Source organism: Acetobacterium sp., from assembly GCF_039830195.1.
In the GTDB taxonomy this organism is placed as follows: Bacteria; Bacillota; Clostridia; order Eubacteriales; family Eubacteriaceae; genus Acetobacterium.
Genome location: NZ_JBDODG010000046.1, coordinates 230685 through 288355, shown reverse-complemented (window position 1 = coordinate 288355; position 57671 = coordinate 230685). Strand labels below are relative to the sequence as shown.

Sequence of the window (57671 nt, the reverse complement as noted above, 5' to 3'; positions counted from 1 at the left end):
GGGCGGCCAGATGATCAAGCAGAGCCGTCCGGAAGGCAAAGCGGAGGAAGTTGAAATTGAAATGACTGACTTTGCGCCAGGGAGTCCTGTTGCCGGCAGCCCCTTCTGAAACAAGGACATGGATGTGAGGATTCCACTTGAGATCACGGCCAAAGGTGTGAAGGACAGCGATGAAACCGGGGGTGAAGTTTTCAGAGCGGTTCATTTTTGAAAAAAGGCGCAGAATGACATCCCTGACGGAATGGAAAAGATCAGAGAGCAGCGAGCGATCCTTCAAAAAGAAAATGCGTAATTGTTCAGGAATCGTAAAAACACAGTGGCGATGACGGCAGTTGAGCAGTTTAAAGGACATGGCGGTGGAGCGTTTCCGGGAATAGAGATTGCCGCAGGTGGGGCAGAAACGGCTTTTGCAGCGGAACGGTACAAATTTTAACTTGCCGCAATGACTGCAGCCGTATAAAGCAAAGCCGCGGGAAAAATCTCCGCAATGAACCATTTTATCAATATTTTCAACAACAACAAGTCGCAGTGTTAAGGTACGAATCAGGTCATAATAATCAGAAAAAATATGCTGTAAAATACTCATGTTTGAATTTTACACCAAATGAAAGATAAAGAAAACCCCAAAAACCCTCAAGATTGAGGGGCAGGGGTGTTGACGTGCCGTAGGCACTTTTTTATTGCCGGGAATATAGGAATAATCCTATATTCCCCTGAAACAATGTCGGGATTTTACTATTTGACAAAATGGCGGGATGATGTCCCGGAAAATAAGCGGGAATTTTCATAAAATGATGTGATTTCGTCCATATCTTCATCGTTTTCATTCGGATATAATGCAGATATTACAAAACGCTTGAAAAAGAGTGATCGTAAGATAAATAGATAGGAGAACAAAACATGATCATCATCGGAGAAAAAATCAACGGCGCCATTCCCGCCACGGCGAAAGCCATTGCGGCCCGGAATGCCGAGTATATCAGGCATTTGGCCCGGATTCAGACGGCGGCCGGGGTGGATTATATCGATGTCTGCGCCTCAGTGGAGAATAACGTCGAGTTGGAGACCATGAAGTGGCTGATTGACATCGTCCAGGAAGTCACCGAGACGCCGATTGCGGTGGATAGCCCCAACGAACAGACCTGCATTGCGGCCATGAAGTACTGCAACAAACCGGGGCTCTTTAACTCGGTTTCGATGGAAGGCAATAAGGTCGATGTCGGCTTTGCGGCCATTGCGGAGACCGGCTGGGAATGTGTGGCACTGCTTAACAGCGACAAGGGCATCCCCAAAACTGCCACCGACCGGTTGGAGGTCTTTGCCGATATTATGGCCAAAGCCAAAGCATACGGGATTGCGCCATCGCGACTACATATCGACCCACTGGTGGAAATGCTCTGTACCTCGGAAGAGGGAATCGCGGTGGTGACGGATGTGATCCGGGAAATCAAGAATCAATACCCGACCATCCACGTTACCGGGGCAATCAGCAACATTTCGTTTAATTTGCCGGCCCGCAAAACGGTTAATATGGGCTTTACTGTCATGGCGATGATGGCCGGGCTGGACAGTGCTATCCTTGATCCCACTGACCGGGATTTAATGGGGATCATCTTTGCCACCGAGGCCTTGATGGGTGACGACGAATATTGCGTCGAATATATCCGGGCTTACCGCCAGGGAATTCACGGTGCGGTAAAAAAATAACAGTTTAGGGTTAACGTGTTAATCACACATTTATATAAAATCGACTATAATAGGAGGAAGAAAACATGTCAAAAATTACAGAAGTCAAAGAATTGGTGGAAGCAGGGAAGTCCAAGAAGATCGGGGCAGCGGTCCAGGAAGCGTTGGATGCTGGTGGCCAGCCGGCGGAAATTCTCCAGGCCATGGTGGATTCAATGAGCGTGGTGGGGGATAAGTTCTCGGCCGGCGAAATTTTCGTTCCGGAAATGCTGATCGCGGCCAAAGCGATGTCCAAAGGGGTGGATGTGTTACGGCCCTTGATGGCCGGTGATAACGCCGCTTCATTGGGAACCTGCGTGATCGGAACGGTCGCTGGGGATCTTCATGATATCGGCAAAAATCTGGTTTCGATGATGATTGAAAGCGCCGGCTTTACGATGGTGGATCTGGGGGTGGATGTACCGGCTGAAAAATTTGTGGCAGCGGCCAGAGAAAATGACAATGTGACCTTAATCGCCTGCTCGGGACTTTTGACCACCACCATGCCCGCTTTAAAAGAAGCGGTTGCCACCATTAAAGCCAGTGGCCTGAGCGGCTGCAAGGTGATTGTCGGCGGCGCCCCGGTAACGCCGGAGTTTGCGGCGGAAATTGGGGCTGATGGCTATGCGGGTGATGCCGGATCGGCGGCGGTTAAGGCTAAAGAACTGGTTAAGTAAGAGCTAATTGCTAAGAACAAAAATATAGAACAAGAATAAGGGGAGGATACAAGATGAATCAGAGAGAGAATTTTTTTGCGATGATCGAGGGGAAGAAACCGGAGTTTATTCCAAATATCATGGAATTATATAAAATCTGTGTTGGCGGAGCTGATTGTGCTGATCAGCCAACAATGGGAGGCATAGACGTTTTTGGTGTCAATTGGATTTTGACAAAAGAAGGCGAAATGCCTGAGCCAAATAAATTTTTATTTGATGATATCGCCGACTGGAAAGAATATGTCAGTTTTCCAGATGTGAATACTTTGGGCATTGAACAAGCAGCCAAAATGGAACTGGAGGGTGTGAACCGGGACGAGGTGATTATCAATGTTTACAGTCCAACCGGATTATTTGAACGGCTGGCCGCTTTTATGGGCTTTGAAAATACGCTTTGTTCACTGGTTGAAGATCCAGATTCTTGTCGGGAATTTTTCGAAGCTTTTGCCGACTATAAAATTGCCTGCATGAATCGTTTTATTGATGCTTATCAGCCGGAGGTCATTACTTATCTAGATGATTTAGCGACTGCCAACGGACTATTTATGTCACCAAAAGTCTATCGTGAAGTCATCAAACCGGCTCATCAACGGATTATTGAGGCAGTGACGTCCAGAGGTGTAATATTTTGCCAGCACACCTGCGGAAAATGCGAAAAGATTATTGAAGATTACGTGGAAATGGGGGCAAAAATCTGGAGTTCGGCCCAGATCAGTAATGATCTGGAAGGAATCCAGGAAAAATACAAAGGTCGCCTGATTATCGAAGGCGGCTGGGATTCATCAGGACCAGCCAGCTATATTGGCGCTTCAACCGAAGCTGTCATTGACGAGGCTATCCGCTGCGCCAAACAGTATGGAAAATACGGCAATTTCATACTCTTTCCAACTTTGCTGAATGAAAATGGAAACTCACTATTTGTTGGTGATTCACGGATAGGCCCGATGCTTGAAGCCTGGCATGGAGTTGAAAAACTTTAAATAAAACAGGCAGCAATTACCGGACTTAAACCTTTAACAACACGGCGCTTCCAACCCGCTGTGTTGTTTTCATTTTTACAAAAAACAACGCTTTTATTTTAATATTGTTTTTAGAAAAATCATGCTATACTGATAAAAAATCACAGATTAAACTAAACAGGTGAAGCAATGAATCAATCCGAACCCCGGAAGCCCAATCAAAAACGCCTCAGCGACCTGGTCGACATCAAAACCCTCCAGGAAATTCTTGACGCCTTTACCACCACTACTGGCCTGATGGCCAATATTGTCGATGGCGAAGGGGTCTCAATCTTTCCGCGCAAGGGGATTAAGAAATGCTGTAAATTCTGTCGCATTATCTATAGTCTGGAAGGCGGCAAGAACCGCTGTCAGGCGGCTTATAAACGGGCCGGCAAGCAGGCGGCGCTGTTTGGCGAGCCCTATATTTTCCGCTGTCCCTCAGGTCTGATTGAGTGGGCGGCGCCGATTGTCTTAAATAGCGAGCATGTCGGCACGATTATCTGCGGCCAGGTGCTGATGTGGGAGCCGGAGGAATTTTTCTGGATTGAACTCAGGAAGATGAACCAGGCGATCACCGATGATTTTGAGGAATTATTTGAAGCGGTGGGGGAGCTGGCCATTGTTACCGGCAATCAGGTCCAGGCCTCAGCCTACCTGTTGTATGTAGTGGCCAACTATATTATGAAAGCCGGCTGGGAAAATTTTGAACAGTCCCGGGAGTTTGCCCGTCAGCGGACCCTCTATCATGCCGAAATTGAAAACCACAAAAGCCGGGAAGAACAAGCGGACAAAAGCGAAAGTCGGTCACTGATTGATGAGGATGAAATCATCATCCAGCTGCAGCAAAACCGCAAAAAAGCGAAAGCCTATCTGGAGGGGCTGATCTCCGGGCTGCGTTATGAAGCCCATCAGAATCTGGCGCCGATGCGAGCCAAAATGACCGAGCTGCTGGTGGTGCTGTCCCGGGCTGTCAATCGGATCGGGCCGGCGATGGCGCCGTTTCTGCAAATCAACGATCATGCCATCGGCCTAATCTATCAGACCACTTCGCAAGAAAACATCTCGGTCATCACGTCCAAAGCCGTGGATGCCTATCTGGAACAGCTTGAGGCGGCGGCAGTCAAACCAGAAAACCCCAATATCGCCCTGATGACTAACTATATCGAAAATCACTACCCGGACAACCTGACGGTGGAGGCCATCGCCGATGCCGCCTGTCTCAGCCCCGGTTATGCCGGCCGGATTTTCAAAGAGCAGCTGGGCATGCCGATCATGGATTATGTGTTAAAGGTTCGGATTGAAAAATCCAAGAAACTGCTGCTTAATCCGCATTATCAGATTCAAGCCATTGCCGAAAAGGTCGGCTATGGGGATGCCGGCTATTTCACCAAGGTGTTCCGTAAATTTGAAGGGATCACCCCGACCCAATTCCGGAAAATTCACAAACGATAAGGTGCCGAATATGGAAAAAGTATTAATCGAATTACAGCAGGCCATCGAAAACGGGGAAACCCAGATCGCCATGAATAAAACCAAGGAAGCCCTGAATTATGGCATCCGCACTGATAAGATTATCCAGACTGCGATCAACCCGGCTTTTAAGGATCTCGGTCAGAAAATGTTTGACGGCGAGATCTATGTCACCGATGTGCTGATGGCCTCCCGGGCCGCCCACGCAGCGATGTATGTGATGGAACCGATGCTGTCCCGTTCAACCGGCACCTCCAAAGGGATAGTGGCGATTGGCACGGTGGCCGGGGATCTCCACGATATCGGCAAAAACCTGGTCATCATGATGCTTCAGGGCAGCGGTTACACGGTCATTGATCTGGGTATTGATGTGCCGACGGAAACCTTTATTGCAGCCGTCCGGATGCATAAACCCGATGTGCTGGCCTTATCCTCGTTGCTGACCACCACCCTGCCGGAGCTGGACAATATGATCGAGGCCCTGGTGGAACAGGGGCTGCGCGCCCAGGTCAAGGTGATCATCGGCGGCGCCCCGGTGACGGCTGAATATGCCGGCCGGATCAAAGCCGATGCCTACGCCAACGACTTGTTTGAAGCGACGGAAGCAGTGGCGGATCTGGTTAAGAATCGGATTGGGAAGTATGCCGTGTAACGGGTTCAGGCAACCAATACCATTGATTAAATAGTCTAATTATGATATAATTTGACTATTATATACGGGAGGTTTAATTATGGGAATTATCAGACCATCAGCCGATTTAAGAAATCATTACAATGAAATTGCTAAGATTTGTCATGAAACGAGACAGCCGGTTTTTATTACGGTCAACGGTCGGGGCGATACAGCCGTACTCGATTTACAGACCTACCATCAGATGGAGTCGGAGCTTGAATTACTGAGAACTCTTGCCGAAGCAGACGAGGATGTTTTGCAGCAGCGGGTTGCCCCGGTTGAAGAGACCTTTGAAGGGATCCGCCAATCGCTGCTCGCCAGGAAAAAGTGATCATGAAGTACGCGATTAGCAGAACGGACAAATTCAACGATCAGCTTTATGAAATCATCAATTACATCGCCGATGATGCCGACGCAATTGATGCGGCGCTTGATTATCTTAAAAAAATTGAAAAAGCAGTGAAGATTCTGGAAGATTTCCCGCTGAGCGGAACCAGTCCCCGCTATCGCATTTTGAAAAAGCAGGGATATCGGGTTTTAATTGTTGAAAAGCACATCCTTTTTTACAAGGTAAATGAAGATAAGCGGCTGGTGATACTTTATGCCGTGGTCGATAGCAGAAGAGCATATTTAAATTTGATCTAGCATAAAAAAGGGTGGTCACTAATCAATTTATGGTTAGTGACCACCCTTTTTTCAGTTTGCAGCCAGCTGGATCAGTTCAAATGAAAGATCCAGGTGCAGCAGATCATTTTTATTTTTTAAGTCAGTTTGACCGATTTCTTTGATCCGTTCCAACCGGTAAACAATGGTGGCCCGGTGAATAAACAAGTCTTTGGCAGTCTGAACCGCATTAAGATTGTTTCCTAGAAAAATCCGCAGGGTTTTAACATAGTCGGTATGGTTTTTTTGATCATAATCCTGAAGCCGCATTAAAATCGGCGAAATCAGCAATTGGCCCGGTAATTCGGTGGTGATCTGATCGAGCATATAGGGGAGTACCGCGTCACAGAATTTATGGATCGCTTTCGTGGGATCGTTGCGGGTGCCGATTTCCAAGGCGATTTCGGCCTCGAGAAAATACTCTTTCAGTTGGCTCAAGCCAACCGCGTAATTGCTGTAGCCCACTCTAAAATTACCTTCTTTGACTAGCCGATTAAATTTCTTGAAATACTCGTCCCGGGACCCGTCAAGGTGATCCAGGTTAATGATGACCAGGATACTCTGGTTGTGTGAAAAGGCAAAGGTCTGCCTAAAATCCTGCATGATCACATTGCAGAAATAGGTTGCAGTGGTGTGATAAATATCCTGACTGCTGGGCTTGATATGGACGACGCAATAACGATTGGTTTGCGACCAACCCATTTGTTTCAATTCCTTTTCAAAAGCCGTCTGGTTATAAGCATTTCCAATCATAATATTTTGAAGCAGGGTCGCCAATTGACTATTCTTAGTGCGATGAAAGGTGACAAGATAGTCAGGATCCTGAACCAACTGACGCGATAAATAATCTAAAATTTGGGAATCGCTGTCGTTGAAGGGTTTGACGGTTTCGGGCACAATGATCCGAAAAAGAAAGGTATCATTGAGAAAAATGTTTTTACAAAGGGTCCGAAAAGGCAATACCTCGGAAGGATAGATAAAAACATTTTTTTCGTTCTTTATTTTTTTGTAGACCGCATCGTTTTTAAATAAATTGACCTGCTCGATGGGGATCCGTCCTGATGCGTCAAGATGTAAATTCGGAGAGTCATAGAGTGCATGCATCGCTGAATGGGCAATCATATAAAAGTCGCCATTCATGATAAACATGCCGTTTCCAAAAATTGGTTCGGATATATCCGCCAGATACTGTAGGGAGTTTTTCTCGCGAATACAGCGCTGCAGCTTTAAATCCCAGGTAACATAAATATCGTAAATTTCATGAATGGCATTGCTTAGTTCAAAGATGTCGGTAGCATCGGTAATTACCAGCAGATCCAGCGCATCATTATAATAGCTGGGAGGGGGATCACCAATGGAGATTAAGGCCGAACCCGGCATAAAGGTCAGGTCAGACGGCAGTTTTTCGGCCATGGTTATATATAATATGTGGGAAGCTAAACAGGCTCCACCGGCATAAAAAACCGGATGGGGTAAATGCAATAAAGATCCACTTACACCAATGTTGTCATCTTTTACAAGAGCAGCCAGTTTTTCTTTCAATAGCGTTAAAGACAGATTCATCGCTGTTCACCTCATTATACACAGTGTATAGGTTATAACAAGAAAAGTCAATCAGCTTGTATAATTTACAGTTTCGTAAATTTATCGTAAGATTTAAATATCAATATTAGCAAAAATTTTAGGAGGACTATTGATATGGCACTTACACCGAAAGAAAACTATTTAAATGCAATCAATCACCAAGAAACTGAATGGACCCCGGTACACCTTGCCGACTGTGGCGTGCTGGGATTTGGCGCCCTGCCAGGACCCTGGATTGAAAAAGGACCGCTGGGCGGTGGCTATGATGGCTTTGGTATTCGTTGGATTACCCCAGCTTCTGGCGGTGGCGCCCCGATCCCAGCCCCCAACGAACATATTATGGATGCCGATACCATCATCGACTGGAAAAACATCGTCAAATTTCCTGATCTGGAAGCCGTCGACTGGCAGGATATGGTGGATGCGGAACTAAGCATGATGCCCGTTGACCGAAATGTGCAAGCCATTGAATTTGGTTGTGGCAATGGTGTGTTTGAGCGACTAGCGGCCTTGATGGGTTTTGAGGAAGCCCTGATGGCACTGGCCGAAGAACCAGAAGCCTGTAATGAATTAATGACCGCCATTACCGATTACAAGATTGAGTTTGCCAAAAAAGTAAAACAATATTACAATCCGGATCTATTTACCAATTACGATGACATTGCCACTGAACGCGGTCTGTTTATGTCACCAAGTAGCTATCGTGAACTGATTAAACCCCATCACAAACGGCTTAACGACGCCGTCAGAGAATTGGGGATGATCCCGGTACAGCACACCTGCGGTTACTGCGAACCCCTGATTGAAGATATCATCGAAACCGGAGCTGCTGTCTGGACTTCCGTTCAGCCGACCAATGATATTGTCGGGATGCAGAAAAAATATGGCGATAAAATTGTCTTGATGGGTGGCTTTGACACCAACGGTGCCCCCGGCGCTGCCGATGCGACCCTGGAAACCCGAATCGCCGAAGTGCACCGCTGCTTTGATGAATATGGCCAACAACCAGGCTTTATCTTTTTCGGACATGTGTTGGTTAATAGTTTAGATCCCGCCGAAATGGGTGCGCAAATGATGCCTATTATTCAGGAAGCGGTTCGTTATAGTCATCAACTGGCAACAAAATAGCAGTACCAGAAAAGGAAACCATTGTGAAGATATTAATTCTCGGGGGCTTTTTAGGCTCCGGTAAAACCAGCGTCTTGCTGCAACTGGCAGAATATCTCGTCAGTCTTGAAAAAGAGTATCATTCTGAAGTAAAAGTTGCGATTGTGGAAAATGAAATTGGTGCCATCGGAATTGATGATAAAGTTCTAAAGAAGGCCGGATTTATTGTTAACAATCTCTTTAGTGGATGTGCCTGCTGCTCTCTCACCGGAGAACTGGTTGCCAGTATTAAAAAAATCCAGACCGAACTTGATCCCCAATGGCTGATCATTGAAGCCACTGGGGTTGCTTATCCAGGCAGTATCAGAAAAGTAATTTTAGATGAGGTGGGTATTGACGCCACAATCCTGATCATCGCTGATGCCAAACGCTGGCAACGATTGGTTAACGCCATGGAATTGTTGGTAACCGGACAGCTGGAGGACACTTCGATCGTATTACTGAATAAAGTGGATCTGATCAGCAGTGCCGAACTTAAACAAGTTGAGCACAGCATATTAAACTATAATCAAACCGCGGAAGTCATTCCAATATCCGCAAAAGCGGTAATTCAAGAAGACATATTGAAAAAAATAGTCAATCAAGCGGAGGATTTATATGATAACAAAGCATGACCACGCTGAATCCTGTAACCATCACCATCACGCTGGTCACCATCATCATGGGATTGAATCTCACATGCATGATGATGCATTGGTATGCTCCGGGAAGCGGGATATTATTGGAGATTTGGAAACCATAAAACAAAATTTGGCAGATGAAATTGAAATCCTGGCCAGGTGGATACAGGAAATGAGCGGGATTATCGGTCATGTCAAGGCTTTGGTTGAATGCGATTCCCCGGCAACCATGATCTCAACCACTGGGGTCGATATAACAGTCAAAGAAATGGTAGGATCAACCGTTCAGATAAGTATTGTTGCAATTGTATTCAATACGAATGCACAAAGCCTGGAATGCCGTATCTTATCATTATTTGACGCTTTACAGAAATAAACAGATTTGTAAGAGGAGAAAGAAAATGATTATTATTGGCGAAAAGATTAATGGTGCCATTCCCTCAACCGGGAAGGCCATTGCGGCAAAGGATGCCGAATTTATCCGGAACCTGGCCATTAAGCAGGCCGAAGCCGGGGCGAATTTCATTGACGTCTGTGCCTCAGTGGATGATGACATCGAACTGGAAACGATGAAATGGTTGATCGACATTGTTCAGGATGCCACCGACGTACCGATTGCGGTGGACAGCCCCAATGTTTATACCTGTATTGAATCGATGAAATACTGCCACAAACCGGGACTGTTTAACTCGGTATCACTGGAAGGCGGTAAGGTTGATGTGGCTTTCAAAGTACTGGCCGAGACCAAATGGGAATGCGTGGCCTTATTAAATAGTGACAAGGGCATCCCGAAAACCGCCAAAGATCGTCTGGACGTTTTCACCGATCTGATGGCAAAATGCAAAGAATACAAGATCGACCCCTCCCGCATGCATATTGATCCCTTGATTGAAATGCTTTGTACCTCTGAAGATGGCATCGCCATGGTGACCGAAGTGATCCGGGAAATTAAAAAACAATATCCAACCATTCATGTGACCGGTGCCGTCAGCAATATTTCCTTCAACCTGCCAGCTCGACGGATTGCAAATCAGGCCTTTGCCGTACTAGCCATGAGTGCCGGGATGGACAGCTTTATCCTCGATCCGCTGAACAAGGATATGATGGGGATGCTGTTTGCTACCGAAGCGATGAGGGGTGAAGACGAATATTGTATGGAATACATCAGCGCCTTCCGGGAAGGTATTTTTATAAAATAGTAACATTTTAGCTTGGACCATGCACATGTTCCGGGCAGATTAATAAAAACAAGAGTTTAAATTTAAATCAAAGGAGAAAAATATGTCAAAAATAGCAGAAGTAAAAGTTTTGGTCGAAACGGGTAAATCAAAGAAGGTGGCCGCTGCGGTTCAGGAAGCCCTGGATGCCGGCGAAAAAGCCCAGGATATTCTGGATGCGATGATCGCTTCCATGGGTGTGGTTGGCGATAAATTCTCTTCCGGCGAAATCTTTGTCCCCGAAATGCTGATTGCTGCCAAAGCGATGTCCAAAGGCGTGGAAGTGTTAAAACCAGTGATGTCTGGTGATGTATCCAACTCTTTAGGAACCTGTATCATCGGAACGGTTGCTGGGGATCTCCACGATATCGGTAAAAATCTGGTCACAATGATGATCGAAAGTGCTGGATTCGACATGGTGGATCTGGGTGTCGATGTCCCAGCCGTCCGATTTGTGGAAGCAGTAAAAGAAAATGATAACGTCGTCCTGGTTGCCTGTTCAGGTCTGTTGACCACTACCATGCCAGCCTTAAAAGAAGCGGTTCAAACCGTTAAAGCAGCTTTACCGGATATGAAAGTCCTTGTCGGCGGTGCCCCGGTTACTCAGGCTTATGCCGACGAAATTGGCGCCGATGGTTATGCCTCGGATGCTGGCAGTGCCGCTGTTAAAGCAAAAGAACTGGTTGCCTAAAAAAATGGAAATAAGCTTAAAAAAAGCGACAAAGAAATGATGAAAGGTGGTAATTTAGGATGAGGGATGCTGTAATAACCGGTATTACCGGAGGACTGATGGGTTGTCTGATCAGTTTTTTGATCAATTATTTCCTGATGCCAATCCCGGAAACGGTTCTGGCTAATGCGATTGGAAACGGAATAAGTGGACTGTTCAGCGGATTTTTGGCTGGCTATATTGGACTTTATATGTATATGAAAAAAAATAAAGAGAAAGCGTAGTATCATCAGAAAACTGGATTCAAATCGCGGCCGATATTGTACCAAAGAAATCGGCTGTGATAAAGACGTTGAGGCGAAGAATTATTTTAAAAATTTTGAAAAAATGAGAAAACTAAAACAACGATTGGCGTATGTTATAAACAATTCGGAAAAAAGGCATGGGTTTTAGCTCAATTGACTAAAGATAACAAGATCTGGTTTTTCAACCAGGTCTTTTCTTGGTTACTATTATTCTTGAAAAGGTTTGTTTTTAAAAATTGATGTTTAAAACTCTATAAAAGCTGGCAGCGAACCATTAGAGATAGGATGAATGTCGTAATATTGGGGGAAGGAATTTAGACCTGGTAAAATGAGGCAGACTGGTCTGTTCAACAGATCAAGTTGATGAAAGGAAATGAAAATGGATGATGTAAGGTCAAAATACGGTAGTAATCACCAAAAAAACTATAAAACTGGTATGGCTGGAAAAATAGCACTGCTGGTGATTGTCTTCGTGGTTATTGGTATTGTGATTACTGGGATGGCCGCTTATCTAGGGGTTAGCAAGGTGTTAACGACGGCACTCGCAGAAGAAAAATTGGCACAAGCGTTGCATTCCCTGGGACTGACAGTCGGGTTGGTTGCGTTGGCAACCGTTGTAATAAGTGTTCCGGTGGCAATTATTTGGGGTAGAATATTGATGAAACCCGTCATCCGGTTAAACGAGGCATTCGCTCATATGGCTGATGGAGAAATTGAATTTGATGACCAGTTATTCAGTGATTTAAAAATGAGACCAAAAGATGAAATCGGTCAGATGATGACATCTTTCACGACGATGAAGGAAAGTCGACGACAGTTAGTTGAAGCGGCTGAAGCCTTGGCCAAAGGAGATCTGACTGTTGAAATCAAACCGAGTTCTCAACAGGATCGGATGGCCGATGCACTTATTGATATGGTAGATCAACTTAATCTACTTTACAAGGAAATAGAAAAGGCTGGATATGAAGTCGCTTATTTTGGGCATTTTGATTACAAGGGTGATCCGGAGGTTTTAGCTGGTTCCTACCAGGATTTTGTTTCAGGGATCAATCAGGTTATGGAAGGTCTTATTCAACCGCTTCGAAATGCCAGTCGATGCATCAATCAGATTGGTGCCGGCGTAATTCCTGAAAAAATCACTGAAAATTACAATGGCGATTTCAATATTCTAAAAGACAGCATTAATGCTTGTATTGATGGACTGGGTGCTCTAACTGCAGGCAATGAGGTGCTTGATCACATTGATCGAAATGATTTCTCCAGAAAAATTGCAGGAAATTATAGTGGACTTTATGGATCGATTGCTGGATCAATCAATCGGGCGGTGGATCAGTTTAATCGAATTATTATGATAGTTGATAGTATCGCACAGGGTGAATTTACTTATCTTGACGAATTGAAGGAGATGGGAAAACTCAGTGATGCTGATACCTTGACGCCGAGTCTGATCGAGATGATCGAGACGATTCAGCGCCTGGTTGAAGAAACAAGAAAAATGACACAAAGTGCGGTTGCCGGGGATTTAAGCAATCGCGGTGATCCGGATCGTTTTAAAGGTGGTTATGCCAAAGTCATCAACGGCTTTAATCAGACTCTGGACGCTGTTATCGCTCCGATCAATGAAGCGTCTGAAGTTATGACAGCACTGTCAAAAGGAAATCTGCAGGTAGAGATGACAGGGGATTACGCTGGGGATCATGCAGAAATTAAAACAGCCTTAAATAAGACTACGTATTTTTTGAAACAGGTTGTTGGTGAAATCACGATGGTTTTAATAAACATGCAAAAGGGTGAGCTGAATCAGGAAATTACAGCCTACTATCATGGTGATTTTTTCGAAATAAAAAAAGCCATAAATGATATCACGACTCAGCTCAGCAGTACGCTTTCAGAAATTAATGCGGCAGCAGAACAAGTCGAAAATGGTGCCCGGCAAATTTCCAGTGGTGGTCAGGGGTTGTCTCAAGGGGCAACCGAGCAGGCCAGTGCCATTGAGGAATTGACAGCATCCATTGAAGAAGTGGCAGAAAAGACGAAAAAGAATGCCATCAGTGCCAATCAGGCTAGTGAACTTACCCTGTCCGTTCAAGAAAATGCCCAGTTGGGCAATGGTCAGATGAAGAAAATGATGGCAGCCATGGATGAAATAAATAACTCATCCAAGAATATTTCGAGAATCATTAAAGTTATTGATGACATTGCGTTTCAGACCAATATCCTTGCGCTCAATGCAGCGGTCGAAGCTGCCAGAGCTGGACAGCATGGCAAAGGTTTTGCTGTGGTGGCAGAAGAAGTACGAACTCTGGCAGCCCGGAGTGCCGAAGCCGCTAAGGAAACCACCGGTCTAATTGAAGGTTCAATAAATAAGGTAGTGATGGGTAACACCATTGCGGATGAGACAGCAATTAGCTTACAGACGATTCTCGAAAAAATTGAGGAAGTCACCGGAATTGTCAGTAAAATTGCCGAGGGTTCCAATGAACAGGCATCAGCGATCGCCGAAATCACTCAGGGAATTGAACAGGTCTCCGTGGTGGTACAAACCAATTCTGCTACTGCCGAACAAAGTGCCGCCGCTAGTGAAGAACTATCCGGGCAAGCAGAAATGCTTAAGCAGATGATTGGGGCATTTAAGCTGAAGGATCTGCAAAAGATTGGCAAAGAATCAGGAAAGATTGAAGTTTCAGCGCACTACAATTTAGAACAGCGACAGAGTGTACCAGAGATTATTCTGGATGAGGCTGGAACAGACAAATACTGAATAATTTAGATTTTCAGCTGATAATAATTCTAAAATAGTGTCAATAATCTCCTGAAATCCTACCAAACGTTGTGAATCTTCTGAATGACCAGATCAGGAAAGATGTGGTGTGAATAAAAAGAGCACCCCTGTTCCTCATAATAAGAACAGGGGTGGTTTTATGGGCTAAGCATTATTATTTTCTTCGGGGAATTTTTTCGACATCAAATGTTTCATTTCGGAATTCGGCATTAAAATAAGGGAAACGAGCGACTTTAGCCCGGATCTTTTTTTGCGGCGTACCGGGGGATCCCCAAAGAACAACCACAACGGTTCCTTCTTTGGCATATTTCTGATCGATGGAGGCCAGTGAAATCATCCGCTGTTCATAGAATGAGTAGGTTTTTCCGGTGGCGACACCGATTTTTTGATCGTCCACTAAAACATAATCGCCGCGAATGGCTGCACCTTGAGAAGCATCAGAAAGGCCGGAAATATGCTCGATCTGTTCATAGGGTTCAACGTCAGTTCCTCTAAACTGGGAGGCAAAGACATCGGCCACATCATCCGCATTCCATTCTAATGTTACCATGGTACGTGATGGTTTTTGTGCAATTTCCATCAATGCTTCTTTTCCGATAAAATCGTCCTTGTTAAAACTGATCAGTTTTTCCCAGCCTAAATCATAGGGGGTAGAGTAGAAGTTTTCGTTGTTGTCGGAGGCACTGCCCGCAAAGGGAGCATTTAAGCCACCAATTTTTTCGGCAAATTCTGCCAGGCCGACACCACTTGACTGAAATGGATACCAAAAATGCTGGAATTGATTGGGATAACCGGCTGGGGTGTGTTGAATTTGCACATAGTTGCGGGCACCCTGAAGTTTACCGCCATACTTAAACAGCACTTCGCGAAGCTTTTTGTATGCCATTTCGGCATTTTTAGCAGCACCATGTACTTCGTATGCTAAAGCGCCGGTCATGCCAAGACGATAGACAATCATGTCAGTACCACAAATTTTTACTTTCTTATTTTGTCCAAATTTCAGATCGTGTAAATCGGATTCAGTTGCTTCTTCGAGAATTTCCAGCGATTTTGGTCCGTCAAGTTGGTAAAAATATTCATCATTTAAGTATTCGCCTTTTACATCAAGACCACTCGTCATCAGAAAATATTGGATTGCCGGAGCTAACCAATAGGTACGATAGTCGCCATTTTCTTTTTTAAGAATGACACCGCTGGCTAAAAGTTGTCCCTTATCATTACAGATCAGACCATGTCGTGAGCCGCCTGGTTTCATCAGATTGAAATCACGGTTGACACAGACTTTATTGAGAAATTTCTCAGCATCTTTACCCGAAATATCATAAATGGGGCTGCTGTTCAGAAACACACCTAAAGAAGCCGTGGTGCGGGTAGCCATAAATTCGTCCCTGGGGCCAGTAAATTCATAAGGTAGAATGTTTCCGCCAAAGTCTTTCCAGAAGGTGAAAGCACCTTCCATAATTGCACTATCAAGATTAAACTTCATTTTTATACCTCCGCTATTACAAGATTTTTTTATAATTATTTTCGAAAATGCGCATTTCGATTATTAGGTTTATCATAACAAATTGTTTTTTACAAAGCACTGTGCAATAATGTAGATAATTATTTTTTCCGTTGTGCACTTTATCAAATTCAAAGTTTGAGGTGAAAGTCAGATGAAATTGAATCTTCACATCATTGGGGATGCATTAGCCATCGAAAAATCAAAAATAATTTCCGACAGCAACATTGAGATGGAACTGGTAAATGTCCGGTTGCTACCGGATGATCCCAGGCAGTGTGGTGATCAATATCTTTATCTGATCGATCATCAGCTGTCGGAAGCTTATTTACAAATTGAGAAGCTGTCTTTAATTATTTTAAATGACAACGGTGCAGATTTGAAAATCAACCATTCCTGGAACGTTATTTTGATGGCAAAAAATGAGCAGCTCTGGGATGTTTTTGAAAAAGTGCAGGGCATTTTCGATGATTTCAATCGGTGGCATGAAGCATTGACCGATGCAATTCTGAATCGACAGCCCATTCAGCAATTGCTGGATCTTTCGGCTCAGGTATTAAATAATCCGATAGCTTTATTAGATATATCCTTTATTATGATTGCCAAATCAGGAAATTTTCCGGATCGGTTTAACGATCCGATTTGGGAATCGGTACTGTACAAAGGCTATGGTGCGGTGGAAAACATTCCGCAACAATACCGTAATTTATCTGATTTAACCATTAAAGAGCGAAAACCCGTTTTGGTTCCCCCTTTAAGCGATGACCATCAAAAACGTATTATTTGTGCGACCCTCGTTCAGAATCAGGTTCCTTTTGCTAATCTGGCCATGACAAATCTGGTCAGCGAATTTACGGTTGGACAGCATTCACTGGTATACCATATTCAACAGCTTTTGGAGATTTCACTGCAGCTGCCCAAACCTGATCAGAATGTCAACAATGACATTTGTTATCTCATTTCACAGTTAATACAGAAAAAGTATGTCGATCCTGATCTCGTCAAACATTTTTTTGCCGCACGGAAGTGGGATGAAGATGATGCCTTTTTTTGTGTAGTGTTTGACCTGAACAGTGATTTAACGTTGACGGAGTACAATCATCTGGTTTATCTCAAACATCTACGCGAAGCCCTGCCCCATGCCTATACCTTGTTTGTGGACAATCGCATTGTTTCGATCTGTCTCTGTAAATATGGGATGGCGTTTCCGGCAACAATTGCTCAGATGATTTCGCCGAAACTCACAAAACTGGCGCTTTGTGCTAGCGTCAGTTTAAAACAACCCAGTTATGAATTTTTGGCGGCAGCCATGCATCAGGCCGAAATGGCTTTGCAGCTCGGTCGCAAAAAGACGATGGATCAGCAGATTTATACGTTTAAAGAAGTTTACGCCGAGTACATCATCCAGGTTTTAAGCAAAGACCAGGATGCCTATTCATTGTGTCATCCGATCGTCCAGAAAATCGTAAAAAATCATGATCAATGGTCTCTGGAACTCATCCACACTTTATGGATTTATCTCCAAAATGGAAAGCGGATTTCGCAGACCGCCGATAAACTGTTTATTCACCGTAATACTTTGGTTAATCGTCTGCAATCAATTGAAAAGATTCTGGAGATCGATTTTGAAACCATAGATGATGAGGATCTGGATATGCTGTTGATCTCCTGTTTTATTGTAAAAACCAAGCATCGTTTGCTGTAAAACCTAAATTTCTTTGCGTATTCGCTTGATCAGAAAAAAGAAAGTGTCAGCAAAAATTATTCCCAATCATCAAAATTTATTGACGTGATTTGCTGAATTTTCTGTATCCATATAAAAAAGAAGATCACAATCAGCAAGATTTTGAAGTCTATCTTTCTTAACCACAAAAAAAAGGGCTTTTGCAAAATTGCGAATATGCACTGGTGCAAAAGCCCCTTTCGGTTATCAGACATGGTTTTCAAGCTTAGAGTAAAAATTGATCGTTATGCTGTTTCTTGGTTAGTTTCGGCAGTTATACCGGCACATTTCATCGAAAGTTTCATAATTAAACCGCTGAAAACCATAAGTAGGATCAGACCAATAAAAAAGAATGGTAAGAAAAGTGCATAGGAGTTTGGAAGAACTGCTGAAATCGGTTCTCCCATGAGAACACTGCCCATAAAAATGGTCAGAGCTGGACACATAAACAATAAAATCAGGATAAGAAGTACGGTATTCATGATGAGGTTAAATAAAAAGGTACCTGGTTTTGAGAGTTTACCGGCTACTATAGCACCAATTTTGACGATGGGAATGATAAGGCCGATTACAAAGCCTGCCATGACACCGACCAGCGCGGAAATGGGGAAGCTTGCCCAGTCGACGGCTCCAGTTGTAATCAAACCGCCAATAATTGTGAAGGTTATACCGAAAATAATAGAATTAAATAGGTTGTTATATAGATTAACTTTAGTTTCAAGTTTCATGAAATTTACCTTTCAGCGATTATTAAATTCCGTGGGGTTTTATTAAATTTTTACCCCACGGCTGAATAACCAGATCTTTAATCAAAAATCGGGCGTGGAATGGTTTCAGTATCAAAATTTTCATTTCTATTTTCTTTGATATACGGGAACAAGGTGACGGTTACACGAACCCGAACCTGGTTGCTTTCCGGGTTACCCCAGAGTACTTCGACCACCTGTCCTTCGATCGCATAGTCTGAATTGATCGAACCAATAGATATCATATCTCTTGTTTTGGGTGAAAGCATGCGACCAGACGAAGCTCCAATCATCTTTTCTCCGTCATATACTGCATCAATATGCATGCCAGCATTATTACGGACATAGTCGTAATCGCAAGCCAAATCCATGGTATCATATTGCTTCTCCGGATCCATGGAACCAGCCATTACTTTTAACACATCTTCCTTATTCCAGATAAGATGAACAGCCGTGTTATGGGGCCCTTCCAGCTCTTTTTTTAATGCTTCTTTACCAGGAAAATCATGGTTGAATTTTACGAGTTTTTCCCAGCCAAGATCAACTGGACTTCGAAAAAGAAGTTCAGAATCTCTAGGAAGACTACCTGATAAAGCGACCGGATCCATTGGGGTGGCAAAATGTTCGGCAATTTGCGGAATACTCCCTTCACAGTGGGCGTTGACATAAGCTAAACGACCAAGTCTCTGTATCCCATATTTTTCGCCGACTTCTAGTAACTTATTATAAACTTCGTGGGCATCTTTAGTTTTACCATGAACTTCATAACCCAGGGTTCCCGCCATCCCTGTTCGGAGAATAAATACCTCTTTACCAGCAATTTTAGCATCAGCAGTATGCATGAATTTTAAATCATGAAGATCCTGTCGTGCTGCTTCCTCAACTATTTGTAAGGATTTCGGTCCACACATCTGATAAAAGAAATTGGAATCTCCGATATACTCGGTAGTGATCTTGAATTGATTGCCCAGCTGAGTGTTAAACATGGCAGGATCCGGTAAGCAGGCACAAATAAAGTCTTCTTCTGAACGGCGGATGATGATCCCATCTATTATAATCTTGCCCTGATCATTGCACAGAATGGTATGACGGGCTTTTCCTATCGGGAAATTACGAAAGGTATTAACGCTGACCGCTTCCATCAGGTCCAGAAATTCTTTCCCTTTTACCGCGAATTGCAGAAATGGATTTAAACCGGCATGGATATAGCAGGTATCATGCCAACTCAATTCCTCAATCTCCCATTTATCATAGGCAAAAGGATGTAACGGCCAAGTGCCATCGGTCATGGGATGCCATAATCCTTCAGGTGCGACCATTACTTTTACTTCCGGTACATTGTTGGGAATATGTGGAACAAATTTTAAAGTGTTTTGGGAATTCATCAAAAATACCTCTTTCTTTATAAGATGAAATTATAATAACTTAAAATTGAAAAGTACGATATGTAATATCTTCCATTGCTTTTGTTTTATTTTGAACTTTTGTACAAGTGGATCATTTGTCCTTTTTTACTGTTATCTTAAATAAACCAATGGTATAATTGTATAAAGGTTTAGACAGGAGAAAATTCGATGTCCGTTAATAACGAAACATATTCAGAGCGAAAAGATAAAATTCTAAATGCATTAATTGATAGAAGAGGACTACAACATTTTACTGATTTAGCTGCAGAAGTAATGAGTAATCCAATTTTTATTTATGACGTTAGTGGGAAAATTTTAGCTAAAAGTCAGATAAATGGACATCAGGAGATTTGGGAAGAGTTATTACCTCAAGGTTACCTAAATGCTGAGAAAGCTATTATTACAGAAAATTCAGGGGTGATGAAGAAATTGATGGAAGAGGATACCCCTGTTTTAGGAAAATTCTCTTATAGTCAGTTTAGGTTTTTAGGATGTCGAGTACGTGATAAGCACGGTGTGGTTGCAATTGTGACGATAATTGAAAAGGAAGCACTTCGTAGCGAAGATTCCGATTTATTGGTGATTGTCTGCAAATCCGTTTTATTTGAATTACTGTATCAAGAACGTACAGCAATGCAAACGATTCCGTATTTTAGAGTTTTGAAAGATATTATTGAAGAAACGGCTTCTATAAGCGAAATCCGGGAACGTTGCCGGGCTCTGCGTTTAGATTTTCCTGAATCAATGCGGCTGCTTGGCATTAAAATTTATGATAATAATAATACGCTATCATTATTCTTTCTTCGAGAGACGTTATTAGCATCAGTTCCATCTTGTCATTGTATCATCTATGATGAAAGTTTGATTATGATAATTTCTGAAAAACATTTTAGCCAGTCTTTCTTGAGCATCGTTCAAGATATCTTTAGCAACTATGAAATTCGAATCGGTGTGAGCACCAGGTTCACGGACATATTAGAAGTAAAAAATGCCTTTCAACAGATGCAGGCGATACAAAGTGTGTATCAAAAACTAAATCTTGAAAAGCCATTAACGTTTTATGAGGATATACTTTTGTATCATTTTATGGAATTAGCTTCAAAAGAGCATGATTTGAACAAATTTTGTTTACCAATTTTAAAGAAAATAGAAGAATACGATAATGTGAATGGAACTCTATTGAAGGAAAGTCTTGAAGCGTATCTCGAGTCAGGGAGAAATATCCAAAAAGCAGCTGAACGCCTATATATGCATAAAAATACACTTTATTACCGGTTAAAGCGGATCGAGGATTTTTTTAACTTGGACTTAAATGATGAAAATCTATGTTTTAATTTGCAATTCTCGCTTCGGATGAAGCGAATGGCAAGATGATTTATGAAAAAGTTCAAAAGTAAGATCGAAACTCTGTACAAATATACGTATACATTACCCCTCTTCCTCAGTAGTATTATACTTGAGAAGAGGGTTTTCTTATGCGAAACTGTCTAACTCATCGAAATGAATCTTATTGTGAGAGTGAAAAATTTAGGAGGCGTTAAAATGAAAGAACAGTTTGAAACATTGGATTTTACACCATTTTGTCCGAAACCAGAGCATGCATCATTATATGCACCAGCTTTTGTAGGGGTTTCAGCATATGAATATACCAATTGGCGAGATGAAACCGTGTCGTGGAAAACAACGGCTTATCTGCACGCTGGTCTGAACCCGACTGACACCTATCGACTAAAAGGACCGGATGTAATTAAATTCCTGTCACGTATATGTGCGACGAATTTCAACGTTTTCCCTGTTGGCAGGATTAAACATGGTCTTGTATGTGATGAGAAAGGACGAATTGTCCAAGATGGCGTTTTGTTACGAACAGCAGAAGATGAGGTAATGACGTACTGGATGGTACCAATGCTGAATTACGCCCTGGAAAGTGGGAAGTACGGAAAATTTGATGTTGAAGGTGAATTTCTCACAGGAAAAGTATTTCTGTTTCAGATCGGAGGGCCAGTATCGATTGACATCGTAGAACGTGCCAGTGGTAAAGATTTGCGGGATCTAAAATTCCTTCGTTCAATAGAAGCAGAGATTGCCGGAAAGCCCGTTCGTATCCTTAGAATAGGAATGTCTGGGACGCTTGGCTATGAAGTGCATGGTGCTATTGAAGATGCACATGACGTATACAATGCACTCTATGATGCAGGCAAACCTTTGGGTTTAAGAAGACTTGGATCCCATTGTTATCCAATGAATCATTCTGAAAATGGATTTCCACAGTTTGGTGTTCATTTCTTGGAGCCGAAGAGTGAAGATGAAGATTTAATGAACTATCTAAAAAGTACACCAGGCATGGAATTCCAACTTTTCGCTGCCGGACCCATGAACCCTCATGGCAGTGCCTCAGATGATGTACAACTTTTTTATCATGATCCATACGAATTAGGATGGGGAAATATGATCCGTTTTGATCATGATTTCATCGGAAAAGAAGCGCTTGAGCGAATTAAAGAAGAAAATATACGTCAAATGGTTACCTTAGAATGGAATGTCGAGGATATTGCGGACGTGTTCGCCTCTCAGTTTAGGGATGAGGAGCCGTATAAGTATATTGAAAACCCGACAGATCTCAATTTCTGGCCAGATTTCTCAGGAACGATTTCCCATGATCGCATATTAAATAATGACGGGGAAACAATTGGAACAACATTTGGCAGACAAAATTCAGCATATTTCCATCGGATGATTTCCATTGGTTGTCTGGATACGGAGTATACAGAATTAGGCACTGAAGTGTTTGTGCTTTGGGGAGAACCTGGTAAAAGACAAATGAAAATCCGAGCAAAGGTTGTCAGATTCCCATACAACAATATCCTGCGTAATGAAACAACAGATGTAGCTGCGTTACCAAAAGCAGTAGAGACAGACTGTAAATAGAAAGGTCGAAATGAGAAAATATAAAAATTTAGCCAGCCCCTACACAATTAGAAATATTACGTTTCGTAATCGAATCGTGACGACGCCAACCGGAATGACATATCCCGATGAATACAGTGGTGCCCCTGATTTCAAAACAGTGCTTTTTTACGAAAAAAAAGCCAGAGGCGGTGCCGCCGGGATAACCTATGGAGAAACGCCTGTGAATAACGTGGATGCAATCAGACGGCCAAATGTTGATTTAATTCGCCCTGATTTTTCACGAATGATTCTGCCAAACAAGGATTGGATAAAATTCACCGATGCAATTAAGCGTCATGGCGCAGTGCCTTCGATTCAGTTAGCCCATGCGGGATTATTTGCCGAACCCTTTTTCAACCAGGAACAGGGCACACCCATCGGACCAGTTTCATTTGTGAAAGAAAATAGAACTGCGGTAAAAGCCATGGATGAAGAGGATATGAAACGGATCGCCAATGATTTCGCTGAGAGCGCCTTTTGTGCGAAGTCGGCCGGTTTTCAGGAGGTAATGATCCAGTGCTGTCATGGATGGCTGTTGGCGCAGTTCTTGTCACCAGTATGGAATACCAGAACAGATGAATACGGTGGATCCATTGAAAACAGAGCCAAATTCCCATTGCAGGTTTTAAAAGCTGTTCGGGAAAAAATTGGTGATGATGTTGTAATCGAAATTCGCATCAGTGGCGATGAACATCAACCAAATGGTTGGTCAGTTGAGGACTGTATTGCATTTTGTAAAATGGTTGATGGCATTGTGGATATCATTCAGATTTCTTCCGGGGACTATCATAATTCCGAACATTACTGTATGACGTCAACCCTGATGCCACATTTTATCAATGTGCCTTATGCAAAACTGCTAAAAAATGCTGGCGTTAAAACGGCAATTTGTGCGGTTGGAGCGAATGATGATCCTGCCGAAATGGAACGGTTGATAGCCGATGGAACGCTTGATTTTGTTGCAATTGGAAGAGGCACCCTGGCTGATAGTGATCTGCCAAGAAAAATATTACAGAATAAAGAGGATGAGGTACGACCCTGCATTCGCTGTAATGATTGTATGGCGGGGCTCTATGATGGATTCTACCAATGCAATATCAATCCCACAGCAGGACAGGAAGCTTACCTTTTAAATACCCCAGCGGTAGAAGAAAAGAAGAAGGTACTTGTCGTTGGTGGTGGCCCGGGTGGCATGCAGGCGGCTATTACAGCAAGTGACCGGGGTCACCAAGTGATCCTGGTAGACAATCAAGAAAAATTAGGTGGAACGCTGCGATTTACCGATTACGATGCGCATAAGCAAGACTTGAAAAAGTATACGGACTATCTTGTGAGACAGACATTAAAACGTGATATTAAAGTACGATTAAATACAACCGCAAGCAGAGCGTTACTTGAAGAACTGCAACCTCAGTCAATAATTGTAGCGGCCGGCGCTACGCCTCGGGTACCCAATATTGAAGGGATTGAACAGGCATACCATGCGACGGCAGCCTATTATCAGCCAGAAAAGATGGGGGATAAAATCATTCTGATTGGTGGCGGATTAATTGGCTGTGAATTAGCGCTTCATTTAGCAGAATTTGGGAAGCACATAACAATTTTAGAAATCATAAACGAATTGGCACAGGATGCGAACATGTTACATCGACCGACCCTGTTTGAATATATGGATCAAAAAAAGGATCAGATTCAAAGCATTATTGGTGCAAATACCGAGAGAATTCTGGAAAATGGCGTTATTTATAAAGATAAGAATAATGCAGAACATTTTGTTGAAGCTGATACCGTTCTATATGCGGTTGGCAGTGCGGCCAATTCTGGTATTGTGGAAAAACTTCGTGAATGGGAGGAATGGGAAACATTCATGGCGATAGGCGATTGTACTGGCGCCAGCATTGTAAAAAAAGCGGTCCACGGAGGGTATTTTGCCGCTATCGATATTATTTAATCACGTAGTTGCCCAGCCAGCCCCATGCCGCCGCTGTTTTTCTTGACAAACCCGGCCCGGATGGGGTTTAATGTTAAACAACGACAAAATCCGGGAGGTTTGACAGATGGAGGCATTTTTAAGACTTGAGGGCAAGGCCAAGGAGGATTTCTACCAGGCCAAATACGATTATTACCGGCGTTTTAATCTGGGCGTCTTGTTTGCTTCGGCCTTGATGTTCTTTAGTCTGCTGGTGCCGGACTGGCAGGTTTACGAGCAGTTTACCTGGCGCTTGCTGGTGATCCGCAGCATGGTGGTGATTCCGCTGGCGGTGGTGGTGCTGGTCTATCGCCAGACCAGCAATTACCGGATCATGTCAGTCGTTTCTCTGCTGATGGTTCATGCGATGATCTGGGGTAACATCTGGGCTGGTTCCTATGGGGCCGATCAATCCTATGTTAATGAAGGCTTTTTGATCATGAGCTTCATCCTGTTGCTGGCCTCCTTCAGTGCGCCGCCGCTATACGCCATCGTCGCCCAACTGGGACTGATTGGCAATATCCTGCTGGCTGATCAGCTCTACCATTATACCAATCTCGATGTGATCCTGTCCTTCAACATTCAGGTGATCATTCTGCTGGGCCTGGTCGATCTGATCGTCACCGGTTTTTATTATGATCATTATATTATCCAGAAAAAACTGGAGTTTGCGCTGTTCCACGATCCGTTGACCCAGGTGTTCAACCGCCGGCAGCTCCATAAGATCATGGGAGCCGGGCACGATCTGTCCTTTATGAGCCCTGACATCGCTATTGTGATTATGGATGTCGATCATTTTAAACAGGTTAATGACAGTTACGGCCACGATGAGGGTGACCGGATTCTACAGTTTGTCGCCGACTGCATCCGCCACAGTTTGCGGGGGCCGGATCTGGTGATTCGCTGGGGTGGCGAGGAGTTTGTCGCGATTCTGTTTGACTGTCAGCGTGATCAGGCCACCCTGGTGGCGGAGCGGATCCGCAGCTCGGTGGAAAAGTCGGTTAACGGCGTCTGCAAGATCACCATTTCGCTGGGGTTGGCCATTTATGAGGGTGGCGACTGTTTCGAAACGATCAAAAAAGCCGACCAGGCCCTCTTTGTCGCCAAGCGCAACGGCCGCAACCAGGTGGTCAGTTACGAGGCCCTGGATCAGGACACGCTTGATTTGGACGAGTACAACCGGCGCGCCGACGCCTGAAAGGGGCGGATGCACCTTAACTAAACAGTTTTTATTGACAGACCCGTCCAGATGGGGTTAAATAATCAGTAACTAAGAAAACAAGGAGGCTCGACATGGGAAGAATCTCAGGTAAACCGCTATCACCACCAACCGTCTCATCGCAGAAATAGCTTTGAGACCATAAAAAGACATGTTCTCCAATGGCTGATTCTGCGATTGCTATAATATTGCTGTTAGCATCATGCAACTTGGCATAAGTATTTATAGAAAGCGAGAACAGTCGTGAAATCAAAATTAATGTTTATTCTGGCGATGGTCATCTTCGGAACCATCGGCATTTTTGTGCGGTTTATCAATCTGGAATCCAGTGAAATCGCCATGCTCAGAGGCCTGATCGGCAGTCTTTTTCTGCTGCTGATCAGCCTCATCCGGCGCGAGAAAATGGCGCTTTCCAGCGTCCGCGAAAACCTCTTTCCATTGGTGTTTTCAGGCGGTGTCCTGGCTGGCAATTGGATCTTTTTGTTTGAAGCCTTTAAGCACACCACCGTTGCCAATGCCACGCTGAGTTATTATATGGCACCCGTCTTTGTCATTGCCCTGTCACCATTGGTGCTGCAGGAAAAAATCATCCCCCGCAAGGTTGTTTGTCTGGGGGCGGCCCTGGTCGGGATGTTGCTGATCTTAAAAGGCAGCAGCCAGAGCGGCACCGCGGGGAATGATCTGCTGGGCATTGCCTGGGGGATTGCCGCGGCGGGCTGTTATGCCAGCCTGATGCTGACCAATAAGTTTATTAAAAACATGAACGGCATGGCCACCACGCTGGTGCAGCTTAGCATTGCCACGGTGGTGTTATTTTGCTATGTGAGTCTAAGCGGCGGCATCGCTTTTTCCGGCCTCACCCCGGTGGCGGCGATGGCCGTAATGGCGCTGGGCCTGGTGCATACCGGGCTGGGCTTTTTTCTCTTTTTTACCGGCATGAAAGGGCTTAATGGCCAGAGCATTGCCACCCTCAGTTATATCGACCCGATCACCGCGCTGCTGGCGTCATTCCTGATTTTTGGCGAAGCCATGAATGGGGTCCAGATGCTGGGAGCCGTGTTGCTACTGGGGGCCACCTTCCTGGGGGACAAAACCGCGAAGAAGCCGGAGCTTGTCGGCGACGAGCAGATGTAGTTATCAATCAAACTTTTACCAGAAACGTCATTCAGTTTAGTGAATGGCGTTTTTTTTTATGGGGAGGGGATGGCGTTGATTTTTAATGGAAACGGTTCAAACAAAAAAAAGTGTTAGCTACAAACATATTATTAGCCATGATCATGTTATTTACTGGTACAATAATGATAAAAGATCCTTAGCAATTGTAGTAATATCTTTAGGAGGAATATGATGGAGATAATAAAATGGCTATTGGCAGGAGACCCTTATGTGGCGTATGCCACCCGTAAAAATCTTTTGAATTTACCGGATCATGACTTAGTGGATTTAAAAAAAATGGTTTTACATGATGCCCGGATTAAAAAACAGTTGGGTGCTGTTGCCAATTTCTCCGGTACGGAAGTGAGTAATCATAAAAACCCGGATCTGCCCATTCATCTGCTGATGTTTTTGTTGGACATTGGCTTAAATCGGGAGGTGCCGGAAATTGATCAGGCAATCCGACAGATTATGGGTACAGCTGATGAGAATGGCGTTTATCGCAGCGTCGTCAAGGTGCCCAAAAGCTACGGCGGAACCGGTGAAGAAACCCTGGGCTGGTTTTTTTGTGATGCGCCACTGATGCATCTGGCGTTACTGCGGGCCGGGGTTTCTTATCAAGAACAGCTCAAACCGGGGGTCGATTTTCTGGTTGGACTTCAACGGGAGAACGGCTTTCCCTGTGCGGTTTCACAAGAACTGGGACAATGGCGGGGCCCGGGAAAGAAAGCCGATCCGTGTCCCTATGCCAATCTGGTGATGCTGAGACTTTTGGCCATGATTCCCGAATACGTCAGTTCCCGCGTCGCCGGGATTGCCATTGAAGCGCTCCTTTCGCAATGGGAAAACAGCCGGGAATCTCATCCCTATCTGTTTTATATGGGCACGGATTTCCGCAAACTGAAAGCACCGGCGATCTGGTTTGATCTGGTTACCGTGTGCGACTGTCTGAGCCAATACCCCCAGGCGCGCAGTGACCAGCGCTTTGCGGAAATGCTGGCACTGCTGGAAGCAAAGGCCAATGAGCAGAACCAGTTTACACCAGAATCCATCTACCTCAAATGCAAGCTTTGGGATTTCGGCCAGAAAAAACAGCCATCGCCCTGGCTGACCTATTTGTGCCTGCAGATCCTGAAACGTTGTGGTCGGTTTGCTGAACTGGTCGAAGGATAATGCAGCTAAAATAAAAGTGTGTCAGGTACCAACAATGATACCACAATGAGAAACAAGACGAAGTCTTATTTTGACAATTCAGTCTTTATATGGTACTATATATGCACTGAATCAAGGAGGTATTCCCATGAGTATCAATCTAAAAGAAGACATACGACCCATTTCTTATATTAAAACCCATGCCGCAGATATGCTGAATTATATCAATGATCATAAAAATCCCATCATTGTGACCCAAAACGGCGAGGCCCGGGGGGTTTTGCTGGACGTTGAATCCTATCAAAATATGATCGATGCCCTGTCATTGATGAAATTGATCCAGATTTCGGAAAATTCCATCAGTGAAGGAAAGCTGCACAAGAACAAAGATGTTTTTGCTGAGTTGCGCAAGAATATCGAAGCGATCTGAAATGGAACAATTTACAATTTTTTGGTCGGACCAGGCCAAAATGGATTTGACTGAAATTATTGAATACATTGCCTTTGAGGATAAAACCCTGGCGATGCAGATTCTGGGAAAAATTGAAGAGCAAGTAACACGACTGGAACAGTTGCCCAAAAGTGGCAGGTTTGTGCCAGAGTTAAAAGCATTTGATTTGTTAACTTATCGTGAAGTTGTTTTTCCACCCTGGCGCATCATTTATAAAATTGACAAGCAACAGGTGGTGATTATTTCAGTTCTCGACAGTCGTCGCAACCTAGAAGATTTGCTGCTGAAAAAATTGCTGTTAAAATAAAAAAGAAGGACTACCTGTCAAATGAACCGCTGCCTGTCAAGTAGACAGAATAAAAAATAAAAATGATGCCGCCAATCATATGGATTTATGGTTGGCGGTATTATTATGCAACCGAACCCAAATAACTCCTGTATTCGAGTGGGGTGGTTTTGCTAAAGCCGTTACTGATAGCGGATGGCTTTCTGGTGGCAGCTTTCCAGACACTTCAGGCAAACCAGGCAGTCGTGATGATGAATCTGATGTTTCGACTGTTTTTCGATGGCGCCCGCCGGACAGGCTTTTTGACAGGCCCCGCAATTGTTGCATTTTTCAGGGTCGATGACCATAGCGTGGCGAGCTTTCATCCCGCTTAGACTTAAGATCGCCCCGTAGGGACATAAAAACCGGTGCCACAACTCGGCCGGAAAGAAAAGGGTGAGGATGACGCCGCCGGCAAAGAGCAAGGGTAGAATCGGCAGCTTTTGACCGGTCTGCATCACAAAGACAAAGACCAGGAAAAACAGAAACAGGATCACCAGGCGGAGCCAGGGTTTTGACAGCCAGCGGGGAATATTAAAACTTTTTAAATGGCTTTTCTTTTTCACAAAGGTGATCCCTTCCATCACGGTATTGATCGGACAGATCCAGCCACAGTAAAGACGGCTCCAGACCAAAGAAGCCAGCACACCCAGCACAAAAACGCCCATCCACAGCTGAATCTTACCAGTCGCCAGCAGGGCCAGAAACAAGCCCAGAAAAGTTAGCTGGATGACCCGGCGCCACACTGTTGTCATTGCTTGTCCGGATGATAAAAAGCCGGTCCGGGGGCTTTGATCACAAAAATTTCCAGAATCTCGGGATCAAGGTTATTAACATTCATTTTGATCTGGTAGGGAATATTGATGATCTGTCCCGCTTCATAGCGGTGGGGTTCCTGATTATCCAGCTGCAGGGTAACCGTCCCTTTAAGCACGATCATATAGACATTGGAATTGGAATAATGCTCCTTCAAGCCTTCGCCTTCCGGGAAAATCATGTGGTTGATCATTACCGGCTGGTCATCAATAATTTTTTCAATCTGTTTTTCATTGCCATTGGCAAATGCATAAATTTTTTCTATCATTATAATCTCCTTTTATTCCTGAATATAATCTAGTATAATCGATAAATAAAAGAAAAGGTGTTACCATGGTAACACAAGGAGATAAAAAATGAAGAATGATGATCTATTACAATTATTGACCAGCGCTAATTTATTTCATGGCTTTTGTGAAGCCGAGCTGGTAGAAATAATCCGCTCACCCGAAACAGCGGTTAATCAGTTCCAGAAGGATCAGGTAATCCATTTGAAAAATGAACCCTGTCATCGGATGGACGTGATTCTTTCGGGCCGGGTGGCTGTTTTGAATCTTGATGAAAACGGCAATATGCTCACCGTCAACGTCTTTGGGGTCGGGGAAAGCGTCGGCGAAAATCTGCTCTTTGCAGTCAAAAACGGCTATCCAATGACGGTGGTGGCAGCCACCCAGGTGACGCTGCTACAGCTGGAACGGGAGCTGGTGGTGGCTCTCTGCCAAAAAAATGCTGATTTTCTTAAGAGACTGATGCAGTCCATTTCTCAAAAGACAATGATTCTGACAGATAAGCTGACGGTGATTTCCTTAAAAACAGTTCGCCAGCGGATTTATGACTACCTCAGTCATCAATACCAGTTGCAGAAAACACTGGTGATCACCTTAGGCTGCTCAAAAAAAGAACTGGCGGAACGGCTGGGAGTGCAGCGAACTTCCCTCAGCCGGGAACTGGCCAAAATGAAAAAAGCGGGTTTACTGGATTATGACGCTAAAACCATTACGATTAAATCGGCGTTTTTCAGTCCCAGTTAACGGCTGTTTTTTTAGATGTGTTTATTGATCATGGCTATACGCTGGTCGCGATAGCGGTTTAATTCACTTTAATAAAGATCTATTGCGCATTCTTAGTGGGTGAGTTAAAATGAATATGTCAGATTTGACAATATAACCGGTCTGAGCAATGATGAATATTGCAAACAATACTTGAATAATTTTCTTTTGAAAGGGTGTAAATATGACAGATACCGAGAAGCGCGCAGCGGCGAAAAAATTTGCCGAAATCTGGAAAGATCAGGGCTACGAAAAAGGCCAGAGCCAGCCGTTCTGGATTTCGTTGCTCCGAGATGTTCTGGGGGTAAAAAATCCGGAACAGTTTATCATCTTTGAAGACCAGGTGGTGCTGGACCATACCAGTTTCATCGATGGGATTATCCCCGAAACCCATGTCTTAATTGAGCAAAAAGGCATTAATAAAGATCTTCGCAAGGCCATCAAACAATCTGACGGCACCATGCTCAGTCCCTTTCAGCAGGCTAAACGATACTCGGCCGACCTGCCTTACTCCAAACGGCCGCGCTGGATTGTCACCTGTAATTTTAAAGCCTTTCTGATCTATGATATGGAAAAGCCCAACGGCGAACCGGAAGAGATCTTACTGGAAAACCTGCCCGGGGAAACCTATCGGCTGGAATTTTTAGTCGATACCGGCGACAGTCATATCAAAAAAGAAATGGAGATTTCGATCCAGGCCGGTGAATTGGTCGGTCAACTCTATGACGAGCTGCTCAAGCAGTACCTTAATCCCGATGATCCCGACAGTCTGAAAAGTCTGAACATGCTGTGCGTCCGGCTGGTGTTTTGTTTGTATGCCGAGGATGCCGATATTTTTGGCAAGCATGGCAAATTTCACAGCTATCTAAAGGATTACGATCCCAAGGATGTCCGCCGGGCTTTAATTGATTTGTTTAAGGTGCTGGATACCCAACCGGCCGACCGGGACCCCTATCTGGAACCGACCCTGGCTTCCTTTCCCTATGTCAATGGCGGCTTGTTTTCGGAAGCCAACATCGAAATCCCCAATTTCAATGAAGCGATTGTCAATCTCTTGCTGCAAAATGCCAGCGAAGATTTTGACTGGAGTGCCATCAGCCCGACTATTTTTGGGGCCGTCTTCGAAAGCACCTTAAATCCTGACACCCGACGCTCCGGGGGGATGCACTACACCTCCATCGAAAATATTCATAAGGTCATCGATCCGCTCTTTCTGGATCAGCTCAAGGACGAATTTGCGGCCATCAAAGCTGTTCAAATCGAAAAAACCCGCAACCGCCAACTGGAAGATTTTCAGACCAAACTGTCGCAGCTGACCTTTCTGGACCCGGCCTGCGGCTCGGGAAATTTCCTGACCGAATCTTACCTGGCCCTGCGAAAGCTGGAAAACGAGGTAATGAAGGTGCTGCTGGGCGATCAGATCCGCATCGGCACCGATGCCCATACCCCGATCAAAGTCTCAATCAATCAGTTTTATGGCATCGAGATCAATGATTTTGCCGTTTCGGTTGGCAAAACGGCGCTGTGGATTGCCGAATCTCAGATGATGATGAAAACCGAGGACATTATCCATATGCATCTGGATTTTCTGCCGCTGAAAACCTATGCCAATATTGTCGAAGGCAATGCGCTGCGGCTGGACTGGGAGACCGTGGTGCCGAAAACGAGCCTGGATTATATTATGGGGAATCCGCCGTTTGTGGGCTTTACGTTTATGGAAAGTGAACAAAAAGACGATATGCAGAATATATTTCCGGGCACTAAAAATCTTGATTATGTATCATGCTGGTATAAACTGGCTAATGATTATATTCGAGATACCCAGATTGAATGTGCGCTGGTCTCAACCAATTCAATCACACAAGGTGAAACTGCGACTGCTTTATGGTCAAAACTGGATTGTAAAATAAATTTTGCCTACCGCACTTTTAAATGGGAAAGTGAGGCGAAAATTAAAGCAGCCGTTCACTGTGTCATTATTGGTTTCGCCGATTTTGACCGGCCGGATAAGTATCTTTATGATAATGGCATAAGTGTAAAAGCAACTAATATTAACGCTTATTTGATCGATGCCCCCAATCTTTTGGTTAAAAGTAGAAACAAACCACTTTGCGATGTTTCTAAAATGGTTTATGGCAACAAACCGGCAGATGGCGGCTTTTTAATCATCGAAGATTCGGACTATGAAAAGTTTATCAAGGATGAGCCGCAGTCAGTTAAATATATCCGCCCCTTATTGGGAGCCGTCGAATATCTCCATAATAAAAAGAGATGGTGTTTGTGGCTGAGAAATGCCGAACCTGGTGAACTGAAAAAAATGCCAAAAGTAATGGAGCGAGTCCGTAATTGTCAAAAAATGCGGGCAGACAGTATTGCGGCGGGCATTAGAAAATTTGCGGATACACCGACCTTGTTTGCGCAGATTACGCAGCCGGACAATGTCCCATACATCATTGTCCCCAGAGTTTCTTCAGAAAAACGAAGGTATATCCCGATGGGTTTTTTAGATCCAAACATCATCGTCAGCGATGCAGTACAGATTATTCCCAATGCGACCTTGTATGAATTTGGTGTGATTTCATCAAATGTTCACATGGCCTGGATGCGGGCAATCGCTGGCAGGTTAAAAAGCGATTATCGTTATTCAAAGGATGTCGTCTACAATAACTTTGTCTGGCCGGAACCCACTGATAAGCAAAAAGCTCTGATTGAAAAAACTGCCCAGGCCATCCTCGATGCCCGGGCCTTATACCCCGACAGCAGTTTTGCCGATCTTTATGATGAAACGGTAATGCCGCCGGAACTCCGCAAAGCCCATCAGTTAAATGACCGGGCCGTGATGGACGCCTACGGTTTTGATAAAAAACTAACCGAGTCAGCCTGTGTCGCCGAACTGATGCGGCTGTATCAGGAAAAGATCAGCGCCGCTGCAGCCGGCCAGGCGGCAGGGAAGACCGCAAAGCGGCCAAAGGCCAAAACAATCGCGGCCATTGCCGAAGTTGAGCAAATATCGCAGCAACCCCAGGCGCATCAGGGGTACCAAGATGCCGCAGAGATGATGACTGAACGCTAAAAAAACAATCCGGGCTGGACAGTAGTGACCAGTTATAACAAATACGTAACGTCTGTTCTAAGGGCATACCAGCATTATAAAAAAAGCTAACCCAGTACCGACAATTGTTATATCATGTTGTGTGCCTCAAGGCGAACAGTTGCAAAGAAACACTTGGTTAGCCGAATCTTAATTGCAACTGTACGAATTGTGCGCATACAACAGATTAACAATTGGTCGGTACGGTATGCTTATCAACACCCATGAAACGCCCCCTCCCACGGGCGTTTCTTTATATTTTGCGCCGCCACTAACGCCTCAAAACCACCGTTAACCCCATTTATCAAGCATCCGCACCCCAGCCGGTTGAGATAAGTGCTCAACTGCGCAATTTGATTTAAGAATTCATGGGAAGAAATAGAAATACTCTCAGTAAGATATTAATTGTTTCATGTTAAAAAACAAATTAGACTTGAATTTACTTAACACTAATAATGTCAGGAATCCTGACGAAATAGATTGTGTTTTTTTGCGCAGGGCAGTATAATATTCATAAGAGGAGTGAGTAAAATGAAAACTATTTTTGAAAGATTGAAAGGTTACAGAAAGGCGTTAGGTCTTTCTCAAGATTATGTTGCAAAACAGATCGGGGTTTCTCGAACTACCATTACTGCAATAGAATGTGGCGAACGTAATGTTTTAGCGAATGAATTGGATATGTTTGCTCGGATTTACGGTGTAACGGTAGATGAAATCCTTCATGAAACAAAACCTGAAGATGCTGAAGTTAATATGTTTGCCAGAGCTTTTTCAACGCTTTCCGACAATGATAAAAAAGAAATAATGAATCTGATTGATTTTAAAAGGAAGTTTAAGGAGTCAATGATTTAGATGCTGAGAGATTATAAATATGAGAAATATTTAGATTCACCGCAGCAATTAGCTAAAAGAATCATCGACAGGTTACAGGAAGAAAATGAGATAACATTTCCGATTGATCCCTTCAAGTTATTGTCTATGAATGGTATTGTTTACCAATTTCGAGACTTCAAAGAACTTGAGGGGATTTATATTGCTCCACTAAATCAAGAGGATATCCCCATTGTTGGTATCAATTATAATCGACCGATTCCGCGACAGCGTTTTACAGCTGCGCACGAATTGTGTCATCATATTAAAGATCGTTCGAATGAGGCTTGTCCGATTGGCGGACATAAGGATGTATATTCCGTCCGCATCCCCATGGAGTTCGCCGGTCGGAATATACAATTGGGCAGTAACATCAACTCGTTGTCGTTCCACTTGGTTTCAATCGTGATTCTTTAAAGCTCATTGAAAAGCATTGACAAACGAACTAGAAAGCGTCAATGTAATGTTAACAAATCCCTCGGGCCTCTGTCGTAGACACGCACACTCGGTGGGCTTTTTATTTTTAAGGAGAGTTTTATGAGTACTAAACCATAAAAAACCGCTCCAGTTAAGACCCGGGCTGGACACCAAAAGCACAATAGTGATCAGTTATAACAAATATGCAAGAACCAGAAACTCCCGCTCCCACGGGCGTTTTTTCAATTTTTTGCCCCACCACTCACGCCTCAAACCTACCGTTAACCCCGTTTATCAAGCATCCGCCCCCCAGCCCAAAGCGGCCACTGCCGCCGCTGATTTGAGCTGGTAGAAGGTGATCCCCTAGTGAATAAAAGAAAGTTCCAGCGGATAATCCTGATGGTTATGCTGGTTAATGGTCAGGGTTTGACCGGCGGCTACGGCCAGCGCCCCGATGCTCTCATAGACATGGACACTGCGATCGTTGCCGTAGATTGAAATCTGCTCATACTGGTTTAAGCGAATCAATTCTTTGTTAACGATTCTTTATCCCTTGACACCCTGGTAAAAAAGGAATAGAATTAGAAAAAGAAAACCATTACAACCGAATTCATGACAATAGAATAAACATGGGACAAGAGTTTAAGAGATGTCCGTATGATACTGAGGGTGCACCGAGCCGGAAATTTCTGGCTGGCGTCCTCGGTATGATGCGGACTTTTTTATGTTTAAAAAGTCACCGCGGTGTTACGGGAAGGAAATATGATGCAAATAAAAAACGGCGTGACAGTCAATGGCTGTCAACAATTGAAATTCAAAGCGGTTATTCCGTCGGTTCATCAACGGAAAGAATTGCTTTACGCCATTGAAAAAACCGACGCGGATTGGATTATGCTCAAACTGGGGGATATCAATACCCTGCCGCAACTGGTGGGATATATTCATCGGGCCGGAAAAAAGGTGATGGTCCATCAGGATTCAATTAAAGGAATAGCCCGAGATAAAATGGGTATTCAGTATATGGCGAACTGTGGGGTCGACTGTGTCATCACTATGAAACCGCTCTGCGTCAAATATATTAAGGAATCCGGGATGATGGCGGCCTTCGGCTTTTTCGTCATCGATTCGGATGCCTGTCGAACCGGCCTGATCAATATTAAGGAACATCAACCGGATGTGGTTATTCTGATGCCCGGTACCATTCCGGAACAGCTGATTCGGGAGATAAAAGGTGAAACCGGGGTGCCCATCATCTTAGGGGGATTAATGACAACCAGTGAACAAATCAGCAAGGCGATAAAAATCGGTGTTGCGTCAGTGGCCACCAGCAATCTGGAACTCTGGGATCAACAGGCTTGACAGCTTAACATGGTATCAAAATATTTATATAAATGGAGGAAAATTGATGAAAAACGTGATGATTTTTGGCGATTCAAACACCTGGGGATGGGACCCATCCAATGATTTAGTGGCCGCAATTAAACGCTGGCCGGACGAAGTCCGCTGGGCTGGGGTGCTCCAGGCCGAATTAGGCGATGATTATAAGGTCATCCCGGAAGGCTTAAACGGCCGGACCACGGTTTGGGACGATCCCATTGAAGAATACCGCTGTGGCAAACAGCAGATTATTCCTTTGTTGGATAGCCATGCGCCGCTGGATTTAGTGATTATCATGATCGGCACCAATGATTTAAAATGCCGTTATACGGTGACCGCTCAGGATATTGCCAATGGCGCCAGTCTGATTCTCGATAAAACGCTGGCCCAGGTCGGGGCGTTTGGCCCCGCGGGACCAAAGGTGCTGTTTATTGCACCACCGCCGCTGGGGCCGATTGAAGATGGGATCTTCAAATTTATGTTTGCCGGCAACCGCGAAAAATCAATTGAGATGGCCGAATTTTATCAAGGCGTCGCCGCCAGCCGGGGCGTGCCCTTCTTTGATGCCGCAACCGTGGCCCAGGCCAGTGCCATTGACGGCCTTCATTTAGATGCCGCCAGCCACGCCGCGTTGGGTAAAGCCGTCGCCGCTGAAGTTAAAAAGATCTTGGCATAAGTTAAAAACCAGGCGGCGTAAGCCGCCTGAACTTTTATCAGTATCGATCAGAATGAGGAAGGAGGCAGCAATGGAAGAAAAACTTGCCCTCATTAACGGAATTGGCATCACCATGGATGAAGATCATCCGGTTTGCCAGGGAATTTATCTTAAAAATGGGTTCATTGAAAAAATCGGCACCAGCTCAGAGATAGAAAAACAGGCCGAGTTCGAACAGGCAGCGATTATCGATCTCAACGGCCAAACATTTTTACCCGGTCTTCATGATTGCCACGTGCATATGATGAGCACCGGCCTGGCGGCGATCGGCATTAACCTGTATGACTGCCGATCGATTGCCGCGGTGCTGGAAAAACTGGCAGCCGACAAGAGTGCCAACGAACAGGAATGGATCTTTGGCTATGGGCTGGATGAATCCCGGTTACAGGAGAAAAGACCGCCCACTGCCAGCGAATTGGATCAGGTTTTTAGAGACCGGCCCGTATATCTGGTCGACCGGGGCCTGCATTATACCCAGGTCAATACCATTGCCATGGAATTGATGGGATTTTTAGAAGCTGAAGAAGGCCTCGGTCGGGATCAGGCGGGAAAGCGAAATGGCCGGCTTCACAGTCATGCCAACAGTCATGCCCGCAAATATTTTTTTGATAAGCTGACCTGGGATCAGCGGGAAGCGGCCATTCGCCATACCGCAAAAATGGCGGTGGCAATGGGCGTCACCACCATTCATGCAATGGAAGGCGGCGATCTGTCTTCGGATTCCGACATCCCGGTATTTTTAGAACTCATCGACAGTTTGCCGCTCCATGTGGTGCTGCACTGGTGCAGTACCGCGGTGCCGGAGGTGGTGGCCAAGGGGCTGACAATCATTGGCACCGATATCCTCCTGGATGGCTCGATTGGTTCACGCACCGCCGCATTTAAGGAACCCTATGCGGATGATCCCGAATCGCTCGGTGAACTTTACTATACTGATGAGTGGATCACCCATTACATCGAAACCGCCCATCGAGCGGGACTGCAAACCGGTTTTCATGCCATTGGTCAACGGGCCATCACCCAGGTGCTAAACTGTCTGGAACGGGCTTTAAATAAATATCCGGTTGATGACCATCGCTTTCGGATTGAACATTTTGGTTTTCCGGATGACCGCGATATTAAACGGGCGGCAGCGCTGGGCGCGGTGATTTCGACCCAACCGGCATTTACCTATTTGCGGGGCGGTCCCGCTAGTGTCTATGAAGAACGGGTCGGGGCGGAACGAAATCACCGGGCTTATCCGATTCGTGAGTTTATCGATGCCGGGCTTGTTGTGAGTGGCGGATCGGATTCCAATGTGACCCCCATCAATCCGGTCCTGGGGATTCATGCGGCGGTCAATCCGCCCTATTCGCCAAACGCCATCAGCCCCGGCGAGGCACTGCGGCTGTTTACCATCGATGGGGCCTTCACCGCCAAAGAAGAACTGCTCCGCGGCAGCTTAAGCCCCGGTAAAGCCGGCGATATCACGGTTCTGGAGCAAAACCCGCTGGCGGTCGCACCGGAAACCATCAAGGATATTGGGGTCGTGATGACCATTTATCAAGGCAAAATTGTTTATAAAAAATAAAGGAGAAGCGCGATGAAGTATATTTTAGGAATTGATGAAGGCACGACCGGCGTCAAGGTCATGATTTTTGATAAAGCCGTGAACGTTATTTCCCAGGCTTACTCGGAATTTACTCAGCATTTTCCCCAATCTGGATGGGTTGAGCATGATGCCAATGAAATTTGGGAAGTGACCCTGAAAATGGTGGCGGAGGCGCTAAAAAATGGTAACGTCAAACCGGAAGCGATTGAAGCCATCGGCATTACCAATCAACGGGAAACCACGGTGTTTTGGGACAAAACCACCAGCCAGCCGGTGTGTCGGGCGATTGTCTGGCAGGACCGCCGCAGTCTGGACATCTGTGAAGCCCTGGAAGCCAAAGACGGGGCCGGGATTGTTGATCGCACCGGGATGATCATTGTCCCCAATGATGCCGCCACAAAAATTCGCTGGCTGTTGGACAATGACCCCAAGGTGAAGGCCGGCGTCGATAACGGCGAATTGCTTTACGGCACTATTGATACCTGGCTGGTTTGGAAGCTGACTGGTGGCCGGGCCCATGTGACCGATTACTCCAATGCCTCGGTTACGCTGCTGCAAAACGCCAGAACCCTGGATTATGACGAATGGATTCTCAATGAATTACAGATCCCCCGGGAAATTCTGCCGGAGCTGCGAACTTCCAGCGAGGTGTATGGCATGACCGATCCGGCCGTGTTCTTTGGGGCCGAAATTGCAGTGGCCGGTATTTTAGGTGATCAGCAGGCCGCCGCATTTGGCCAGGGCTGTCTGGAAAAGGGGATGGCAAAAAACACCTATGGAACCGGATCCTTTATGGTGATGAATACCGGCGATAAGTATGTGCCACCGTCTGACGGTCTGTTTTCACCGGTGCTATGGAGTGCCAAAGGACGAACCGATTACGGCCTGGAAGGCATGGCTGATGTCTCAGGCGCTGTCATCCAATGGCTGCGGGATGGTCTGGGAATTATTAACGACGCCAAAGAGGCCGAGGAACTGGCGCTGCAGGTGGAAGACAGTCTCGGGGTCTATTTTGTGCCGGCTTTTGTGGGCTTGGGGGCGCCCTATTTTGATTCCTACGCCCGCGGCACGATTATGGGGATTTCCCGGGGGACGACCAAGCATCACATTGCTCGGGCGGCCCTGGAATCGATGGCCTTTCAGGTGAAAGATGCCTTTAATGTGATGGAAAAGAAATCGGGTTTTAAATTGACCAAACTGCGGGCTGACGGCGGTGGCGCCAAAAGTGATTTCATGCTGCAGTTCCAGGCCGATATTTTAGGCATTCCCGTCGAGCGCCCGGTGATTACCGAAACGACGACCCTGGGGGCGGTTTATGCAGCCGGTCTGGCTGTGGGCTATTGGGACAGCTTTGCCGAAATTGCCGAGTTCTGGAAAATTGAACGGCGCTTCGAACCGCAAATCAGTGCCGAAAAACGTCAGGAATTGTGTGGTTTCTGGGATCAGGCTGTGCAACGATCGATGGGATGGCTGAAATAAAAATGGTTAAATTGCTGTGACCGGGTTTCACAACGACGCGGACTACACTAAGAAGACACGTTGTCAATGGCGCATTAAGCCATTGCCAGCGTGGTTTTTATTTTAACGCCAGCCAGCGTGATAATTCTCTCCAATTGGGACCTGATTTCTGTTAAAATAGAGACAGAAATAAGCAGTGAATCGCTTGGAAAACTGAACAGTTTTGTAATAAGGAGGAAAAAGATGAACGTAATAGTTTTTTTAGCACCGGGATTTGAGGAAGTGGAAGCTTTAACCGTGGTCGATTATTTAAGACGCGTCAAGCCGATTACGGTGGAAATGGTTAGCGTCGGCGACAGCCTGATGGTTGCCGGCAGTCATCAGATTGAAGTCAAAGCGGACAAACATATTGATGAGCTGGACAACCTTGATGGTTACGCGGCGGTTGTTATACCTGGTGGCATGCCCGGAGCCGCCAATCTGCGGGACGATGCCCGGGTCGTCAAAATCGTCAACGACATGAATGCGGCCGGAAAATTAGTGGCCGCCATCTGTGCCGGGCCCATCGTGCTAGCCAAAGCCGGGATCATTGCTGGCAAAAAAGTGACCTCTTATCCCGGCTTTGAGGCGGATCTGCCCCAGGCAATCTACCAAACGGACGCCGTCATCCGGGACGGCAACCTGATCACCTCCCGGGGCCCGGGCAAAGCCGTCGATTTTGCCCTGGAACTGGTGACGGTTTTAGTCGGCGCGCAAGAAGCCGAGACGCTGCGCAAAAATATTCTTTATGATAAGTAGGAAGACAATACGAGCGTAGTGCCGGGGATGACAGTCATCGCAATCGTGAAGATCTGTGGCTGAAAATTTCTGATAAATATAAAAAGCTGCTTGTTACCTAAATTGAAAGGGAGAAGCGATGATCAATAATCAATGGTACGCCATTCTGCCATCTAAGGCAGTGAAAACGGATGAGATAGTTAGCGTTAAACGTCTGAATCAGGAACTTCGGTAACTAGACTGTCGATTGGCAGATTAAAGTTTGCGACTGTCATAGGCCCAGTGCAGCAGGGCCTGTCGCTGTTTTTTGCGACAGCTTTGATCCATATTGTCGCAATTCTTTTTAATCGCGCCAATATGGCGCACCATCGCTTTCCAGCGCTTAATCTGGCGGCGGTCTTCGTCAGGAACGCGACGGCCATAATAATAGCGGCAATACCATTGAAACCAGCCCCGGGGATCGATGGGGTTGATCCAGCCGTTGGCCTGCCAGACGCTAAGCGGCTGCGAAGCATCGACCTGATAATAATTTAAGGAAATATCTTTTCGGGCTGGCGAGAGTTTGGCATGGTCATACCAATCCTCCGGAAACTCAGATCGACAATCAGTCATGTACTTGCCTCCGAAAAGGCCCAAAGCTAATAGTTCTTTGGGTGAGAGCTCTGGTGTAAAATCAGGATCAAAATTTGCGCCCATCGCTTCACTTAAGTAATAAGAGCCTTGTTGCATGGTATCGTCGATGATTATTTTTTTCATCACAATCGATTCCCTCCCCAATATAATGTCGGTTATTAAATGAATACCCTCTCTGGCACATTTAAAAAAAATTTGGTCAATATTTTCAGAATGAACGTCACAGTCCATTGACAACCATGTGAAAGCTGATATACTAATTACATAAATACTAATTTAACAAATAGTAATTTGATAATTAGCAAGGAGGCAAGAGTGTGTTTGTCGGAAGAAAACGGGAATTAAAAAAGCTTGCAGAGTTGTATCATCAGGATCAATTTGAATGTGCTGTATTTTATGGTCGAAGGCGGGTGGGAAAGACCACCTTGATCGATCATTTCTGTCAGGGCAAAAAAACCATCTATTTCACCGCCACCGAAGGAACGGCTAAAGATAATCTGGCGGCGATGTCCCGGGCCATCCTGAGAGAGACATCGCCAGGCTTACCGTTACCGGCCTTTGCATCTTTCGCTGACCTCTTAAATTTTCTTGACAGCGTATGCGAAAAGGAACGGCTGATTTTGGTCATTGATGAGTATCCTTACCTGGCGGAAAGCTATCCGGCGATCTCATCAATGCTTCAGGCGCATATTGATCACGTCTGGAAAAACAGCCCCTTGTTCCTGATTCTCTGCGGGTCATCGATGAGTTTTATGGAGCATCAGGTATTGGGTTACAAAAGTCCGCTTTACGGTAGAAGAACGGCCCAGTTCAAGATTCATCCCTTTACTTTTTTTGAATCCCGCGAAATGCTGGGCGGGTTTGATCGTGAGGACCAGGCGGTGCTTTATGGTGTGACTGGGGGAATCCCGGAATACCTGTCCCGGATCGATGCTAAAAAGAAACTGGAAGATAATCTGATCAACTTATTTTTCGAGGAAAGCGGCCGCCTGTTCGAGGAACCGGGTAATCTGCTAAAACAGGAACTCCGGGAACCAGCTTCGTATCATTCGGTCATCTCGGCGATTGCCGGAGGCGCCAGCCGGCTAAACGAAATCGCCACGAAAACAGGGCTAGAAACCAGTGGTGCCAGCAGTCGGCTGTCCTCGCTGATTGAACTGGGGATCGTCCGAAAGGAAATTCCGGTGACCGAAGTCCGCAGTAAGAAGACACTTTATCGGCTTGAAGATAGCATGTTTACCTTCTGGTACCGGTTTGTCCGGCCCAACATCAGCGCCATCAGCCGGGGCATTGGTGCCGCTATTTTTGAAAACCAGGTCCGATCACAGCTCAATCATTTTATGGGAAATGTCTTTGAAGAGATCTGTAAACAATATCTGTATTTGCCAGAGATTTATGAAAAGGCGCCCTTCGCCTATGGTGAGGTGGGACGCTGGTGGGGTAATAATCCTGTGGAAAAACGTCAGGAAGAAATCGATCTGATGGCCTTCCATGAAAATCAGGCACTATTCGGCGAATGCAAATGGCAGAATGAACCGGTGAAGATGGACGTGGTATCTGCCCTGAAACGGCGGGGAGAGCTCTTTTCCTTTGCACAAAAGCACTTTGTTATCTTTTCCAAAAGCGGCTTTTCCCAAAATGTCGTCAATGACTGCCGGGGTGAAGAAATTGAGTTGATCGATTTTAAGACGATGACATATTTAGAAACTTCCCTTAACTGAGCGGAGCTTCCCGGTTTTCAGAAATAGTCACAAATAAAAGACACGCTGTCAATGGCTGATTAAAACCATTGACAGCGTGTTTTTTATGTCTAGATATCAGTTGGTCAGCGGAGCTGCGACGCATCAATGACCACGTAGGTACCATCGGCCCACTGATCCAGCGCGATTTGGATCACCGGCGAGCCGTCCGTATCGATAAAGGCCTGGACAATTTCATCATCCATTTGCGATTCAATAGCGACTTCAGTCACTCCATTAAACGAAAAGCCATCGAATGCTTTAATGATGTCCCGCCAGATATCCCGGGAACCATCAATTTTTTTCAGGTTCTTGATCACTTGTTCAATATTCATTTTTTTACCTCCCCAATATTATGTCGGCTATTAAATGAATACCCTCCCTGACGCATTTTAAAATTATTTGATCAAGATATTTTAAAAATCAACTTTACAGATCATCGACTACCATATAAATGCTGAGTTGCTAATTGAACGAATAATAAGTGAACAATTAGTAAAGGCGGGAATAATGTGTTTGACGAAAGTGATCGAAGCTTAGCGGTTAAAGTTTGCGACTGTCATAAGCCCAAGTGCAGCATAGCGTTGGCCGATGCCCATGTCCGGTTCATCACCGACCCCAAAACCGATCGAATCACCCCCCGGCCATATGAATGCCACAGTGATGGAGGCCATGGCAGATTTCGCCGTGTCTCAAGGCTTTGGGGTGATCCGTTATCCCGATGAATTGTTTTGCCATTTTCAGATTCCGCTGCGGAATTCGATAGCTTATTAGAATAGTTAAAACCCTCGTCAATGTGGCGAGGGTTTTGTGTTTATCTGTAAAAAATGGATTTAATATTTGAATTTCAAAAAGTTCAACTCACCCATAAATATTAAAATTTTCAGTGACAGATGATAATGAAAAATGTGCTCATTATCGGTCAACTCCGAGTTCAAGATTTTTTTTATCCGATCGAGACGATATTTCATGGTGTTTCGGTGAATACTCAGAAGTTCGGAGGATGCCACGATGTTTAGTCTATTTTCAAGGTAGATAAACAGTGTGTACAGGTATTCTGAGTGTTTGGCAGCATCGTGTTGTTTTAAATCAAGCAGAGATGGGTTACAAAAATCCATTAGGTTATGTTCCTTTGACATCATTTCAAGTAAATGATAGGTTGCATAGTCTTCGTAATAAAAAATTGTTTTTCTTTCATCACTTATTTTTCGTCCTAATTCGATGGCTAAATTTGCCTGAGCGAAGAAATTTTTTAGATCAGAAAATTTAGTGAACCGTCGACTGATACCTAAGCGCATTTTATTTTTCAAAAGATATTTCTTCAGTTTTTCCAGCTCATTTGCAAAAAATAAAGTCTCGCTTTCTGAACTGACAAGAATGACAATTTGATTGTTAAAGACAATCGAGTAATCGATATCAAAAATTCGCTCAAGTTCATATTTGGCATAAGGGATCGTCGTATTATAAACTTCAAAATTATCAATAAAAATGGTCAATAGGAAAAGATTTTTCTTTAAGTTGGCAAAAATAATTTTCTCCTGTTCAATAATTTCTACCTCATCTGATATTTTTCCTGTCAGCATGTCTGTAAAAAAATACTCCTGGATATGACTTCGCTTATTACTGTATCGATGATCTTCTTTGAATTTGATGGTAAGAGCATTGCAAATAATTGTATTTAGCGCAAAATCATCTTCTTCAAAATTATGAGTGATATCAAAAATCCCGAGATGGGCAACGAGCTTATCTTTAATTTTAATTTTAGACATAATAATGGTATTTTGCCAATTTGGAAGTTTAGCAAGAATCGAAAGATCATTATTATATACCTTTTCGATAATACGTTTGTTTTTAATTGCATTGAGAAACTCAGTTGAGCAGTGGCCATCGTTTACTATATCATTCCAGATTTTATTATCTGTCACAACACTGGGTGTGCTTGCAATTAATTCATAAGCTTCATCAAGAAGAATCATTGGATTATTAATCAATTGAGACGAAACATTGATAATTTCATGAATTGGACTGTCATTAGAGATCATTTGTAACAGTTTGGCAGAAAAAGAATAAGACAGGGGGTTTCTTATTTCTTTTAAGTTTTTAGACATTTTAATCTCCATTCCGCTGCTATCGCTTGCGGCACAAATAGTAATGAAAAATGGTGTGCGATTTTCACCATTTTGTTATAATTTTTATAGGAGTGACGATACTACAAAGCACGGGAGGAGGAGTCGTAGATTACGTCTCGTTCAAAACAGTATTTTAATCAGTGTAAGTTCCATCTTTCAAGCACAAATAAGTGGATCCACGAGACCGCACACTAAGAATTGTTTTAACGCCTGTTAATTTGTGTGATGGATCAGTCAAACGTTACTCCAACCTTTATGAAGGGAGTTGTTTTGCTGTGAAAGTTGTTTATCCGATTTGTTGTGGCATTGATGTTCATAAAACATTTCTGGTTGCCACGATGATTAAAACAACCAATGCCATTGAACCGTCGTATTCTAAAAAGCGTTTCTCAACTTTCAACAATGCCATTCTACAACTTAAACAATGGCTTCTGGAAAATGATTGTCATGATGTCTGTATGGAATCCACCGGTAAATACTGGGTACCCGTCTACAATCTGTTAGAAGATGTCATCGCTGTTACCATTGCCAATCCCAAGTGGGTCAGGGCTGTGAAAGGGAATAAAGATGATGTCAAAGATTCCAAATGGATTGGTGATTTATTCCGTCTTGGGATTGTTCCCGGTAGTTTTATTCCTGAAAAAAACATACGTATTCTCCGTGAGTATACCCGCTATCGGGCTAAACTTGTTTCCTGCAAGTCGAGTGAAAAAAATCGTTTCCAAAATGCGTTCACCGTTTGTAATGTAGCCCTTGATGCTGTCGTTTCAGACATGTTCGGCAAATCTGCCACCGCCATCACGGACTATTTAATGACTTCTGACACGTTTGATTCCAAAACATGTACTTCTTTTCTCAAACGATCACTTAAGAAAAAATCAGATGCCGTCATTGAATCGATCCAAGGTTATCAAATGACGTGTGAACAAAAGGATCGTATGATTATGATTAAATCCCATCTTGATTTTGTTGAAAATTCCATTTCGGAAATCGATCAAAAACTTGACCAGATGATGGTGCCTCATGAACATCTCATCACTTTACTCAGCACCATTCCCGGAGTGAAGCGCAGCTCTGCGATTACCATCATCTCCGAGATTGGCACCGATATGACACAATTCAGCTCTTCTAAGCGTTTATGCTCCTGGGCGGGATTAACGCCTGGAAACAATGAATCTGCCGGTAAGAAGAAATCGGTTCGAATTACACGTGCGGGTATCTACCTGAAACCTGCATTGGTACAATGTGCCCATGCAGCCGTGAAATCCAAAGATTTACCTTACTACAGAATAAAATACGAACGTATCTTTAAACGACGCGGTAAAAAAAGAGCCATTGTTGCCATCGCCAGAATGATTCTTACTGCAATCTATCATATGTTGACTACAGGAGAATCGTTTAATCCTTGTGATTTATACAAGATTGACATGCCTCAAGAAATCAAAGATCAACAAAAATCCAAAGCAATCAAACAAGCCTTCAAACTTTTAATTTCCAGCGGTTATTTAGCTTCTGATATTCAGAAGCTCTCGACCGGAAGCTAAGAACTTTACTTTTTTTCTTTTCTTTATTAAGTTCGGCCTTTTTTGAGGGCCGGGGTTATTTTTCACACTATCACTCCTCAAACTATTTATAGCTCAAAATTTCATTACATATTTTTAAAATCAGAGTAGCACAAAACCCGGTTATAGACAACGTTTATAAAAATTATTGTGCAACAAGCATAATATCAGCGCTTTTATTCTCAGTTTCCATCAATTGTCAGAAAAAGTCGATCATGATATCGTAATGTCATAAGAAATTACAGAAATTAGCGCGATTTCTCAATTTTGACAAGATTAGCCTTCATAGCATTCGATTATGAAAAGCTTATCATCTAGCACATGTGTATATTTTTGGTATGAATGAAGAAACAAAATAAATTGCAGGAGAAATGAAATGAGTGATTTAAGCAAGTTGTTGAATGAAAGAATCGAGAGAATTGTCAAGACATCACACCACATCGAACCCGACCGTGTTCCAGTAATGGGTTTGTATCAATCATGGGCATTGGGATATTCAAAGATAAAATGGGATGACGCACAGAATGATTTTAATAAGGAGCTTGAAGCATACGGTAAAGTTCTGGAGGACTTTAATTTTGACTGTACCTTTGTGGCAACAACAACCCGGGCGACAAAAATATTCGATCCCTTGGGAAGAAACTGTTACATGGGGTCAGAAGACGGCTACACGATGCAACACATCGAGTACCCGATGATGCCGGATCCGGAAGAGTATTCAAAACTCATCGAAAATCCATTTGAATTTACTTTGAATGAATTGCTTGTACGTAAATATCCTAACCTGCAAAAAGGTGATGCTGAAAAATATCAGGCATTAAAAGAATCTTTGATTGAAGGTCAGAAATTTATGGGTGATGTTTTCAAGGGTATTAATGTATCCATGGAAAAATATGGTATGCCGAGTATGCTGGCTGGCTGGTATGTAGCACCTGTTGATCTGCTGTTTGATTACTATCGTGGATTCAAAGGGATCAGTCTGGATATGCGAAGAAGACCGGATATGATCATTGAAGCAGCGGACAAATTGGCCGATATTTTAATTCGCTATATTTCCGGGATGAATGAAATCAAAGGCCAGGAATTCCCGTTTTTATGGCTACCCATTCATTTACCAACTTTTATGAGTGCGAAGCAATTTGAAAAGCTGTATTGGCCATCTTTCAAAAAAGTGATTGATGCGGTTCATAAAATGAATATCCGTATCATGTGCTATCTGGAAGGGAATTGGGAACATCTTTATGAATTTGTTAATCAGTTTCCCAAAGACATGTTTATCTGCTTATTGGAAAAGGATGACATCTGCAAAGCTAAAAAGCTGATTGGTGATAATGTGACAATTGCCGGTGGGATGAACACCGAACAATTATTTTACAATTCAAAAGAACAATTAATTGAAGAAGCTAAACGTGTTGTGGACATCTGTGCCCCAGGTGGTGGATTTATTTTCACAACAGATAAAATTCTGATCGCACCCAATGATGTGAACATCGATAATTTTAGAGCGGTTAATGATTTTGTCATGACTTATGGAAAATATTAGGAGGTAGAGAAATGGAACAAGAACGCACAGTTTTAGAAATGATGGATGACTTAAGAGAAGAATTTAATCTGTTTCCAGATGATGAGGACGGTTTTCAGTATTTTCTCGATATTATGTTTTTTAACCTGATTCAATAAACTTATTTTCAACCAGCCAGTTTTGACTCGTCATTCATGCATTATTGCCTTTGGTTGATGATTACATTTCACCCAAAGGCAAAAGCATAATTACATCTAAACAGCAGAAATAAAATAATTCAGCAAAGAAGAAACGAAAAGGAAAGTATTGATGAAAATGATTAAGCTTAACATTGATGGAAGGAACGTCGAGACAGAAGAAGGCAAATCGCTTCTTGAAGTGGCACTGGCGTGTGGCATATATATCCCGCACCTATGTCATCATCCCGATTTACCGGATGCCGGGAATTGCGGTATGTGTGTCGTCGAGATTGACGGAAACCCTGAACCCATCAAAGCATGTAAAACAAAAGTATCAGCAGGAATGCTGGTAAAAACAAAAACAGAAAAACTGGAGAGCATCCGCCGATTAGTTGTTGAACTTCTGCTTGCATCACATGTGGACGATTGTACAGAGTGTCCTAAATACTTGAAATGTGAACTGCAGTCGATTATTCAGTATTTGGGAGTCAGTACTTCCAGAGTAAGAAGAACTATGAACAGTCAGGCGATTGAAACGGGCAATCCATTGATTATTCGAGATTTGGATCGCTGCATCCTCTGCGGCAGATGTGTTAGAATGTGCCAAACTGTCAGAGCTGCTCAGGCAATTGATTACAATCGAAATAAAAAAGGTGAAGTAATTGTCTGTGCTGAAGGAAACGGAAGCCTAGCCGATGCTGGTTGTCGTTTTTGTACAGCCTGTGTTGCCGTCTGCCCAACTGGGGCACTGAGGGATAAGGATAGTATCATGCAAGATGGATTTTTATCTGGCGAAGATTTGATCCCCTGTACTAAAAACTGTCCAGCAAATATTGACATTCCCCGGTATTTGCGATTAATCAGAGAAGGACATTATGCTCAAGCAGCGGCAGTCATCAGAGAGAAAGTGCCGTTTCCGCTTATACTAGGCCATGTCTGTATGCATTTCTGTGAGACCAATTGTCGCCGGAATGAACTTAATGATGCAATATCAATTAAAGAATTAAAACGGTTTGCCGCAGAAAATGCAGATAATGAATGGAAAGCTAGAGCAATCCGAAAAAAACCGTCCAATAAAAAAGTGGCAGTCATCGGGGCAGGTCCCAGTGGTTTGACAGCAGCATATTATCTGTCCAAATCCGGACATGATGTGACCGTATACGAGCAGCTGCCCCAGGCCGGGGGAATGTTGCGTTACGGGATTCCGGAATACCGATTGCCCAGTGCTGTGATTCAGAAAGAAATTGAAGAGATTCAGGATTTTGGTGTAAAAATTCAGACCGGGAGAAAAATTGAATCGCTGGTTGAACTGAGAAAAGACAGCGCTGATGCGATCGTTGTGGCAATTGGTTCACAACAAGGCAAACGTCTGCCGATCCCAGGTAACGAGTTGAAAGGTGTTCTGGAAAACCTTGACTTCTTAAGAAGCGTTCGACTTGGAGAAATGGTTGCAGTTGGCAGAAATGTTGTTATTTTAGGGGGCGGAAATGTGGCCTTTGACTGTGCACGAGTGGCAAAACGATTGGGAGCCGAATCGGTTCAGATTATCTGTCTTGAATGCGGAGAAACGATGACCGCCAGCAATGAAGAGATCCAGCAGGGGCTAGAAGAAGGTATTGTCATCCATAATTCTCGAACCTTCAGTCAAATTATAGAGTCAGCTGGCCATGTTGCTGGTGTTGAATGCAATATTGTAGAGTCATGCAGCTTTGATGAAAATAAAAGACCACAGTTAGTGATTCAACCAGATTCAACACATATCATTGCAGCGGATACGGTTATTTTCTCAGTTGGTCAAAGGCCGGATATACCAGAAGCTTATCAATTGGCGACAAAACAAGATGGTACCATTATGATTGATGATCAGACCAGGATGACTTCAAGCGATGGTGTCTTTTCAGCTGGCGATGTTGTCACAGGGACGACGTCGGTCATTGAAGGAATACAACAAGGTCGTTTGGCTGCGATACAAGTCGATAAGTATCTGGGCGGTGACGGACAGATTGATGAAGTTCTGGCAGATGTGGAACCACTAAACGGTTATTTGGGAAGAAGGCCGAATTTTGCAAATGAAAGCCGCTGTGAATGCAGCTTTTATGCAAAAGACGAGCGAATTAAAAATTTTGATCAAGTTGATAACGGATTATCGGAAAAGGTTGCTCTTTGCGAGGCAAATCGATGTCTGCAATGTGATCTGAGAAATAAAATTACCAAAGTAAAATTCTGGGTCGATTATTCCAATACAGAAGCTGAGTGCCCAACATGTGAGGAGTGATGAAATGCCAGAGAAAATAACATTAAAAGATTTAGATGAAAACCAGTTGAAAACAACTGAAGTTAGAAATAGTGAAACCGTTGTTGTCTGCACGTGTCTGGATACTGATCCGACACTTGAGATCATGGGGTACATTTTAGAAAAGTATGAAAAAACGATCATTGATGAGCTCGTGAAGATGATCAAACGCATTAACGGCTACGGTGGGGTAATCGTAATGGATTCCCAGAATCAACCGGCGATTGAGGCCATGAAAGATGCGATTGCCCAGAACCAGACTGAGGTACAGCTGGAAATTAAACTGGCAGAGCGCAAAATGATGTTAGCTGAGCCATCGGCGCTCATCTCTTACCTGGAACTTGGCAAAGCACTTGGATTTGATTACCAGAGTGAGACAGAAAAGCTGACCTTTAAGGATAGACCGGTGCTTATCATCAGTGGGGAAGCCCTAATAAACCAAGATACGGATGGAATTCAGAACAATCCTAAGATACGCTGTTATCAGATAACCGGTGAAGGAATTGGAAAGTGTATTGTTGAAGACCGGGCTGATTTAAAAATCAGTACGCTACTAGAAAAAAATAACATCAACTTGGAAAGTGTCAAAGCAGTCAACGTCGGTGGTTTGTGTGGACAATTACTCAATCGCACTGGCTCAGAAATAGCAATCGATGATAATTTTTCTGGCAGTATTCAGGTTCTTACAGAAAAGAATTGCATGGTTGATTTCTTGAAGAATGTATTGGAGATCTTAAAATCAGAAAGCTGTGGTACCTGTTCGCTGTGCCGACAGGGACTTTTACAAATCTACTTTATGATTAAGGATATTACCGCCAAAAAAGGCAGACCTAATGATGTGAAAGACATGCTGGAAATTGCAGAAGCAATCGCAACAACGGCGAATTGTGATTTTGGTAAAAACGCAGCAGCATTGATTATCAGTTCGGTTGTAAATTTTGAAGATGAATTTGAAAAACACATTGATCGGGGACGCTGCGATGCCTTGGTATGTAAAAAAATGATTACTTACCATATTCTTGGCGAAAAATGCCAAGGATGCGGCGCTTGCATCAGTGTCTGTCCACACAATGCAATTGCGGGCAGTGACAAGATGATCCACGTGATCGATCAGGAAAAATGTGATCAATGTGGGGACTGTCTGTCCGAGTGCATTAAGGCTGGTTATCTTGCCATTGTTGCTGCCGGTGGAGTCAAACCTAAAACACCCGCAGAACCGGTTCCGGTTGGCAGTTTTAAAAAACAGGGCTTGGGATTAAGAGGAAAAAAGAAGAGTTAAAATTCTTTTAAATAAAAGCATAATTTGAGGAGGAAATTATTTTGAAACAAATGGAAGCAGACGTAGTAGTGGTAGCAGGCGGTGTTGCAGGTCTTGCAGCAGCCATAACAGCAGCAGAAAAAGGCGCAAGTGTTATTATTTTGGAAAAAGCCAACACAACCGGTGGAACAGGCAACATGGCAATGGGAATTTTTGGAGTTGAAAGTCGACTGCAAGCAAAAATGCTGGTTGGTTTAACCCCAAAACAAGCTTTTGATAAATTTATGGAATATACCCATTGGCAGGTTGACGCCAAACTTGTAAAAGAATATGTTTACAAATCAGGCGATACAATCAATTGGTTAGAAGATATGGGGGTAAAATTTACCATTCCGTCTAAATATTTTCCAGGTTCTGAAGCAACATGGCATTTGGTAAAACCCAAAACGGGCGATCCTGGTGTGCGTGGTGCGGCAATCATGATGACAATCATGACAGAAAGAGCCCAGGAATTGGGTGTAGAAATTTGCCTGGAAACGCCGGTTAAAAAGATCATTAAAGAAGACGGCGTTGTTGTCGGTGTAATAGCAGAGGATGCCAGCGGTGAAGAAATTGAAGTAAAAGGTGGGGCTGTAATCGTCGCAACCGGTGGTTTTGGTGATAATCCGGAAATGATCAATGAAGGTACCGGTTTAGTATGGGGAGAAGATTTATTCTCATACAGAATCCCAGGTTTAGCAGGTGAAGGGATCAACATGGCGTGCGAAGCAGGAGCTGCGCAAACCCCATTAACCATGGAATTCTGCTATTTTTCACCAGACACAGGCGGCTATGCACCACTTGAAATACCATTCAGACAGGGTGACCTACTGGTTAACTATAATGGCGATCGTTTTATGAATGAAGAAGTTATGGAAAACCCACCTTTTGTTTGTAATGCCATTAAACGTCAACCGAAAAAGTTGGTTTGGTCGATTATCGATGAAAATATAAAAAATCATTACGAAAAAAATGGCTTGGATCTCACCAATGTCGTTACGGCTTATGCTGATTTTGATCTGGTTAACAAGGAAATTGATGAAGCTCTTGAAAATAGACCAGACATTATGGTGTGTGCGAATTCCATCGAGGAACTGGCAGAGAAAACAGGAATCGATGTGGATGGATTGAAAAAAACTTTGGCAGAATATAACCATGCCTGTGAAACCAGAGACGAATTATTCGAAAAGAACTGGAAATATTTGAAACCTATCAAAGGGCCAAAATACTATGCGTGTAAGTTTGGTTTGATGGCTTATGGAAGTTTAGGCGGGGTTCGAATTAATCACAAGGCTGAGGCAGTAGATAATGAAAGTAATCCAGTACCAGGTTTATATGCAGCCGGAATTGATGCAAACTCGATTTGTGGAAATGATTATATTTTTATCCTACCAGGTAACTCCATGGGTTTTGCAGTAAACAGCGGTCGGATTGCTGGAGAAAATGCAGTTGAGTACATTCAGGAAAATTTAGTTTAAAAAAGTGGGATACTAACAAATTTGGAAATGCTTAGCGAGTAAATGTATTTGAAGAGGCGTGTCAGTTACCTCATCATTTTAATGGATCGTAAAAAAAGGAGAAATTATGTTGAATTTAAAATTATTAACAGAAGCCCTGGGAGATTTGGAAGAAGAACAAGTAATGGAAATGCTGCAGGAATTTGTCGCGACTAATCCGGCTGAACCGGAAGCATTGGAAGCAGTGGCAGCCTGTCAGGCCGGAATGGCAATTGTCGGTGAACGCTTTGAAACTGCACAGTATTTTGTCGGCGATTTAATCTTTGCCGGTGAATTGCTGACCGAGGCGATCGGAGTACTCAAACCGGCTTTAGGCAGCGGTGCTTCAGCGATTGCCGGAACAATTCTATTAGGAACCGTTCATGGTGATTTACATGATATTGGTAAAAATATCTTCAAAAGTATGGCTGAAGCGGCTGGTTTTGAAGTGGTGGATATCGGCATCGATGTGGCCGTCGAAGAATTTGTGAAACAGGCGATAGCGGTGAAACCGCAAATCATTGGGATGAGTGGCGTATTAACCTTGGCGATTGACTCAATGAAAGAAACTGTAGTTGCACTTCGATCTGCAGGCATCGATTCAAAAATTATTATTGGCGGAAATCCGGTAACAAAAGAAGCTTGTGAATTTATTGGCGCAGATGCTTTTACTACGAATGCGGCAGAAGGCGTTAAAATCTGCCAGGGTTGGGTTTAGGTATAACGATGATTATTATTGGAGAGAAAATAAACGGTACCATACCAGTGGTAAAAGAGGCCATTGAAAAACGTGATGCTGCTTTTATTGCCGATCGGGCCGTTAAGCAGACAGAAGCAGGCGCTCATTTTATTGATGTATGTGCCAGCACTGCCCCGGAATACGAAATTGAAACCTTGAAATGGCTGATGGAAGTGGTTCAGGATGCCACCGATACCCCAATATGTATCGATAGTCCGAATCCTCACGTGATTGAAGCCGTATTTAAATATGCCAACAAACCTGGGATGCTTAATTCCATTTCAGAGGAAGGCGATAAATGCGAGGTGCTTTTGCCATTGATGGAAGGGAATACCTGGGAGGTTGTCGGCTTAACCTGCGACAATAATGGGATCCCCACTGATCTTGAGACGAAGGTGAACATTACTAAATCGATGGTGGAAAAGGCAGCTAAATATGGAGTCACTCCGGATCGTATTCACATCGATCCATGTGTGATGGCATTGTCAACCGAAAATAATTCGTTGTTAAACTTTGCTGCTGAAATTAAAGCAATCAAAGAAATGTACCCCACCATTCATGTGACTGGGGCAATCAGCAATATTTCCTTTGGTTTACCAGTTCGGGCATTACTGAACAAAACCTGTATGGCCTTTGCAATTCAGGCGGGAATGGACTCGGCGGTGATGGATCCTATGAATCGGGATATGATGGGAACTATTTTTGCGACTTATGCGCTTCTGGGAAAAGATAAGCATTGCAGAAAGTACAGCAAGGCTTATCGAGCCCAGCAAATTGGCCCGGTAACAAAGTAAATTTAATAATTAAAAATTTATCCACTTCTTAAGATTGTAACTTTTACATTTAATTGGGAATGATGGATCAGTGTTTAAATAGTCAATCTTAACAATAAGTTTAAGATTGACTATTTCTGGTTATCCAGAAAACAAACGAAAAACGGTTAAACATGTTGTCTGTTAAGCAGAAGTTGCTAAATTTATTTAACCGAGATTAATAGCGAATCAAGATCAAATATGGAAATAATGATGTTATTTTTGGAGAAGAAAAATGAAAAAAGATAAAAGTGGTGCAGGAAGAATTCGGCGTTTAATAGCGTTACCGGTATTAATTAATTACTTGATTTTAACAGCGGTAATAATTTATGTAGTAGACCAGAATGGAATGGGTATTTCTAAGCTTTCTTTTCTGGTTACCTTGATTATGGGAATAGGGTTTCTGTCTATTGCTGGGACAATTGCTGTCGTCACAGTCAGTTTATCGAAAAAAATCCAGCATTTAACAGAAGTCGCCCGATTAATGGCTTACGGCAAGATGGTGGTGATGATTGATGAGGTTAAAAACCACGATCCATTAAGAGAATTAACGGAATCCCTGAAAATGATAGCGGTTAATAGTAAGTTACATTCCGAAATGCTTAACAGGTTGGCTGATGGCGATCTGACTGCTGAAATGGAAGTACCGGAAGCTGATTTAATTGGCAAAAATTTACAAAAGACACGAGATGCAATGGCGAGTATTTGTGAAATGATTGAAAGAACTGCTGCAGATGAAGTTTTGAAAAGCGTTGACAAATTTCATAATGAGAAAGCGTTGCCGGGGGATTATAATCAGGCAAGAGAAAATTTCGCTAAAATTGTGGTTGCAGCTCAGGATAAAATTTACTGGTATGAATCAGTTATTGATGCAATTCCTTATGCTGTACACGTAATGAATAAAGATATGAAGTGGCAATTCATCAATAAATCGGTTGAAAAACTGCTAATTCAGTTTGGTTTTGCAACCAGCAGAGAATCAGTTATTGGAATGGATTGCTGCAATTCTAATCTGGAGATATGTAATTCGGAAAATTGTGGAATCGAACTTCTTAAAAAGAAAGGTGTGCCAGATAGTCCTTTCAAGTTGGGTGATAACTATCTCAGTATGCATACGGTGGAACTTAAAAACAGGAATGGTGAAAGCATTGGTTTTGTTGAAGTTGCCACTGATTTAACGCCAATCATGAGTGTGAATGACTATACCAAAAAAGAAGTGGCAAGACTTGAAGATAATCTAGAAAAACTTGTGCTGGGTAATATGGACTTTAATATGACTATTAATGAGCCAAATGAGTATAGCGGTGACGTTTACAGACAATTCATGCTAATTGATAAAAATATTGAAGCTGTAAAAAAATCAATCAGCAGTTTGATTGAAGATGGAAATATGCTGACCCAAGCAATAATCGAGGGAAACCTGACAGTACGAGCCGATGTAAGCAAACTTAATGGGGCATGGCGAGAATTAATCGGCGGAATGAATGGAATTATGGACAAGATTGCGAGTCCACTCGAGGAAGTCTCGGAAGTTATGACTGAAATTTCAAACGGTCAGTTGAATGCAGCAGTTCATGGTGCCTATCAGGGACAATTTGAAGAATTGAAAACAGCGGCTAATTTGATGGGGAGCAATCTCAGAAAGATTATATTTGACTTCACCAATATTTCAAGAGAAATAGGAAGGGGGAATTTAGATTTAGAAAAACTTGACGACTTTGGTGGTGATTTTTCAGAAATTTCAAGTGCCATCAATGACTTTGTTATAACACTAAACCGTATATTGAGTGAGATTGCCGATTCGGCTGAGCAGGTTAATATGGGATCAAACCAGATGTCAGCCAACAGTCAGTCTTTGGCTCAGGGTTCTACTGAGCAAGCCAGCTCTATTCAGGAATTAACGGCCTCAATTACAGA

54 protein-coding genes (2 of these 54 cut by a window edge) are annotated in these 57671 nt (G+C 43.8%); 43 read left to right on the top strand and 11 right to left on the bottom strand.

The genetic code is table 11. The features are described from left to right. Window positions 1-586: the 5' portion of a transposase gene (locus ABGU93_RS15910; RefSeq protein WP_347414378.1), read on the bottom strand. The gene continues 533 nt to the left of window position 1, outside the view; the window shows 586 of its 1119 coding nt (coding positions 1-586); the start codon lies at window positions 584-586; the stop codon falls past the left edge of the window. A 314-nt stretch (window positions 587-900) separates the two neighbouring features. On the opposite strand from ABGU93_RS15910, the gene ABGU93_RS15905 reads away from it, so the two are divergent. The 7 genes from ABGU93_RS15905 to ABGU93_RS15875 all read left to right on the top strand — a co-directional run bounded on the left by ABGU93_RS15905 (window position 901) and on the right by ABGU93_RS15875 (window position 6230). Further along, window positions 901-1707: a methyltetrahydrofolate cobalamin methyltransferase gene (locus ABGU93_RS15905; protein WP_347414377.1), complete on the top strand. Its 807-nt coding sequence runs from the start codon at window positions 901-903 to the stop codon at window positions 1705-1707. 65 nt (window positions 1708-1772) lie between these two features. After that, window positions 1773-2402: a corrinoid protein gene (locus tag ABGU93_RS15900; protein ID WP_347414376.1), complete on the top strand. Its 630-nt coding sequence runs from the start codon at window positions 1773-1775 to the stop codon at window positions 2400-2402. 53 nt (window positions 2403-2455) lie between these two features. Continuing rightward, window positions 2456-3421, top strand: a complete 966-nt coding sequence (locus ABGU93_RS15895) for a uroporphyrinogen decarboxylase family protein (protein WP_347414375.1) — start codon at window positions 2456-2458, stop codon at window positions 3419-3421. Window positions 3422-3589: 168 nt separating this feature from the next. After that, complete coding sequence (locus ABGU93_RS15890) at window positions 3590-4894, top strand: PocR ligand-binding domain-containing protein (protein WP_347414374.1); 1305 nt, start codon at window positions 3590-3592, stop codon at window positions 4892-4894. Between the two features lie 10 nt (window positions 4895-4904). After that, the gene (locus ABGU93_RS15885; protein ID WP_347414373.1) at window positions 4905-5564 is read left to right on the top strand and encodes a cobalamin-dependent protein; all 660 of its coding nucleotides are present in this window, start codon (window positions 4905-4907) and stop codon (window positions 5562-5564) included. Window positions 5565-5643: 79 nt separating this feature from the next. Then, entirely contained in the window at window positions 5644-5916 is a 273-nt protein-coding gene (locus tag ABGU93_RS15880; protein ID WP_347414372.1) for a type II toxin-antitoxin system prevent-host-death family antitoxin, read from the top strand. 2 nt (window positions 5917-5918) lie between these two features. Then, the gene (locus ABGU93_RS15875) at window positions 5919-6230 is read left to right on the top strand and encodes a type II toxin-antitoxin system RelE/ParE family toxin (RefSeq protein ID WP_347414371.1); all 312 of its coding nucleotides are present in this window, start codon (window positions 5919-5921) and stop codon (window positions 6228-6230) included. 51 nt (window positions 6231-6281) lie between these two features. Here ABGU93_RS15875 and ABGU93_RS15870 read toward each other — a convergent pair whose 3' ends face one another. Next, complete coding sequence (locus tag ABGU93_RS15870; RefSeq protein WP_347414370.1) at window positions 6282-7811, bottom strand: helix-turn-helix domain-containing protein; 1530 nt, start codon at window positions 7809-7811, stop codon at window positions 6282-6284. Between the two features lie 135 nt (window positions 7812-7946). On the opposite strand from ABGU93_RS15870, the gene ABGU93_RS15865 reads away from it, so the two are divergent. The 7 genes from ABGU93_RS15865 to ABGU93_RS15835 all read left to right on the top strand — a co-directional run bounded on the left by ABGU93_RS15865 (window position 7947) and on the right by ABGU93_RS15835 (window position 14572). Further along, window positions 7947-8960, top strand: coding sequence for a uroporphyrinogen decarboxylase family protein (locus ABGU93_RS15865; RefSeq protein WP_347414369.1), 1014 nt, complete (start codon window positions 7947-7949; stop codon window positions 8958-8960). 23 nt (window positions 8961-8983) lie between these two features. After that, the gene (locus tag ABGU93_RS15860) at window positions 8984-9613 is read left to right on the top strand and encodes a GTP-binding protein (RefSeq protein WP_347414368.1); all 630 of its coding nucleotides are present in this window, start codon (window positions 8984-8986) and stop codon (window positions 9611-9613) included. Then, complete coding sequence (locus ABGU93_RS15855) at window positions 9597-9995, top strand: hypothetical protein (protein ID WP_347414367.1); 399 nt, start codon at window positions 9597-9599, stop codon at window positions 9993-9995. The genes ABGU93_RS15860 and ABGU93_RS15855 overlap by 17 nt, the downstream gene beginning before the upstream one ends. A gap of 25 nt (window positions 9996-10020) precedes the next feature. Next, entirely contained in the window at window positions 10021-10818 is a 798-nt protein-coding gene (locus tag ABGU93_RS15850) for a methyltetrahydrofolate cobalamin methyltransferase (RefSeq protein ID WP_347414366.1), read from the top strand. Between the two features lie 82 nt (window positions 10819-10900). Beyond that, window positions 10901-11527 carry a corrinoid protein gene (locus tag ABGU93_RS15845; protein ID WP_347414365.1) on the top strand — a complete coding sequence of 209 codons (627 nt, stop codon included), beginning with the start codon at window positions 10901-10903 and terminating at the stop codon, window positions 11525-11527. Window positions 11528-11586: 59 nt separating this feature from the next. Next, entirely contained in the window at window positions 11587-11790 is a 204-nt protein-coding gene (locus ABGU93_RS15840) for a hypothetical protein (RefSeq protein ID WP_322518874.1), read from the top strand. A gap of 400 nt (window positions 11791-12190) precedes the next feature. After that, window positions 12191-14572 (top strand): methyl-accepting chemotaxis protein, encoded by a 2382-nt coding sequence (locus ABGU93_RS15835; RefSeq protein WP_347414364.1) that lies wholly within the window; start codon window positions 12191-12193, stop codon window positions 14570-14572. Window positions 14573-14747: 175 nt separating this feature from the next. Here ABGU93_RS15835 and ABGU93_RS15830 read toward each other — a convergent pair whose 3' ends face one another. After that, on the bottom strand, window positions 14748-16079 hold the full coding sequence (locus ABGU93_RS15830) for an aminomethyl transferase family protein (protein ID WP_347414363.1): 1332 nt from the start codon (window positions 16077-16079) through the stop codon (window positions 14748-14750). Window positions 16080-16251: 172 nt separating this feature from the next. Here ABGU93_RS15830 and ABGU93_RS15825 point away from each other — a divergent pair, with 172 nt between their 5' ends. Further along, window positions 16252-17802, top strand: a complete 1551-nt coding sequence (locus ABGU93_RS15825) for a helix-turn-helix domain-containing protein (RefSeq protein ID WP_347414362.1) — start codon at window positions 16252-16254, stop codon at window positions 17800-17802. Window positions 17803-18065: 263 nt separating this feature from the next. Here the strand turns inward: ABGU93_RS15825 and ABGU93_RS15820 are convergent, their stop codons facing one another. Continuing rightward, a complete protein-coding gene (locus ABGU93_RS15820) occupies window positions 18066-18548 on the bottom strand; it encodes a hypothetical protein (RefSeq protein ID WP_347414361.1) in 483 nt (160 codons plus the stop codon). A gap of 77 nt (window positions 18549-18625) precedes the next feature. Next, entirely contained in the window at window positions 18626-19951 is a 1326-nt protein-coding gene (locus ABGU93_RS15815) for a hypothetical protein (RefSeq protein WP_322518869.1), read from the bottom strand. Window positions 19952-20140: 189 nt separating this feature from the next. On the opposite strand from ABGU93_RS15815, the gene ABGU93_RS15810 reads away from it, so the two are divergent. The 8 genes from ABGU93_RS15810 (at window position 20141) to ABGU93_RS15775 (ending at window position 29174) form a co-directional block, all read left to right on the top strand. After that, window positions 20141-21346, top strand: coding sequence for a helix-turn-helix domain-containing protein (locus ABGU93_RS15810; RefSeq protein WP_347414360.1), 1206 nt, complete (start codon window positions 20141-20143; stop codon window positions 21344-21346). 168 nt (window positions 21347-21514) lie between these two features. Next, window positions 21515-22900 (top strand): aminomethyl transferase family protein, encoded by a 1386-nt coding sequence (locus tag ABGU93_RS15805; protein WP_347414359.1) that lies wholly within the window; start codon window positions 21515-21517, stop codon window positions 22898-22900. Window positions 22901-22910: 10 nt separating this feature from the next. Continuing rightward, window positions 22911-24872 (top strand): FAD-dependent oxidoreductase, encoded by a 1962-nt coding sequence (locus tag ABGU93_RS15800; protein ID WP_347414358.1) that lies wholly within the window; start codon window positions 22911-22913, stop codon window positions 24870-24872. 106 nt (window positions 24873-24978) lie between these two features. Then, entirely contained in the window at window positions 24979-26088 is a 1110-nt protein-coding gene (locus tag ABGU93_RS15795; protein ID WP_347414357.1) for a diguanylate cyclase, read from the top strand. Window positions 26089-26352: 264 nt separating this feature from the next. Then, entirely contained in the window at window positions 26353-27243 is an 891-nt protein-coding gene (locus tag ABGU93_RS15790; protein WP_347414356.1) for an EamA family transporter, read from the top strand. Between the two features lie 213 nt (window positions 27244-27456). Further along, complete coding sequence (locus tag ABGU93_RS15785; RefSeq protein WP_347414355.1) at window positions 27457-28437, top strand: hypothetical protein; 981 nt, start codon at window positions 27457-27459, stop codon at window positions 28435-28437. Window positions 28438-28564: 127 nt separating this feature from the next. Further along, window positions 28565-28846: a type II toxin-antitoxin system Phd/YefM family antitoxin gene (locus ABGU93_RS15780; RefSeq protein WP_347414354.1), complete on the top strand. Its 282-nt coding sequence runs from the start codon at window positions 28565-28567 to the stop codon at window positions 28844-28846. After that, entirely contained in the window at window positions 28806-29174 is a 369-nt protein-coding gene (locus ABGU93_RS15775; protein ID WP_347414353.1) for a type II toxin-antitoxin system RelE/ParE family toxin, read from the top strand. The genes ABGU93_RS15780 and ABGU93_RS15775 overlap by 41 nt, the downstream gene beginning before the upstream one ends. Before the next feature lie 161 nt (window positions 29175-29335). On the opposite strand, the gene ABGU93_RS15770 is transcribed toward ABGU93_RS15775, so the two are convergent. Beyond that, on the bottom strand, window positions 29336-29947 hold the full coding sequence (locus tag ABGU93_RS15770) for a 4Fe-4S binding protein (RefSeq protein ID WP_347414352.1): 612 nt from the start codon (window positions 29945-29947) through the stop codon (window positions 29336-29338). After that, the gene (locus ABGU93_RS15765) at window positions 29944-30276 is read right to left on the bottom strand and encodes a cupin domain-containing protein (protein ID WP_347414351.1); all 333 of its coding nucleotides are present in this window, start codon (window positions 30274-30276) and stop codon (window positions 29944-29946) included. Before ABGU93_RS15765 ends, ABGU93_RS15770 begins: the two co-directional genes overlap by 4 nt. A gap of 88 nt (window positions 30277-30364) precedes the next feature. Between ABGU93_RS15765 and ABGU93_RS15760 the strand changes: the two genes are divergently transcribed. The 4 genes from ABGU93_RS15760 to ABGU93_RS15745 all read left to right on the top strand — a co-directional run bounded on the left by ABGU93_RS15760 (window position 30365) and on the right by ABGU93_RS15745 (window position 35435). Continuing rightward, window positions 30365-31039, top strand: coding sequence for a Crp/Fnr family transcriptional regulator (locus ABGU93_RS15760; protein ID WP_347414350.1), 675 nt, complete (start codon window positions 30365-30367; stop codon window positions 31037-31039). Between the two features lie 202 nt (window positions 31040-31241). Next, window positions 31242-34130 carry a DNA methyltransferase gene (locus tag ABGU93_RS15755; RefSeq protein ID WP_347414349.1) on the top strand — a complete coding sequence of 963 codons (2889 nt, stop codon included), beginning with the start codon at window positions 31242-31244 and terminating at the stop codon, window positions 34128-34130. Between the two features lie 549 nt (window positions 34131-34679). After that, entirely contained in the window at window positions 34680-35000 is a 321-nt protein-coding gene (locus tag ABGU93_RS15750; protein ID WP_347414348.1) for a helix-turn-helix transcriptional regulator, read from the top strand. After that, window positions 35001-35435: an ImmA/IrrE family metallo-endopeptidase gene (locus ABGU93_RS15745; RefSeq protein WP_347414347.1), complete on the top strand. Its 435-nt coding sequence runs from the start codon at window positions 35001-35003 to the stop codon at window positions 35433-35435. It abuts the gene before it with no gap. A gap of 363 nt (window positions 35436-35798) precedes the next feature. Here ABGU93_RS15745 and ABGU93_RS15740 read toward each other — a convergent pair whose 3' ends face one another. After that, window positions 35799-35963, bottom strand: coding sequence for a hypothetical protein (locus tag ABGU93_RS15740; RefSeq protein WP_322518856.1), 165 nt, complete (start codon window positions 35961-35963; stop codon window positions 35799-35801). Between the two features lie 234 nt (window positions 35964-36197). Between ABGU93_RS15740 and ABGU93_RS15735 the strand changes: the two genes are divergently transcribed. The 5 genes from ABGU93_RS15735 to ABGU93_RS15715 all read left to right on the top strand — a co-directional run bounded on the left by ABGU93_RS15735 (window position 36198) and on the right by ABGU93_RS15715 (window position 41374). Continuing rightward, entirely contained in the window at window positions 36198-36794 is a 597-nt protein-coding gene (locus ABGU93_RS15735; RefSeq protein WP_347414346.1) for a glycerol-3-phosphate responsive antiterminator, read from the top strand. A 46-nt stretch (window positions 36795-36840) separates the two neighbouring features. Then, window positions 36841-37488, top strand: a complete 648-nt coding sequence (locus tag ABGU93_RS15730) for an SGNH/GDSL hydrolase family protein (RefSeq protein ID WP_347414345.1) — start codon at window positions 36841-36843, stop codon at window positions 37486-37488. Window positions 37489-37558: 70 nt separating this feature from the next. Beyond that, entirely contained in the window at window positions 37559-39097 is a 1539-nt protein-coding gene (locus ABGU93_RS15725) for an amidohydrolase (RefSeq protein ID WP_347414344.1), read from the top strand. 12 nt (window positions 39098-39109) lie between these two features. Continuing rightward, window positions 39110-40597, top strand: coding sequence for a glycerol kinase GlpK (gene glpK / locus ABGU93_RS15720; protein WP_347414343.1), 1488 nt, complete (start codon window positions 39110-39112; stop codon window positions 40595-40597). 222 nt (window positions 40598-40819) lie between these two features. Next, window positions 40820-41374 carry a DJ-1 family glyoxalase III gene (locus tag ABGU93_RS15715; RefSeq protein ID WP_347414342.1) on the top strand — a complete coding sequence of 185 codons (555 nt, stop codon included), beginning with the start codon at window positions 40820-40822 and terminating at the stop codon, window positions 41372-41374. A 234-nt stretch (window positions 41375-41608) separates the two neighbouring features. Here the strand turns inward: ABGU93_RS15715 and ABGU93_RS15710 are convergent, their stop codons facing one another. Continuing rightward, window positions 41609-42109, bottom strand: a complete 501-nt coding sequence (locus ABGU93_RS15710) for a hypothetical protein (protein ID WP_347414341.1) — start codon at window positions 42107-42109, stop codon at window positions 41609-41611. Between the two features lie 194 nt (window positions 42110-42303). On the opposite strand from ABGU93_RS15710, the gene ABGU93_RS15705 reads away from it, so the two are divergent. After that, complete coding sequence (locus ABGU93_RS15705; protein WP_347414340.1) at window positions 42304-43707, top strand: ATP-binding protein; 1404 nt, start codon at window positions 42304-42306, stop codon at window positions 43705-43707. 104 nt (window positions 43708-43811) lie between these two features. Here ABGU93_RS15705 and ABGU93_RS15700 read toward each other — a convergent pair whose 3' ends face one another. Next, on the bottom strand, window positions 43812-44060 hold the full coding sequence (locus ABGU93_RS15700) for a hypothetical protein (protein ID WP_347414339.1): 249 nt from the start codon (window positions 44058-44060) through the stop codon (window positions 43812-43814). 262 nt (window positions 44061-44322) lie between these two features. On the opposite strand from ABGU93_RS15700, the gene ABGU93_RS15695 reads away from it, so the two are divergent. Then, on the top strand, window positions 44323-44499 hold the full coding sequence (locus ABGU93_RS15695; protein WP_347414338.1) for a hypothetical protein: 177 nt from the start codon (window positions 44323-44325) through the stop codon (window positions 44497-44499). Between the two features lie 59 nt (window positions 44500-44558). Here ABGU93_RS15695 and ABGU93_RS15690 read toward each other — a convergent pair whose 3' ends face one another. Next, window positions 44559-45845: a helix-turn-helix domain-containing protein gene (locus ABGU93_RS15690; protein ID WP_347414337.1), complete on the bottom strand. Its 1287-nt coding sequence runs from the start codon at window positions 45843-45845 to the stop codon at window positions 44559-44561. 284 nt (window positions 45846-46129) lie between these two features. On the opposite strand from ABGU93_RS15690, the gene ABGU93_RS15685 reads away from it, so the two are divergent. The 9 genes from ABGU93_RS15685 to ABGU93_RS15645 all read left to right on the top strand — a co-directional run. Next, window positions 46130-47398 (top strand): IS110 family transposase, encoded by a 1269-nt coding sequence (locus tag ABGU93_RS15685; protein ID WP_347414336.1) that lies wholly within the window; start codon window positions 46130-46132, stop codon window positions 47396-47398. 394 nt (window positions 47399-47792) lie between these two features. After that, on the top strand, window positions 47793-48959 hold the full coding sequence (locus tag ABGU93_RS15680; RefSeq protein ID WP_347414335.1) for a uroporphyrinogen decarboxylase family protein: 1167 nt from the start codon (window positions 47793-47795) through the stop codon (window positions 48957-48959). 11 nt (window positions 48960-48970) lie between these two features. Further along, window positions 48971-49096 (top strand): hypothetical protein, encoded by a 126-nt coding sequence (locus tag ABGU93_RS15675; protein ID WP_347414334.1) that lies wholly within the window; start codon window positions 48971-48973, stop codon window positions 49094-49096. A 151-nt stretch (window positions 49097-49247) separates the two neighbouring features. Beyond that, the gene (locus tag ABGU93_RS15670) at window positions 49248-51392 is read left to right on the top strand and encodes an FAD-dependent oxidoreductase (RefSeq protein WP_347414333.1); all 2145 of its coding nucleotides are present in this window, start codon (window positions 49248-49250) and stop codon (window positions 51390-51392) included. A 4-nt stretch (window positions 51393-51396) separates the two neighbouring features. Further along, window positions 51397-52689, top strand: a complete 1293-nt coding sequence (locus ABGU93_RS15665; RefSeq protein WP_347414332.1) for an NADH-ubiquinone oxidoreductase-F iron-sulfur binding region domain-containing protein — start codon at window positions 51397-51399, stop codon at window positions 52687-52689. A 50-nt stretch (window positions 52690-52739) separates the two neighbouring features. Beyond that, window positions 52740-54185, top strand: a complete 1446-nt coding sequence (locus ABGU93_RS15660) for an FAD-binding protein (RefSeq protein ID WP_347414387.1) — start codon at window positions 52740-52742, stop codon at window positions 54183-54185. A gap of 106 nt (window positions 54186-54291) precedes the next feature. Then, window positions 54292-54921 carry a cobalamin-dependent protein gene (locus tag ABGU93_RS15655; protein ID WP_347414331.1) on the top strand — a complete coding sequence of 210 codons (630 nt, stop codon included), beginning with the start codon at window positions 54292-54294 and terminating at the stop codon, window positions 54919-54921. 8 nt (window positions 54922-54929) lie between these two features. Next, window positions 54930-55736 (top strand): methyltetrahydrofolate cobalamin methyltransferase, encoded by an 807-nt coding sequence (locus ABGU93_RS15650; RefSeq protein WP_347414330.1) that lies wholly within the window; start codon window positions 54930-54932, stop codon window positions 55734-55736. Window positions 55737-55989: 253 nt separating this feature from the next. Further along, window positions 55990-57671: the 5' portion of a methyl-accepting chemotaxis protein gene (locus ABGU93_RS15645; protein WP_347414329.1), read on the top strand. Its footprint extends 628 nt past the window's final position; the window shows 1682 of its 2310 coding nt (coding positions 1-1682); it begins with the start codon at window positions 55990-55992; its stop codon lies off the right edge, out of view.

Excerpts from the sequence above, each read along its gene's own strand:
- ABGU93_RS15905 (WP_347414377.1), top strand. The coding sequence starts at position 901 with ATGATCATCATCGGAGAAAAAATCAACGGCGCCATTCCCGCCACGGCG.
- ABGU93_RS15900 (WP_347414376.1), top strand. The coding sequence starts at position 1,773 with ATGTCAAAAATTACAGAAGTCAAAGAATTGGTGGAAGCAGGGAAGTCC.
- ABGU93_RS15895 (WP_347414375.1), top strand. The coding sequence starts at position 2,456 with ATGAATCAGAGAGAGAATTTTTTTGCGATGATCGAGGGGAAGAAACCG.
- ABGU93_RS15890 (WP_347414374.1), top strand. The coding sequence starts at position 3,590 with ATGAATCAATCCGAACCCCGGAAGCCCAATCAAAAACGCCTCAGCGAC.
- ABGU93_RS15885 (WP_347414373.1), top strand. The coding sequence starts at position 4,905 with ATGGAAAAAGTATTAATCGAATTACAGCAGGCCATCGAAAACGGGGAA.
- ABGU93_RS15880 (WP_347414372.1), top strand. The coding sequence starts at position 5,644 with ATGGGAATTATCAGACCATCAGCCGATTTAAGAAATCATTACAATGAA.
- ABGU93_RS15875 (WP_347414371.1), top strand. The coding sequence starts at position 5,919 with ATGAAGTACGCGATTAGCAGAACGGACAAATTCAACGATCAGCTTTAT.
- ABGU93_RS15870 (WP_347414370.1), bottom strand. The coding sequence starts at position 7,811 with ATGAATCTGTCTTTAACGCTATTGAAAGAAAAACTGGCTGCTCTTGTA.
- ABGU93_RS15865 (WP_347414369.1), top strand. The coding sequence starts at position 7,947 with ATGGCACTTACACCGAAAGAAAACTATTTAAATGCAATCAATCACCAA.
- ABGU93_RS15855 (WP_347414367.1), top strand. The coding sequence starts at position 9,597 with ATGATAACAAAGCATGACCACGCTGAATCCTGTAACCATCACCATCAC.
- ABGU93_RS15850 (WP_347414366.1), top strand. The coding sequence starts at position 10,021 with ATGATTATTATTGGCGAAAAGATTAATGGTGCCATTCCCTCAACCGGG.
- ABGU93_RS15845 (WP_347414365.1), top strand. The coding sequence starts at position 10,901 with ATGTCAAAAATAGCAGAAGTAAAAGTTTTGGTCGAAACGGGTAAATCA.
- ABGU93_RS15840 (WP_322518874.1), top strand. The coding sequence starts at position 11,587 with ATGAGGGATGCTGTAATAACCGGTATTACCGGAGGACTGATGGGTTGT.
- ABGU93_RS15835 (WP_347414364.1), top strand. The coding sequence starts at position 12,191 with ATGGATGATGTAAGGTCAAAATACGGTAGTAATCACCAAAAAAACTAT.
- ABGU93_RS15830 (WP_347414363.1), bottom strand. The coding sequence starts at position 16,079 with ATGAAGTTTAATCTTGATAGTGCAATTATGGAAGGTGCTTTCACCTTC.
- ABGU93_RS15825 (WP_347414362.1), top strand. The coding sequence starts at position 16,252 with ATGAAATTGAATCTTCACATCATTGGGGATGCATTAGCCATCGAAAAA.
- ABGU93_RS15820 (WP_347414361.1), bottom strand. The coding sequence starts at position 18,548 with ATGAAACTTGAAACTAAAGTTAATCTATATAACAACCTATTTAATTCT.
- ABGU93_RS15815 (WP_322518869.1), bottom strand. The coding sequence starts at position 19,951 with ATGAATTCCCAAAACACTTTAAAATTTGTTCCACATATTCCCAACAAT.
- ABGU93_RS15810 (WP_347414360.1), top strand. The coding sequence starts at position 20,141 with ATGTCCGTTAATAACGAAACATATTCAGAGCGAAAAGATAAAATTCTA.
- ABGU93_RS15805 (WP_347414359.1), top strand. The coding sequence starts at position 21,515 with ATGAAAGAACAGTTTGAAACATTGGATTTTACACCATTTTGTCCGAAA.
- ABGU93_RS15800 (WP_347414358.1), top strand. The coding sequence starts at position 22,911 with ATGAGAAAATATAAAAATTTAGCCAGCCCCTACACAATTAGAAATATT.
- ABGU93_RS15795 (WP_347414357.1), top strand. The coding sequence starts at position 24,979 with ATGGAGGCATTTTTAAGACTTGAGGGCAAGGCCAAGGAGGATTTCTAC.
- ABGU93_RS15785 (WP_347414355.1), top strand. The coding sequence starts at position 27,457 with ATGGAGATAATAAAATGGCTATTGGCAGGAGACCCTTATGTGGCGTAT.
- ABGU93_RS15780 (WP_347414354.1), top strand. The coding sequence starts at position 28,565 with ATGAGTATCAATCTAAAAGAAGACATACGACCCATTTCTTATATTAAA.
- ABGU93_RS15775 (WP_347414353.1), top strand. The coding sequence starts at position 28,806 with ATGTTTTTGCTGAGTTGCGCAAGAATATCGAAGCGATCTGAAATGGAA.
- ABGU93_RS15770 (WP_347414352.1), bottom strand. The coding sequence starts at position 29,947 with ATGACAACAGTGTGGCGCCGGGTCATCCAGCTAACTTTTCTGGGCTTG.
- ABGU93_RS15765 (WP_347414351.1), bottom strand. The coding sequence starts at position 30,276 with ATGATAGAAAAAATTTATGCATTTGCCAATGGCAATGAAAAACAGATT.
- ABGU93_RS15760 (WP_347414350.1), top strand. The coding sequence starts at position 30,365 with ATGAAGAATGATGATCTATTACAATTATTGACCAGCGCTAATTTATTT.
- ABGU93_RS15755 (WP_347414349.1), top strand. The coding sequence starts at position 31,242 with ATGACAGATACCGAGAAGCGCGCAGCGGCGAAAAAATTTGCCGAAATC.
- ABGU93_RS15750 (WP_347414348.1), top strand. The coding sequence starts at position 34,680 with ATGAAAACTATTTTTGAAAGATTGAAAGGTTACAGAAAGGCGTTAGGT.
- ABGU93_RS15745 (WP_347414347.1), top strand. The coding sequence starts at position 35,001 with ATGCTGAGAGATTATAAATATGAGAAATATTTAGATTCACCGCAGCAA.
- ABGU93_RS15735 (WP_347414346.1), top strand. The coding sequence starts at position 36,198 with ATGATGCAAATAAAAAACGGCGTGACAGTCAATGGCTGTCAACAATTG.
- ABGU93_RS15730 (WP_347414345.1), top strand. The coding sequence starts at position 36,841 with ATGAAAAACGTGATGATTTTTGGCGATTCAAACACCTGGGGATGGGAC.
- ABGU93_RS15725 (WP_347414344.1), top strand. The coding sequence starts at position 37,559 with ATGGAAGAAAAACTTGCCCTCATTAACGGAATTGGCATCACCATGGAT.
- glpK (WP_347414343.1), top strand. The coding sequence starts at position 39,110 with ATGAAGTATATTTTAGGAATTGATGAAGGCACGACCGGCGTCAAGGTC.
- ABGU93_RS15715 (WP_347414342.1), top strand. The coding sequence starts at position 40,820 with ATGAACGTAATAGTTTTTTTAGCACCGGGATTTGAGGAAGTGGAAGCT.
- ABGU93_RS15710 (WP_347414341.1), bottom strand. The coding sequence starts at position 42,109 with ATGAAAAAAATAATCATCGACGATACCATGCAACAAGGCTCTTATTAC.
- ABGU93_RS15700 (WP_347414339.1), bottom strand. The coding sequence starts at position 44,060 with ATGAATATTGAACAAGTGATCAAGAACCTGAAAAAAATTGATGGTTCC.
- ABGU93_RS15695 (WP_347414338.1), top strand. The coding sequence starts at position 44,323 with ATGTCCGGTTCATCACCGACCCCAAAACCGATCGAATCACCCCCCGGC.
- ABGU93_RS15690 (WP_347414337.1), bottom strand. The coding sequence starts at position 45,845 with ATGGAGATTAAAATGTCTAAAAACTTAAAAGAAATAAGAAACCCCCTG.
- ABGU93_RS15680 (WP_347414335.1), top strand. The coding sequence starts at position 47,793 with ATGAGTGATTTAAGCAAGTTGTTGAATGAAAGAATCGAGAGAATTGTC.
- ABGU93_RS15675 (WP_347414334.1), top strand. The coding sequence starts at position 48,971 with ATGGAACAAGAACGCACAGTTTTAGAAATGATGGATGACTTAAGAGAA.
- ABGU93_RS15670 (WP_347414333.1), top strand. The coding sequence starts at position 49,248 with ATGAAAATGATTAAGCTTAACATTGATGGAAGGAACGTCGAGACAGAA.
- ABGU93_RS15665 (WP_347414332.1), top strand. The coding sequence starts at position 51,397 with ATGCCAGAGAAAATAACATTAAAAGATTTAGATGAAAACCAGTTGAAA.
- ABGU93_RS15660 (WP_347414387.1), top strand. The coding sequence starts at position 52,740 with ATGGAAGCAGACGTAGTAGTGGTAGCAGGCGGTGTTGCAGGTCTTGCA.
- ABGU93_RS15655 (WP_347414331.1), top strand. The coding sequence starts at position 54,292 with ATGTTGAATTTAAAATTATTAACAGAAGCCCTGGGAGATTTGGAAGAA.
- ABGU93_RS15650 (WP_347414330.1), top strand. The coding sequence starts at position 54,930 with ATGATTATTATTGGAGAGAAAATAAACGGTACCATACCAGTGGTAAAA.